This is a genomic window from Nocardioides sp. Soil805, assembly GCF_001429625.1.
GTDB lineage: Bacteria > Actinomycetota > Actinomycetes > Propionibacteriales > Nocardioidaceae > Nocardioides.
Genome location: NZ_LMSU01000002.1, coordinates 789,485 through 846,814 on the forward strand (window position 1 = coordinate 789,485; position 57,330 = coordinate 846,814).

At 72.7% G+C, this 57,330-nt stretch carries 52 protein-coding genes (2 of these 52 only partly in view); 38 read left to right on the top strand and 14 right to left on the bottom strand.

The window, feature by feature from the left end:
• The 6 genes in view from alr to tsaD are tightly spaced (at most 22 nt apart) and all read left to right on the top strand, a layout consistent with a single transcriptional unit that may run on beyond the window.
• Positions 1–481, top strand: partial view of an alanine racemase gene (gene alr, locus ASG94_RS14290; RefSeq protein WP_056927085.1) — the 3' end only. 638 nt of this gene lie to the left of the window's left edge; 481 of the gene's 1,119 nt are visible here — the last part of the coding sequence; its start codon lies beyond the left edge, outside the window; its stop codon occupies positions 479–481.
• Positions 478–1,563 carry an alpha/beta fold hydrolase gene (locus ASG94_RS14295; protein WP_056927086.1) on the top strand — a complete coding sequence of 362 codons (1,086 nt, stop codon included), beginning with the start codon at positions 478–480 and terminating at the stop codon, positions 1,561–1,563. Before alr ends, ASG94_RS14295 begins: the two co-directional genes overlap by 4 nt.
• A complete protein-coding gene (tsaE, locus tag ASG94_RS21355; RefSeq protein ID WP_156411584.1) occupies positions 1,560–2,444 on the top strand; it encodes a tRNA (adenosine(37)-N6)-threonylcarbamoyltransferase complex ATPase subunit type 1 TsaE in 885 nt (294 codons plus the stop codon). The genes ASG94_RS14295 and tsaE overlap by 4 nt, the downstream gene beginning before the upstream one ends.
• Before the next feature lie 22 nt (positions 2,445–2,466).
• The gene (tsaB, locus tag ASG94_RS14305) at positions 2,467–3,135 is read left to right on the top strand and encodes a tRNA (adenosine(37)-N6)-threonylcarbamoyltransferase complex dimerization subunit type 1 TsaB (RefSeq protein ID WP_056927087.1); all 669 of its coding nucleotides are present in this window, start codon (positions 2,467–2,469) and stop codon (positions 3,133–3,135) included.
• Positions 3,132–3,608: a GNAT family N-acetyltransferase gene (locus ASG94_RS14310; RefSeq protein ID WP_082624187.1), complete on the top strand. Its 477-nt coding sequence runs from the start codon at positions 3,132–3,134 to the stop codon at positions 3,606–3,608. The genes tsaB and ASG94_RS14310 overlap by 4 nt, the downstream gene beginning before the upstream one ends.
• Positions 3,605–4,651: a tRNA (adenosine(37)-N6)-threonylcarbamoyltransferase complex transferase subunit TsaD gene (gene tsaD / locus ASG94_RS14315; protein WP_056927088.1), complete on the top strand. Its 1,047-nt coding sequence runs from the start codon at positions 3,605–3,607 to the stop codon at positions 4,649–4,651. Before ASG94_RS14310 ends, tsaD begins: the two co-directional genes overlap by 4 nt.
• Before the next feature lie 12 nt (positions 4,652–4,663).
• Here the strand turns inward: tsaD and ASG94_RS14320 are convergent, their stop codons facing one another.
• Positions 4,664–6,181, bottom strand: coding sequence for a hypothetical protein (locus ASG94_RS14320; protein WP_056927089.1), 1,518 nt, complete (start codon positions 6,179–6,181; stop codon positions 4,664–4,666).
• Positions 6,181–6,615, bottom strand: coding sequence for a hypothetical protein (locus tag ASG94_RS14325; protein ID WP_056927090.1), 435 nt, complete (start codon positions 6,613–6,615; stop codon positions 6,181–6,183). The genes ASG94_RS14320 and ASG94_RS14325 overlap by 1 nt, the downstream gene beginning before the upstream one ends.
• A 418-nt stretch (positions 6,616–7,033) precedes the next feature.
• Here ASG94_RS14325 and ASG94_RS14330 point away from each other — a divergent pair, with 418 nt between their 5' ends.
• Entirely contained in the window at positions 7,034–7,855 is an 822-nt protein-coding gene (locus tag ASG94_RS14330) for a hypothetical protein (RefSeq protein WP_156411585.1), read from the top strand.
• A gap of 14 nt (positions 7,856–7,869) precedes the next feature.
• On the opposite strand, the gene ASG94_RS14335 is transcribed toward ASG94_RS14330, so the two are convergent.
• A complete protein-coding gene (locus ASG94_RS14335; protein WP_056927092.1) occupies positions 7,870–9,108 on the bottom strand; it encodes a hypothetical protein in 1,239 nt (412 codons plus the stop codon).
• Positions 9,105–9,647: a SigE family RNA polymerase sigma factor gene (locus ASG94_RS14340; RefSeq protein WP_235537277.1), complete on the bottom strand. Its 543-nt coding sequence runs from the start codon at positions 9,645–9,647 to the stop codon at positions 9,105–9,107. The genes ASG94_RS14335 and ASG94_RS14340 overlap by 4 nt, the downstream gene beginning before the upstream one ends.
• A 184-nt stretch (positions 9,648–9,831) precedes the next feature.
• Between ASG94_RS14340 and ASG94_RS14345 the strand changes: the two genes are divergently transcribed.
• From ASG94_RS14345 to ASG94_RS14355, 3 genes are all read left to right on the top strand, one after another.
• Positions 9,832–10,917: an S-(hydroxymethyl)mycothiol dehydrogenase gene (locus ASG94_RS14345; RefSeq protein WP_056927093.1), complete on the top strand. Its 1,086-nt coding sequence runs from the start codon at positions 9,832–9,834 to the stop codon at positions 10,915–10,917.
• Complete coding sequence (locus tag ASG94_RS14350) at positions 10,917–11,528, top strand: MBL fold metallo-hydrolase (protein WP_056927094.1); 612 nt, start codon at positions 10,917–10,919, stop codon at positions 11,526–11,528. The genes ASG94_RS14345 and ASG94_RS14350 overlap by 1 nt, the downstream gene beginning before the upstream one ends.
• A gap of 84 nt (positions 11,529–11,612) precedes the next feature.
• Entirely contained in the window at positions 11,613–13,394 is a 1,782-nt protein-coding gene (locus ASG94_RS14355; protein WP_082624191.1) for a glycoside hydrolase family 3 protein, read from the top strand.
• On the opposite strand, the gene ASG94_RS14360 is transcribed toward ASG94_RS14355, so the two are convergent.
• The gene (locus tag ASG94_RS14360; protein WP_056927095.1) at positions 13,391–14,596 is read right to left on the bottom strand and encodes a class I SAM-dependent methyltransferase; all 1,206 of its coding nucleotides are present in this window, start codon (positions 14,594–14,596) and stop codon (positions 13,391–13,393) included. The two genes, ASG94_RS14355 and ASG94_RS14360, sit on opposite strands and share 4 nt — an antisense overlap.
• Positions 14,597–14,658: 62 nt before the next feature.
• On the opposite strand from ASG94_RS14360, the gene ASG94_RS14365 reads away from it, so the two are divergent.
• The 3 genes from ASG94_RS14365 to groL all read left to right on the top strand — a co-directional run bounded on the left by ASG94_RS14365 (position 14,659) and on the right by groL (position 17,867).
• Entirely contained in the window at positions 14,659–15,669 is a 1,011-nt protein-coding gene (locus ASG94_RS14365) for a hypothetical protein (RefSeq protein ID WP_056927096.1), read from the top strand.
• 187 nt (positions 15,670–15,856) lie between these two features.
• Positions 15,857–16,150, top strand: coding sequence for a co-chaperone GroES (groES, locus tag ASG94_RS14370; protein ID WP_056887203.1), 294 nt, complete (start codon positions 15,857–15,859; stop codon positions 16,148–16,150).
• A gap of 94 nt (positions 16,151–16,244) precedes the next feature.
• The gene (gene groL / locus ASG94_RS14375) at positions 16,245–17,867 is read left to right on the top strand and encodes a chaperonin GroEL (protein WP_056927097.1); all 1,623 of its coding nucleotides are present in this window, start codon (positions 16,245–16,247) and stop codon (positions 17,865–17,867) included.
• A 107-nt stretch (positions 17,868–17,974) separates the two neighbouring features.
• Here the strand turns inward: groL and ASG94_RS14380 are convergent, their stop codons facing one another.
• The gene (locus ASG94_RS14380; protein WP_056927098.1) at positions 17,975–19,573 is read right to left on the bottom strand and encodes a hypothetical protein; all 1,599 of its coding nucleotides are present in this window, start codon (positions 19,571–19,573) and stop codon (positions 17,975–17,977) included.
• Between the two features lie 160 nt (positions 19,574–19,733).
• Here ASG94_RS14380 and ASG94_RS14385 point away from each other — a divergent pair, with 160 nt between their 5' ends.
• The gene (locus tag ASG94_RS14385; protein ID WP_056927099.1) at positions 19,734–20,624 is read left to right on the top strand and encodes a GNAT family N-acetyltransferase; all 891 of its coding nucleotides are present in this window, start codon (positions 19,734–19,736) and stop codon (positions 20,622–20,624) included.
• Between the two features lie 19 nt (positions 20,625–20,643).
• On the top strand, positions 20,644–22,146 hold the full coding sequence (guaB, locus tag ASG94_RS14390) for an IMP dehydrogenase (protein ID WP_056927100.1): 1,503 nt from the start codon (positions 20,644–20,646) through the stop codon (positions 22,144–22,146).
• Positions 22,147–22,156: 10 nt separating this feature from the next.
• On the opposite strand, the gene ASG94_RS22565 is transcribed toward guaB, so the two are convergent.
• The 3 genes from ASG94_RS22565 to ASG94_RS14405 all read right to left on the bottom strand — a co-directional run bounded on the left by ASG94_RS22565 (position 22,157) and on the right by ASG94_RS14405 (position 24,281).
• Positions 22,157–23,005, bottom strand: a complete 849-nt coding sequence (locus tag ASG94_RS22565) for a MerR family transcriptional regulator (RefSeq protein ID WP_056927101.1) — start codon at positions 23,003–23,005, stop codon at positions 22,157–22,159.
• Between the two features lie 74 nt (positions 23,006–23,079).
• Entirely contained in the window at positions 23,080–23,721 is a 642-nt protein-coding gene (locus ASG94_RS14400; protein WP_056927102.1) for a fasciclin domain-containing protein, read from the bottom strand.
• A 77-nt stretch (positions 23,722–23,798) separates the two neighbouring features.
• On the bottom strand, positions 23,799–24,281 hold the full coding sequence (locus tag ASG94_RS14405; RefSeq protein WP_056927103.1) for a GNAT family N-acetyltransferase: 483 nt from the start codon (positions 24,279–24,281) through the stop codon (positions 23,799–23,801).
• Positions 24,282–24,361: 80 nt separating this feature from the next.
• Between ASG94_RS14405 and ASG94_RS14410 the strand changes: the two genes are divergently transcribed.
• The 17 genes from ASG94_RS14410 to ASG94_RS14490 all read left to right on the top strand — a co-directional run bounded on the left by ASG94_RS14410 (position 24,362) and on the right by ASG94_RS14490 (position 44,327).
• Positions 24,362–25,471: a GuaB3 family IMP dehydrogenase-related protein gene (locus ASG94_RS14410; RefSeq protein ID WP_056927104.1), complete on the top strand. Its 1,110-nt coding sequence runs from the start codon at positions 24,362–24,364 to the stop codon at positions 25,469–25,471.
• A gap of 98 nt (positions 25,472–25,569) precedes the next feature.
• Positions 25,570–27,186, top strand: coding sequence for a succinic semialdehyde dehydrogenase (locus tag ASG94_RS14415; protein WP_056927105.1), 1,617 nt, complete (start codon positions 25,570–25,572; stop codon positions 27,184–27,186).
• Positions 27,186–28,904, top strand: a complete 1,719-nt coding sequence (locus ASG94_RS14420; protein ID WP_056927106.1) for a GMC oxidoreductase — start codon at positions 27,186–27,188, stop codon at positions 28,902–28,904. Before ASG94_RS14415 ends, ASG94_RS14420 begins: the two co-directional genes overlap by 1 nt.
• Before the next feature lie 212 nt (positions 28,905–29,116).
• Positions 29,117–30,694, top strand: coding sequence for a glutamine-hydrolyzing GMP synthase (guaA, locus tag ASG94_RS14425; RefSeq protein WP_056927107.1), 1,578 nt, complete (start codon positions 29,117–29,119; stop codon positions 30,692–30,694).
• 117 nt (positions 30,695–30,811) lie between these two features.
• Positions 30,812–32,521: a sodium:solute symporter family protein gene (locus ASG94_RS14430; protein WP_056927108.1), complete on the top strand. Its 1,710-nt coding sequence runs from the start codon at positions 30,812–30,814 to the stop codon at positions 32,519–32,521.
• A gap of 11 nt (positions 32,522–32,532) precedes the next feature.
• Positions 32,533–32,868: a hypothetical protein gene (locus tag ASG94_RS14435; protein ID WP_056927109.1), complete on the top strand. Its 336-nt coding sequence runs from the start codon at positions 32,533–32,535 to the stop codon at positions 32,866–32,868.
• A gap of 10 nt (positions 32,869–32,878) precedes the next feature.
• Positions 32,879–33,259 (top strand): VOC family protein, encoded by a 381-nt coding sequence (locus tag ASG94_RS14440; protein WP_056927110.1) that lies wholly within the window; start codon positions 32,879–32,881, stop codon positions 33,257–33,259.
• Between the two features lie 40 nt (positions 33,260–33,299).
• Complete coding sequence (locus ASG94_RS14445) at positions 33,300–34,565, top strand: DUF6986 family protein (RefSeq protein ID WP_056927111.1); 1,266 nt, start codon at positions 33,300–33,302, stop codon at positions 34,563–34,565.
• 4 nt (positions 34,566–34,569) lie between these two features.
• The gene (gene pucL, locus ASG94_RS14450) at positions 34,570–35,439 is read left to right on the top strand and encodes a factor-independent urate hydroxylase (protein ID WP_056927112.1); all 870 of its coding nucleotides are present in this window, start codon (positions 34,570–34,572) and stop codon (positions 35,437–35,439) included.
• Entirely contained in the window at positions 35,432–35,941 is a 510-nt protein-coding gene (gene uraD / locus ASG94_RS14455) for a 2-oxo-4-hydroxy-4-carboxy-5-ureidoimidazoline decarboxylase (protein ID WP_082624192.1), read from the top strand. The genes pucL and uraD overlap by 8 nt, the downstream gene beginning before the upstream one ends.
• The gene (uraH, locus tag ASG94_RS14460; RefSeq protein ID WP_056927114.1) at positions 35,941–36,264 is read left to right on the top strand and encodes a hydroxyisourate hydrolase; all 324 of its coding nucleotides are present in this window, start codon (positions 35,941–35,943) and stop codon (positions 36,262–36,264) included. The genes uraD and uraH overlap by 1 nt, the downstream gene beginning before the upstream one ends.
• Entirely contained in the window at positions 36,254–37,573 is a 1,320-nt protein-coding gene (gene allB / locus ASG94_RS14465; protein WP_056927115.1) for an allantoinase AllB, read from the top strand. Before uraH ends, allB begins: the two co-directional genes overlap by 11 nt.
• Positions 37,573–38,394, top strand: a complete 822-nt coding sequence (locus ASG94_RS14470; RefSeq protein WP_056927116.1) for a bifunctional allantoicase/(S)-ureidoglycine aminohydrolase — start codon at positions 37,573–37,575, stop codon at positions 38,392–38,394. The genes allB and ASG94_RS14470 overlap by 1 nt, the downstream gene beginning before the upstream one ends.
• A gap of 36 nt (positions 38,395–38,430) precedes the next feature.
• Positions 38,431–39,810, top strand: coding sequence for a xanthine dehydrogenase small subunit (locus ASG94_RS14475; RefSeq protein ID WP_056927117.1), 1,380 nt, complete (start codon positions 38,431–38,433; stop codon positions 39,808–39,810).
• On the top strand, positions 39,807–42,158 hold the full coding sequence (gene xdhB, locus ASG94_RS14480; RefSeq protein ID WP_056927118.1) for a xanthine dehydrogenase molybdopterin binding subunit: 2,352 nt from the start codon (positions 39,807–39,809) through the stop codon (positions 42,156–42,158). Before ASG94_RS14475 ends, xdhB begins: the two co-directional genes overlap by 4 nt.
• 1 nt (position 42,159) lies before the next feature.
• Positions 42,160–42,975, top strand: coding sequence for a xanthine dehydrogenase accessory protein XdhC (gene xdhC / locus ASG94_RS14485; RefSeq protein ID WP_056927119.1), 816 nt, complete (start codon positions 42,160–42,162; stop codon positions 42,973–42,975).
• On the top strand, positions 42,972–44,327 hold the full coding sequence (locus ASG94_RS14490) for a guanine deaminase (protein WP_056927120.1): 1,356 nt from the start codon (positions 42,972–42,974) through the stop codon (positions 44,325–44,327). The genes xdhC and ASG94_RS14490 overlap by 4 nt, the downstream gene beginning before the upstream one ends.
• Here ASG94_RS14490 and ASG94_RS14495 read toward each other — a convergent pair.
• Complete coding sequence (locus ASG94_RS14495; protein WP_056927121.1) at positions 44,317–45,468, bottom strand: ROK family transcriptional regulator; 1,152 nt, start codon at positions 45,466–45,468, stop codon at positions 44,317–44,319. The two genes, ASG94_RS14490 and ASG94_RS14495, sit on opposite strands and share 11 nt — an antisense overlap.
• 179 nt (positions 45,469–45,647) lie before the next feature.
• Between ASG94_RS14495 and ASG94_RS14500 the strand changes: the two genes are divergently transcribed.
• The 6 genes from ASG94_RS14500 (at position 45,648) to ASG94_RS14525 (ending at position 52,476) form a co-directional block, all read left to right on the top strand.
• Positions 45,648–46,751, top strand: coding sequence for a substrate-binding domain-containing protein (locus ASG94_RS14500; protein ID WP_056927122.1), 1,104 nt, complete (start codon positions 45,648–45,650; stop codon positions 46,749–46,751).
• Positions 46,751–47,611, top strand: coding sequence for an ATP-binding cassette domain-containing protein (locus tag ASG94_RS14505; RefSeq protein WP_056927299.1), 861 nt, complete (start codon positions 46,751–46,753; stop codon positions 47,609–47,611). Before ASG94_RS14500 ends, ASG94_RS14505 begins: the two co-directional genes overlap by 1 nt.
• The gene (locus ASG94_RS14510; RefSeq protein ID WP_056927123.1) at positions 47,604–48,854 is read left to right on the top strand and encodes a sugar ABC transporter permease; all 1,251 of its coding nucleotides are present in this window, start codon (positions 47,604–47,606) and stop codon (positions 48,852–48,854) included. Before ASG94_RS14505 ends, ASG94_RS14510 begins: the two co-directional genes overlap by 8 nt.
• A gap of 34 nt (positions 48,855–48,888) precedes the next feature.
• Entirely contained in the window at positions 48,889–49,602 is a 714-nt protein-coding gene (locus tag ASG94_RS14515) for a substrate-binding domain-containing protein (RefSeq protein WP_056927124.1), read from the top strand.
• Positions 49,603–49,611: 9 nt separating this feature from the next.
• Positions 49,612–51,108, top strand: coding sequence for an arylsulfotransferase family protein (locus ASG94_RS14520; protein WP_082624193.1), 1,497 nt, complete (start codon positions 49,612–49,614; stop codon positions 51,106–51,108).
• A gap of 63 nt (positions 51,109–51,171) precedes the next feature.
• Entirely contained in the window at positions 51,172–52,476 is a 1,305-nt protein-coding gene (locus ASG94_RS14525) for an endonuclease/exonuclease/phosphatase family protein (RefSeq protein WP_056927126.1), read from the top strand.
• A 657-nt stretch (positions 52,477–53,133) separates the two neighbouring features.
• Here ASG94_RS14525 and ASG94_RS14530 read toward each other — a convergent pair.
• The 4 genes from ASG94_RS14530 to ASG94_RS14545 all read right to left on the bottom strand — a co-directional run.
• Positions 53,134–55,281: an MMPL family transporter gene (locus tag ASG94_RS14530; RefSeq protein ID WP_056927127.1), complete on the bottom strand. Its 2,148-nt coding sequence runs from the start codon at positions 55,279–55,281 to the stop codon at positions 53,134–53,136.
• 76 nt (positions 55,282–55,357) lie between these two features.
• Positions 55,358–56,416, bottom strand: a complete 1,059-nt coding sequence (locus ASG94_RS14535; RefSeq protein ID WP_056927128.1) for a hypothetical protein — start codon at positions 56,414–56,416, stop codon at positions 55,358–55,360.
• A 4-nt stretch (positions 56,417–56,420) separates the two neighbouring features.
• Positions 56,421–57,287 (bottom strand): glycerophosphodiester phosphodiesterase family protein, encoded by an 867-nt coding sequence (locus tag ASG94_RS14540; protein ID WP_056927129.1) that lies wholly within the window; start codon positions 57,285–57,287, stop codon positions 56,421–56,423.
• Positions 57,284–57,330, bottom strand: the end of a protein-coding gene (locus ASG94_RS14545) for an AMP-dependent synthetase/ligase (RefSeq protein WP_056927130.1). 1,816 nt of this gene lie beyond the right edge of the window; only the last 47 of its 1,863 coding nucleotides appear in the window; its start codon lies off the right edge, out of view; the stop codon is at positions 57,284–57,286. Before ASG94_RS14545 ends, ASG94_RS14540 begins: the two co-directional genes overlap by 4 nt.

The window sequence follows — 57,330 nt, forward strand, 5'->3', positions numbered from 1 at the left end:
CGACATGGTGCGCTGCGGCATCGCGGCGTACGGCCTCGATCCCGCTCCCGGCGTGACGCCCGACCTGGGCCTGCGCCCGGCGATGACCGTCCGCGCCGACCTCGCGATGGTCAAGCGCATCGCCGCCGGGGACGGCGTCTCCTACGGCCACACCTGGGTCGCCGAGCGCGACACGTCCGTCGGCGTCGTCCCGGTCGGGTACGGCGAGGGCGTGCCGCGCGCCGCCGGCAACCGGGTCGAGGTGTGGGCGGGCGGAGCGCGCCGGCCGGTGCGGGGACGGGTCTGCATGGACCAGGTCGTCGTCGACCTGGGAGACGACGAGCTGCGGGCCGGCGACGACGTCGTCCTGTTCGGCCCCGGTGACCGCGGCGAACCCACCGCGCTGGAGTGGGCCGAGGCGCTGGACACCATCAACTACGAGATCGTGACGCGGATCGGCGGACGCCTGACCCGCCGCCACGTGGACGGAGGAACGGCATGAGCGGCGTTCGGGGTGCCCTCGGGCGCCGGGTGATGGGAGCCGCCGCGGGGGCGGCCGGCCTGGCCGCGGCGGGCGCCGCCGTGGGCGTGGTCGCCCACCGCAACCGGGTGATCGCCCACCGGGGCCTCGGGGACCGTACGCCGTTCGGCTCGCTGCACTCCGCGCCGCTGCACGTGATCGCCGACGACGCCGTCGACCTGTACACCGAGGTCGACGAGCCCGACCCCACCCAGCACAGCCCGCTCGCCACCGGCGACATGACCGTCGTCTTCGTGCACGGCTACTCGATGAACCTCGACTGCTGGCACTTCCAGCGCGCCGGCTACCGCGGCCAGGTCCGCACCGTCTTCTACGACCAGCGCTCCCACGGCAAGTCCGCGCGCTCGTCGGAGGAGAACGCCACCATCGACCAGCTCGGCAAGGACCTGCTGCGGGTCATCGAGCAGACCGCGCCCGGCCCGGTCGTGCTCGTCGGGCACTCGATGGGCGGCATGAGCATCATCAGCCTCGCCCAGCAGCACCCCGAGCTCTTCGGCGACCGGATCGTCGGGGTGGCCCTGATCTCCACCACCGCCGGCGGCCTGGACCCCGGCCGGATCCTCTTCCCGATGCTGCCGATGGGCATGGGCGGTCGCGTCATGGGACGTGCCGTCCGCACCCTCGACCGCGGCCACCGGGTCGTCGACCTGGCCCGCAAGTGGGGTCACGCGATCGCCGACGTCGTCACGGACCGCTACGCCTTCGGCGACGACGTCCCCGGCCACTACGTCGAGTTCCTCTACGACATGCTCAACGCGACGCCCTTCGCGGTGGTCGCCGACTTCTACCCGGCCTTCGCGACCCTCGACCACTTCGACCACGTCGAGGTCCTCGGCAAGGTGCCGACCGCCGTCATCTGCGGGACCGACGACAAGATCACCAGCGTCGGGCACAGCCGCAAGCTGCACTCGCGCATCCCCGGGTCCAGCCTCCTGGAGTGCCAGGGTGCCGGCCACATGGTGATCCTCGAACGCCACGAGGACGTCAACGCCGAGCTCGACGACCTCATCTCGCTCGCGCTCGCCCGGATGGAGGCCTCGTGACCCTCGTCGTACGCCGCGTCGGCCCCGAGGCGACCACCCACGTTCTGGCCGTGGTGCGGGAGGCCTTCGGCGCCCGCCCGGTCCTCGACCCGCCCGCCGACGCGATGGCCGAGACGGCCGAGAGCGTCGCCGCGGAGCTGGCGGCGGACGGCGGCCTCCTCGCCACCCTGGACGGACGTCCGGTCGGCGCGCTGCTGTTCGCCCCGCGCCCCGACGCGCTCTACCTGCGCCGCTTCGGCGTCGTGCCCGACGCCCAGGGCCACGGGGTCGCGGCCGCGCTGGTCGAGGAGGCCGTGGCCGCCGCCGTCGGCCACGCCTGCCTCGGTGTGCTGGCCCGCGAGGAGCTGCCAGGGACGATCGGCTTCTGGGAGCGGCACGGCTTCCGCGAGGTCGACCGGCGCTCGCCGTACGTCGAGCTGCGCCGGGCCCTCCCCACGGCGTACGACGCCCCGGACGCCGACGCGATGCGTGAGCTGGGCACCCGCGTGGGCGCCGCCCTGGGGGCCGGCGACCTGGTCGTGCTGACGGGCGAGCTCGGGGCCGGCAAGACGACCTTCACCCAGGGGCTGGGGGAGGGGCTCGGGGTGCGCGGAGGCGTCACCTCGCCGACCTTCGTCATCGCCCGCGTCCACCCGTCGCTGGCCGATGGTCCGGACCTGGTCCACGTCGACGCCTACCGGCTCGGTGGCATCGCCGAGCTCGACGACCTCGACCTCGACACCTCGCTCGACACGGCCGTCACCGTCGTGGAGTGGGGGGCCGGGCTGGCCGAGGCCCTGGCCGAGCGGCGCCTCGACGTGACCATCACCCGGGCACTGGCCGACGAGGTGGGGGCCGACGGCCTCGACCCGCGTCGCGTCGAGCTGCGCCGGGTCCTCTGACCGACGTCGGTAACCTCGCACCGTGCTCCTCGCCTTCGACACCGCCACCCCCCTCGTCACCGCCGCCCTGCACGACGGTGAGGACGTGGTCGCCGAGCGCACCTCGACCCAGCCGATGAAGCACGGCGAGCAGCTCGCCCCGCTCATCGAGGCGCTGCTCCACGACCGCGGCCTGGTCCGCCAGGACCTCACCGCCATCGCCGTCGGCGTCGGTCCCGGGCCGTTCACGGGCCTCCGGGTCGGGCTGGTCACCGCCCGCACGCTCGCGCTGGCCCTCGAGCTCCCGGTGTACGGCGTCTGCACCCTCGACGTGCTGGCGATCGAGGCGGTGGACACGGGCGCGGTCCACGAGGACTTCGTGGTCGCCACCGACGCCCGTCGCAAGGAGGTCTACCTCGCGTCGTACGACGCCGACGGCGCCCGCCTCGTCGGACCCGACGTCCTCAAGCCGGCCGACGCCGCCACCGCGGCTCCCGTGGTCGGCGAGGGCGCCCTGCTCTACCCGGAGGCCTTCCCGCACGCCGTCGGGCCCGCCCGGCCCAGCGCCGGCTGGCTGGCCCGCGTGGTGGCCGAGGAGCGCGCGGAGCTCCTCGACCCCGAGCCGCTCTACCTGCGTCGACCCGACGCGGTCGTCAACGCCGCCCGCAAGCAGGTGCTGGCCGACGACCCCTCGCGGGGGCCCGCCCGGTGACCCGACCGGCGATCCGTCAGGCGTCCGCGGCGGACGTCCCCGCCGTCGCCGCCCTCGAGCGTGACGTGTTCGGCCCCGACGCCTGGGACGAGCCGGCCGTGCTGGCCGAGCTCGAGGGGCCGGGCCGCCGGTTCGTCGTGGCCGCGGGACCGGCCGGGGAGCTGGCCGGCTACGCCGTGTCGATGACCCTCGGCGACATCGTCGACCTGCAGCGGATCGCCGTGCACCCCTCGTCGCGGCGCAGCGGGCTGGCCACCGCCCTGCTCGAGGACCTCCTCGCCCACCCCGGGCCGGCCGACCGGATGTTGCTGGAGGTCAGCGAGCGCAACCAGTCGGCGCTCGCGTTCTACGCCGCGCACGGCTTCAGCCGCATCGACGTGCGGCCCCGCTACTACCGCGACGGGGCGGACGCACTGGTCCTGCACCGAGCCCTCACCCCGCCGCGGGACCCGTCGGGGACAATGGCGCCATGAGTGACGCACCCCTCGTGCTCGGCATCGAGACCTCCTGCGACGAGACGGGGGTCGGCATCGTCCGTGGCCACACCCTGCTCGCCGATGCCGTCGCCAGCAGCGTGGACGAGCACGCCCGCTTCGGTGGCGTGGTGCCCGAGGTGGCGAGCCGGGCCCACCTCGAGGCCATGGTGCCCACCATCGAGCGCGCCTGCGAGACCGCCGGCGTCGCGCTGCGCGACGTCGACGCCATCGCGGTCACCAGCGGCCCGGGGCTGGCCGGTGCGCTGCTGGTCGGCGTCGCGAGCGCCAAGGCCCTCGCGCTGGGTCTCGGCAAGCCGCTGTACGGCGTCAACCACCTCGCCGCGCACGTCGCCGTCGACCAGCTCGAGCACGGCCCGCTGCCGGAGCCCTGCCTGGCCATGCTGGTCTCGGGCGGCCACTCCAGCCTGCTCCGCGTCGAGGATGTGACCACGGGCGTCGAGCCGTTGGGCGCCACCATCGACGACGCCGCCGGCGAGGCGTTCGACAAGGTCGCGCGCCTCCTCGGGCTGCCGTTCCCCGGCGGGCCGCACATCGACCGGGCGGCGGCCAGCGGCAACAGCGTCGCCATCGACTTCCCGCGCGGGCTCACCGGACGCCGCGACATGGAGCGGCACCGCTTCGACTTCTCCTTCAGCGGCCTCAAGACCGCCGTCGCCCGCTGGGTGGAGACCCAGCAGCGCGCCGGGGCCACCATCGACGTCCACGACGTCGCCGCGTCCTTCCAGGAGGCGGTGTGCGACGTGCTGACCCGCAAGGCCATCGACGCGGCCACCAGCCAGGGGATCGAGGACATCCTCATCGGTGGCGGGGTGGCGGCCAACAGCCGGCTGCGCGCCATGGCGGAGGAGCGCGCCGCGGCGCAGGGGATCCGGGTGCGCGTGCCGCGGCCCGGCCTGTGCACCGACAACGGCGCGATGGTGGCGGCCCTGGGGGCCGAGCTCGTGCAGAGAGGTCGAGCGCCGTCGGCGCTCGACCTCCCTGCAGACTCGTCGCAGCCCATCACCACCGTGGTGGCCTGAGGGCCGCGGACCTCAGTCCAGCACGCCCGTGCCGGCCGACTCGTCGCCGAGCCAGTCCTGCTCGTAGACCAGTGCGTCGCGCTGCTCGCTGCGCTCGTCGTTCTTCTTGCCGCCGCGCCCGCCGGAGGCGGAACCGTTGCTGCCGCGGCGGAACAGGCCCCTGCCCTTGCCCTGGCCGGCTGCCTTGGCGGCGTTCTTGGCTGTGCCCTTCGTGGTGCCCTTCGAGCCCGTGGTCGAGCCCTTGCCGGCGGCCGAGGCGCCGGACCTGCCCGCGGCACCGCGTGAGGTGGCGCCCTTGATGCCGCCCGCCTTGGTGCCCGAGCGGCTGCCGGCACCGGCCGCGGTGCGTGAGGCACCCTTGGCGCCCGCCGCGCCCCGGGAACCCCCCACGGAGGAGCCGCGGGAAGCGCTGCCGGTCGACCGGGCGCCGGCGGCCGAGCCCCGGCTCAGCGAGCCCGGGCCGGAGGAACGCGTCGTCGCGCCGATGCCCTTGACACCCGCGCTGCGCAGCTGGGGTGCGGGAGCGGCACCGCGCAGGCCGGCCGCACCGGCCGCGCCGCCGGCGACACCGCCGGCAGCCATGCCGGCGCTGCCGAGGCCGCCACCACCGCTGCCGCCCGGGGCGCTCGGCGTGTAGCCGCCGGGCGAGGAGCCCGGCGAGTAGTCGAAGCCTCCGTCGGTGCCGCCGACCACGTTGGTGCCCGGGTGGAACGTGGGCACGTGGGGCGGGTGGTTGGTGGGGGGAAGGGTCGTGATCGGCGGCTGCGGTTCCCGGATCTCAGGATCGCGGATCTCGGGGTCGCGGATCTCCGGGTCGCGGATCTCCGGGTCCCGGATCTCGGGGTCCCGGATCTCCGGGTCGCGGACCTCGGGGTCGCGGATGTCGGGGACGTCCGGGTTACGGGTCGGGGTGCCGGGGGTCCCAGGGGGAACCACGGGACTGCTGGGCGGGGTGCTGCCGCCCGGGGTCGTGGGGGAGTCCACCGGGTCGGGCTCGCCGTGGATCTCCTTCATGACCTGCGCCTGGGCCTCGTACTCCTTGTCCATGGCCTGGAGCGCCTTGTGCGCGTTGTCCTCGTACATCTGCTCGTTCTGCAGGTACTGGGTCATCTGCGAGTTGTACTGCCCCATCGCGGTCGACTGCGCCTCGGTGGGCTGCTGGCCCGGCAGCGGGCCCTCGGGCTTGGTCGGCGGCTGGTTCATCGGGCTCGACAGCTGGATGCCGTTGCGCGCCGCGATGGCCTGGTAGGCCGCGCCCTGGGCGGCCCCGAGGGCCCCAGAGCCCTTGCGCAGGTCATCGGCGGCGAGATGGAGCTTCTCGCTGATCTCGTTGAACTTGGCGACCATCGCCGCGCCCGCCTGGCCCTCGATCTCGCTGTCGATCGTCCGGCCGTGCGAGCGGAGGCCGTCGGCGAGGTCGTCGACCACGGTCGCCCGGGTGCTCCAGTTGTTGGAGGCCTGGGAGATCGACTCGTCGTCGGCGCTGGCGAGGACCGCCTGGAGGCGGTCGCGGTAGTAGCGGCTGACCATCAGTCGTCACGTCCTGTGGTGTCGGCCGGGCCTTGGGCCGGCGGGGTGCGGCGGTCGCCGTCCATCTGGTCGACGGCCAGCTCGGTGCGGTGCAGCAGGGCCAGGGCGGCGGCCTCGGAGTCCGCGTCCTTGGCGCTGATCTCCTTGTCGAAGTCCTGCATGGCCTGCATCGTGGCCGCGATGCCGGACACCGCCTCGATGAGGGTGTTCTGCAGCGCGAGGTGGGCCTTGGTGGTGTGGGTGCCCAGGTACTGGGCGCTCCCAGCCGACCCGAACCAGGCGTCCTTGACGGGGCGCAGCTGGTTGGGCGCCAGCTCGTCGGGGGACGTCTCCAGGATCGCGACGATGCTGTTGATGACGTCCGGTGGGACCTTGACCGAGCTCAGCGTGCTGCGAACGCCGCTGATGCCGCCGACATCGGCTAGCAGGACCATGGTGTGCCTCCCCTTGGCTCCATGTGGTGGTGGACAGATGCGAGTGTGGGCGGCTCGCGCCGCGTCACGCTCGTTCCCCGCGGTGGCGGACCCCAAACCCCGGGGTCCGCACATTCGCGACATAGTGTGCCCGGCAACGATGACCTCGTCCCCTCGGAAGGCGAAATCAGTGACACCACGCGTGGGCCCAGCGGCAGCAGCAGCGGTTCTCTCCCTCGTCCTCGCCGGGTGCGCTGGTGACACGGACGAGACGCCCGAGGCGTCGAGCTCCGAGTCGGGTACGCCGGAGTCGTCACCGAGCGCTGGCGAGTCGCCGTCCGAGACCGAGTCCGACTCAACCCCTGCCGTCGCTCCCGCGGCCGGGCCCGCGCTCGCGATCGACGGGGTGCGGCTCCGGGCCCCGATCACGTGGTCGCAGGTGCCGGACAAGCTGTCCTTCCGGCAGGCCGCCTTCCCCCCGTTCCACGAGTCCTACGTCTCGGTCTTCCGCTTCCCCAACCTCAGCGGAGCCACCCTGGACGTGCTGGGAGACGCGTCCTTGAAGAACAAGGACTGGACGCCCCGGGCCCAGCGCCTCGAGGACCAGGTCATCGACGACCAACCGGTCTACCACCTCGCCGGACCGCGGAGGGACGGCGCCCACCGGGAGACGTTCGGGACCGTCCTGGACGACGCCGAGCTCCAGGTGACCTTCGAGTTCACCGAGGACGAGCCCCCGGCCTACCGCGACGACGTGATCGCCAGCGTGCTGGAGACGGTCGACTTCGGCGAGGCGTCCGTCGAGCTGCCCGAGCCCGGCTCCGTCGCCCCGGCGCCCGCGCGCGGTCCGGTCATCAAGATCCCCGCGGCCCGGCTGCGCATCCCGGTCTACTGGGAGGCGACGGACTTCCCACTCCCCACGCTGACGGGCGCCTTCCCGCGGGGCGTGCTCGGCACCTCGATCAGCCTGGCCACGACTCCCCAGGGCGACGTCGCCGACCTGGAGGAGCTGGGAGACGCGTCGGTGACGGCGAAGGGCTGGAGGTCCCGCGCGACCCGGCTCGACGACGTCGTCATCGACGACCAGCCGACCGTCCACGTGGCCGGTGACGTCGCTCCCGGCACGTACGTCGAGAGGTTCGCCCTGCTCGTGGACGGCGAGCGCCTCGACGTGACGTTCACCTTCGCCAACGACGAGAAGCCGGCCTACCGCGACGAGATCGTGGCCAGCGTCCTGCCCACGATCCGCCTCGCCGGCTGATCCTCAGCGCCCCGTCAGCCGACGAGGTGCGTGGGGAACCGGTACTCGGTGCTCATCTGGGCGGGGGCCGGACCGACGACCCGCTCGACACGCCCGTCGATGGTGGCGCGGACGACGTACTGCTCGTTGCGCTGCGTGACGGTCGCGAGCAGCGTCGTGGCGTCCTCCCAGACGACGTCGCTGACGGCGGCCGCGGACCGGACGTCGTTGCCGCTCACGAAGTCGACCACCGGCTCGCCCGTGGTCGCGTCGAGGATGCCGACGCTGGGAGATCCCAGGCTGTCCGAGTAGTCGGCGAGCCCGACGATGAAGCGACCGTCGGGGCTGAAGTCGCCGAGCTGGTGGTCGCACGTCTCCCACTCGAGGTCCTGGTCCGCGGAGAGCGGGTCCAGGACGGCCGAGCAGGAGTCGTCGCCGGTGTACTCCGTCTGCCCGGCGACCAGGCCGGTCACCGAGGACGCGCTCACGACGCGGTTGAAGCCGCCGAACTCGGTCATGGTGCCGTCGGCGGCGACCACTCGATAGGACAGCTGCCCGGTGTCCGGGTCGTTCGCCTCGACGACGACGGAGTCGTCCGAGACGTAGCCGAGCGGCCGGTGGACCGCCTCCTCGCTGGTGCGGGTGGCGACGTCGGTGTACGTGTAGTCCGCGACCCGGGGCAGCGCCGTGGTGAGCAGCGTCCACCGCCCCGCTCCGTCGTACTGGGTGAACGCCACGCGCCCGCCGTCCTCGCGCACCGCGAGTCCGCGGGCCGGTCCGCCTGCCCCGTCGGTGACCCGGAAGTCGCCGTCCAGCATTTCGACCGTGATGCCGATGTCGGGCGCTCCTTGCGCCAGGGCGACCCAGCCCCCGTCCCCGTCCGGGACGATCTGGAGGTAGGCCTCGGGGAGGTCGTAGGTCGCAGCGGGGGTGACGAGCTGCTTGGCGTCGACGACGAGGTACGGGACCCGCGGGGCCGCGCCCTCCGGGGCCGAGCGCGGGTCGAGGGGCACCGGCTCGGGGATCGGGGTGATCGTCTCCGCCGGCTGGAGGTCGAGTCCCCGGCCGTCGCCGGTGGGGAGCAGGGACAGCGGGACCACCACCGCGGCGATGACGGCGGCGGCCGCCACGCCCGCGACCGCGGTACGGCGGCGGCGGATCGAGGTGGCGCGGCCGCGGACGGCGAGCAGGTCGAGCGGGGTGTCGTGGAGGGCGTCGGCGCGCCGCTGCAGGGTCTCGCCGAGCTGGCGGGCCAGGTCCTGGTCGTGGGTCATCGCTCCTCCTCCCGGAGCTCGGTGTGGCGGGGGTCGAGGCTGCGGGGTGCGCGGGCGCGCAACCCGGCCAGCGCGCGGCTGGCCTGGGACTTCACGGTGCCGGGGGAGATGCCCATGACGTCGGCGATCTCGGCCTCGGAGAGGTCCTCGTAGTAGCGCAGCACCAGCACGGTGCGCTGCTTGGGCGGCAGGGTCTGCAGGTAGGACCACAGCGCGGCGCCGAGGCCGTCGTCGTGCTCGTCGTGGACGGGCTGCTCGGGCATGTCGTCGGTGCTGTGCTCGCGGCGCTTCCACGCCCGGCGCCACAGCGAGTTGTGCTCGTTGACCATGATCCGCCGGACGTAGCCGTCCAGCGCCCCACGGTCGCGGACCTTGTCCCACGACAGGTAGAGCTTGGCCAGCGCCGTCTGGAGCAGGTCCTCGGCCGCTGCGCGCTCGCCGGTCAGGAGGTACGCCGTGCGCAGCAGGGCCGCCTGGCGCGCGGCCATGTAGGAGGAGAACTCCTCGTCCCTGCTGGTCTGCCTGCTGCTCTGGGGCACTGCATCTCCCGTGACGACACCCGGTGCACTGATCACCGACTCACCTCCCCATCCAATCGTGTGCCGCCCCTCGCATGTGCGGCACGTGGTGAGGACGCCGCCGGGGGGAGGCGGGTTGCATCCGGTTTGGCAGGATGGCGAGGCTCGCCCCACACCACACCGCACCGACACACCAGGAGTGCACATGCAGCAGGTCAAGGCCGTCGTCGCGAAGGCCGAGGGAGCGCCCGTCGAGGTGGTCACCATCAACGTGCCCGACCCGGGTCCGGGCGAGGCGCTGGTGAAGGTGCAGGCCTGCGGGGTCTGCCACACCGACCTCCACTACCGCGAGGGCGGGATCAACGACGACTTCCCGTTCCTGCTCGGCCACGAGGCGGCCGGCGTCGTCGAGGCGGTGGGCGACGACGTCACGGACCTGGCGCCGGGCGACTTCGTGGTCCTCAACTGGCGCGCGGTGTGCGGCAGCTGCCGGGCGTGCGAGCGCGGCGAGCCGTGGTACTGCTTCGCCACACACAACGGCACCCAGAAGATGACGCTGGAGGACGGCACCGAGCTGACCGCCGCCCTGGGCATCGGCTCGTTCGCGGAGAAGACCCTCGTCGCGGCCGGCCAGTGCACCAAGGTCGACCCCGAGGCCCGCCCGGCCGCCGTCGGCCTGCTGGGCTGCGGCGTGATGGCCGGCCTCGGTGCCGCCATCAACACCGGCAACGTGACCCGCGGAAAGTCCGTCGCGGTCATCGGCTGCGGCGGCGTCGGCATGGCCGCCATCGCCGGCTCCGCCCTGGCCGGAGCCTCGACGATCATCGCCGTCGACATCGACGACACCAAGCTCGGCTGGGCGCGCGACATGGGCGCCACCCACACGGTCAACTCGAAGGAGTCCGAGCCGGTCGAGGCCATCCAGGCTCTCACCGGGGGACACGGCGCCGACGTCGTGATCGACGCGGTCGGACGTCCCGAGACGTGGAAGCAGGCGTTCTACGCCCGCGACCTGGCCGGCACGGTCGTGCTGGTCGGCGTACCGACGCCGGACATGGTGGTCCCCGACATCCCGCTCATCGACGTCTTCGGTCGCGGCGGGTCGCTCAAGTCCAGCTGGTACGGCGACTGCCTGCCGTCGCGCGACTTCCCGATGCTCGTCGACCTCTACCGGCAGGGTCGGCTCGACCTGGACGCCTTCGTCACCGAGGAGATCTCCATCGACGACGTCGAGGCGGCCTTCGACAAGATGCACGGCGGTGCCGTGCTGCGCTCGGTGGTGGTGTTCTGATGGGCGGCCTGCGGGTGGACCACGCGGTCGTGTCGGGCACCTTCTCCCTCGACGGAGAGGTGCACGAGGTCGACAACAACATCTGGGTGGTCGGTGACGACGAGGAGTGCGTGGTGATCGACGCGCCCCACGACGTCGACGCGATCCTCGACGTCGTCGGCGGGCGGCAGGTCAAGGCGATCCTGCTGACCCACGCCCACGACGACCACTGCCGGGTCGCCCCCGAGCTGCGACAGCGGGTGAGCGCGCCGATCCTGCTGCACCCCGACGACCGGCCGCTGTGGGAGCTGACCCACACCGACGAGCTGTGGGACGTCGACATCGAGGACGGCCAGTCGATCAAGGTGGCGGGCGCCTCGCTCAAGGTCCTGCACACGCCCGGCCACGCGCCCGGTGCGGTCTGCGTCTACGTCCACGACCTCGACTGCGTCTTCACCGGCGACACCCTCTTCCAGGGTGGTCCCGGTGCGACCGGCCGCTCCTACAGCGACGGCGACCTGATCAAGGACTCCATCCGCAGCCAGCTCTTCCGGCTGCCCGACGAGACGGTCGTGCACACCGGCCACGGCGACGACACCACCATCGCCGCCGAGCGCGAGGCGCTCAGCTGATACAGCGCGAGGCGCTCGGCTGATGCAGCGCAAGGAGCTCGGCTGAGATTGGGGGCGCGGCGTCCCGGCTGGGAGACTGTCGGGATGCTGCGCCGCGTCGTACCTGTCCTGCTCGCGCTGGGGCTGACCGCCTCCGCGTGCAGCGGCGACCCCGCGTCCGAGCCGGCGGCGGCTCCCTCGGCGGAGCCCACGGCGGCGGAGACCACCCCGCCCACGCCGGCCGAGCGCCTCGGCCTGGTCGAGGGCTGGGGTCCCACGCAGGCCGAGCTCGAGCGGGCGGCCCGGCTGGTCGGACGGATGTCGCTGCCCGAACTCGCCGGCCAGGTGATCGTGGCGGAGTGGCGCGGGACGACGGCGCCTGTGGCGATGGTGCGCCAGCTCCACCTCGGCGGGGTGATCGCCTTCTCCGACAACGTCGCCTCCACCGGGCAGATCCGCTCGGTCAACGCGACCCTGGAACGCGCCGTACGACGCCCGTGGCCGCTGTTCGTCTCCGTCGACCAGGAGGGCGGCATCGTCGAGCGGGTCAAGGGCGACGCCACCCGCTTCCCGACCTTCATGTCCGCCGGGGCCGCGGGGGACCCGCAGGTGACCACGGCGGCCTACCGCGCCAGCGCCGCGGAGCTGCGGGGCCTCGGCTTCGACGCGGTGTTCGCCCCGGACGCCGACGTCACCTCCGGGCCGGCGGACCCCACCATCGGCTCGCGCTCGGCGGGCTCGGCCCCCGGGACGGTCGGCACCCAGGTGGAGGCCGCGGTCGAGGGGATCGAGCAGGCCGCGGTGGTGCCGGTGCTCAAGCACTTCCCGGGCCACGGGTCGGTGCCGCAGGACAGCCACCTCACGCTCCCGGTGCAGGACCGCAGCAGGAAGCAGCTCGCCGCCGTCGACCTCGCCCCCTTCGCGACCGCCGTCGAGGCGGGCGTCCCCGCCGTGATGGTCGGGCACATCGACGTCCGCGCGATCGACCCCGGGGTGCCGTCATCGATGTCGCGCCGGATGGTGACCGGCGTGCTGCGCGAGCAGCTCGGCTTCGACGGGGTGGCGATCACCGACTCGCTGTCGATGGCGGGCGTCCAGCAGCAGTACGACGCCGCGCGCTCGGCCGTGCAGGGCCTGCGCGCCGGCAACGACGTGCTGCTGATGCCGCCCTCGCCGGCCGCCGCCCGGGCCGGGATCGTGCGGGCCGTGCGCTCCGGGTCACTGCCCCGCCGCCGGCTCGAGCAGGCAGCGGCGCGGATGGTCGCGCTGCTCCTGCACTCCGAGGGCACACCCGCCCAGCGGCGGGGTCGGCCCGCCGGCTCCGGGCGGGCGGCCTCGCGCGCGCTCAGCGCCGCCGCGATCACGAGTGTCGCCGGGGAGTGCCGCGGGCGCCTCGTCGGCGACGTCGTGACGCCCGTCGGGGACCCGGTGGCCGTGGCCAACTTCGCCGGCGCCGCCCGGGCGGCCGGCCTCGACGTCCTCACCCGCCGGGCCGCCCCGGCGTCCCTGACGACCGCGGAGCCTCCGCCCCGGCGGAAGAAGAAGGAGAAGGTCCAGGCCTTCGAGCGCCGCCGCGCCGCGTGGAAGACGCGCGAGCGTCGCCGGGTGGCGGCCCTGGAGCGGTGGAACGACGCCGAGGACGCGCGCCTCGCCGCCGGCACGAGCATCGGCTTCACGGGCTTCCAGGACACGACGTACGACGGTGAGGTCGCCGTCGCGACCGACACGCCGTACGTCCTGGGCCGGGTCTCCGCCCCCGTGCGCCTTGCGACGTACGGCGACACCCCGGGCGCCATGTCCGCGCTCGTCGACGTCCTGCTCGGACGGGCCTCGGCCCCCGGCCGGCTGCCGGTCGCCGTGGCCGGGGTCGAGCGCCGCGGCTGCTAGACGGGCTCGACCAGCAGGGCGGTCCCGGAGCCGGCGACCCGGGTCATGACCAGGGTGCCCTCGTTGTCGCCGGAGAGCGCGAGGCGCTTGCGCAGCAGCTCGGGCACCACGTCGACGCCGCGCTTCTTGATGGCCAGGCGGCCGATCCGGCGCTCGCGCAGGGCGGCCCGGAGCGGCTTCTCCCGGTAGGGCAGCTCCTCGAGCACCCGGTAGGAGCGGGCGAAGGGGGAGTGGAACGCCTCGTCGGAGGTGACGTAGGCGATGTGCTCGTCGACCAGGCCGCCCCCGACCCCGGCGGCCACGGCGGTGACCAACCCGGCCCGGATGACGGCTCCGTCGGGCTCGTAGAGGAACGCGCCGACGTCGCGCACCGGGCGCGGCCGACCGGCGTACGGGTCGTCCTCGTCGGTGAGGGTGGCGAGCCCGCCCGCCGCGTGTCCTGAGCCCGTCGAAGGGATCACGGTGGCCCGACGACGGACGGTGGCCAGCACCGGCGACCACAGCGCCGCCTCCTTGACCTCGCCGGCGTCACTGACCCACTCGGCCTCGATGCCGTCGGGCAGCATCGCGTGGGGGATGCCGGGCGCGACCTTGACCACGGCGGTGCCGGTCAGGAGCTCGAGCACGAACGGCCACGGCGGGGTCCACCCCTCCGCGTCGAAGACCCGGCCCCGCGCCCCCCGACGTGCGGGGTCGGCGAAGACGGCCCCGAAGCCCGAGACGTCCAGGGTGGTGGCGTCGGCGACCTGGACGGCGCCGGGCAGCCCGAGGGCGTCGAGGTTGGCCTGCGCGAGGGCGACACGCACCGGGTCGAGGTCCACCCCGGCCGCGGTCAGGCCGGCGCGGGCGAAGGCCAGCAGGTCGCCGCCGATGCCGCAGCCGAGGTCGAGGACACTGTCCGGTCGGGCCGCCGCGAGCCGGGCCGCCCGGTGCTCGGCGACCCGGAAGCGGGTCGCCTGCTCGAGCGCGTCCGGGGTGAAGAACATGCGGGGGGCCAGGTCCCCGAACTTCGCGACCGCCCGGGCCCGCAGCTGCACCTGGGTGGTGGCCGCGGCGGCACGGGCGGGGTCGGGCTCGAGGCGGCGCACCGCCGTGGTGGCGCGGACCGGGTCACCGCCATGATCGACCCATGCGTGGGTCGCCTCCTCCAGCAGCCGCCGGCCGGCATCGGTCTGGAGCCAGGCCAGCGTCTCGAGGTCCACGCCAGCATCTTGTCAGGCGGTTCCGTGTCGCTCCGGCCCCCCGACGTGGCAAGTTCTCCTCCGTGCGCAAGCTGCTGCTGGTCCTCGTGCCCGTCCTGCTCATCGCCGCCCTCGCCGGCGGCGGCATCTGGCTGTCCCAGAAGGAGGAGCCGCCCACCGCGGGCGGCACCCTCGTGGACGAGGCTGCCGACGGCCTGTTGGTGGGCAGGAGCACCGACGTCCGCGTGCCCTGGGGCCGGCTGCAGGTCACCGTGACCGAGCCGCTGGACGGCATCGAGACCGACGACCAGACGGCGAGCGGGTCCTTCCTCGGCGTCCAGGTCGAGCTGCGGGCCACCGACGACACCGTCCCGGTGGACCGGCTCCCCGACGCCTCGCTCGAGGACCCGGTCTTCGGCGTCACCGCCGACGGTGAGGAGTGGGAGCTCCCCGCGCTCACGGGCTGGGTGGACGGCGTCGCGATCGTGCCCGGTGCCCGCCGCCAGTACGTCGCGCTGCCCGCCGGCGCCGAGGAGGTCGCGGTGACCATGACCTACGACGGGGTCACCCAGACCATCGACGCAACCACGGCCGACGTCACCACCGGCGACGCGGCGCCGCTCTACGACGCGTCCTTCGCCAGCCCCGGGGCGCCCTGCGGGGACCAGCTCTGGAGCACCGGCGCCGCCGCGGTCGAGGGGGCCGTGTCGGGCTGCTTCGTGCGGTCGTCGGTTAGCCACGCGTACGTCGCCGGGCTGGGCTGGGCGCCGGAGGGCTCGCGGTGGCTGGTCGTCACCGTCGTCCCGGGTGCGCCGAGCGCCTTCGAGAAGCGGCGCGGCACCTACCAGGTCTCGGACGCCGAGACGTCGTACGCCCTCGGCTTCACCGAGCCCGTCGAGGTGTACGCCGCCAACGACCTGCTGCCGGACACGGTGGAGCCCGACCTGCTCGACCCGCAGGTCGTGGTCTTCGAGGTGCCGCAGGACCGGGGGACCGGCCAGATGGACATCCGCACGGGCCTGACGGGCGAGCTCCAGGGCCGGGGAGGGACGCGGACCGCCCGCGCACTCGTCGTGCAGGGGGCCTTCGTCTGAGGGCTGCCGCTAGCACTCGCTCGGGGGGAGTGCTAGCGTCTGACTTGGCACTCTCACCCTGAGGGTGCCAGTGCTTGCGACGACGTACGACCCCCGCGACGGCGTGCGGCAGAGCAAGCCCCAACGTACGAGAGCAATCGCTCTCGAGCCCGTCTCGACCAACGTGGAAAGTGGAGGTTGATCCGAAGTGTCGGTCAACATCAAGCCCCTCGAGGACCGCATCGTCGTCCAGCCGCTCGACGCCGAGCAGACCACGGCCTCCGGCCTGGTCATCCCGGACACCGCCAAGGAGAAGCCCCAGGAGGGCGAGGTCCTGGCCATCGGCCCCGGCCGCATCGACGACAACGGCAACCGCGTCCCGCTCGACGTCGCCGTGGGCGACAAGGTCATCTACAGCAAGTACGGCGGCACCGAGGTCAAGTACGCCGGCGCCGAGTACCTGATCCTCTCCGCCCGCGACGTCCTCGCCGTCGTTTCCTGATCTCCGATAGTCCGTGACGATCGGACCCTCCGGCGAGGCTGCCCCGGGTCCGAACGTCACGGACTATCTCCCTTTTTCCGCAAGGAGCACTTGAATGCCCAAGATCCTGGAGTTCGACGAGAACGCCCGCCGCGCCCTCGAGCGTGGCGTCGACGCCCTCGCCAACGCCGTCAAGGTGACGCTCGGCCCCAAGGGCCGCTACGTCGTCCTCGACAAGAAGTGGGGCGCCCCGACCATCACCAACGACGGCGTGACCGTCGCGCGTGAGATCGAGCTGGACGACCCGTTCGAGAACCTCGGTGCCCAGCTCACCAAGGAGGTCGCGACCAAGACCAACGACGTCGCCGGTGACGGCACGACGACCGCGACCGTGCTCGCCCAGGCGATGGTCCACGAGGGCCTGCGCGCGGTGGCCGCCGGTGCCAACCCGATGGGTCTCAAGCGGGGCATGGACGCCGCCGCCGAGGCGGTCGGCGACGCGCTGCGCGAGGCTGCTCGCGAGGTCGAGTCCAAGGAGGACATGGCGTCGGTCGCGACGATCTCCAGCCGTGACAGCCACATCGGCGAGCTGCTCGCCGAGGCCTTCGACAAGGTCGGCAAGGACGGCGTGATCACGGTCGAGGAGTCCAACACCATGGGCACCGAGCTCGAGTTCACCGAGGGCATGCAGTTCGACAAGGGCTACCTGTCGGCCTACTTCGTCACCGACCCCGAGCGCATGGAGGCCGTCCTCGACGACGCCTACATCCTGCTGCACCAGGGCAAGATCTCCTCGATCTCCGAGCTGCTGCCGCTGCTGGAGAAGGTCATCGCCGCGGGCAAGCCGCTCTTCATCCTCGCCGAGGACGTCGAGGGCGAGGCGCTCTCGACCCTGGTGGTCAACAAGATCCGCGGCACGTTCAACGCCGTCGCGGTCAAGAGCCCCGCCTTCGGTGACCGCCGCAAGGCGATGATGCAGGACATCGCGGTGCTCACCGGCGGCCAGGTCGTCGCCCCCGAGGTCGGGCTCAAGCTCGACCAGGTCGGTCTCGAGGTGCTGGGCCAGGCCCGTCGCGTCGTCATCACCAAGGACGACACCACGATCATCGAGGGTGCCGGCGACGCCGGTGCCGTCGAGGGCCGCGTCAACCAGATCAAGGCCGAGATCGAGAACAGCGACTCCGACTGGGACCGCGAGAAGCTGCAGGAGCGCCTGGCCAAGCTGGCCGGCGGCGTCTGCGTCATCAAGGTCGGCGCCGCCACCGAGGTGGAGCTCAAGGAGAAGAAGCACCGCATCGAGGACGCCGTGTCCGCGACGCGTGCCGCGATCGAGGAGGGCATCGTCCCCGGTGGTGGCTCCGCGCTGATCCACGCCGTGTCGGTCCTCTCCGACGACCTCGGCCTCACCGGTGACGAGGCGGTCGGCGTGCGCATCGTGCGCAAGTCCGCCGACGAGCCGCTGCGCTGGATCGCCGAGAACGGCGGCGTCAACGGCTACGTCGTGACCACCAAGGTCCGCGAGCTCGGCGTCGGCAACGGCTACAACGCCGCCACCGAGGAGTACGGCGACCTGGTCGCCCAGGGCGTCCTGGACCCGGTCAAGGTCACCCGCTCCGCGCTGGTCAACGCCACCTCGATCGCGGGCATGCTGCTCACGACCGAGACGCTGATCGTCGAGAAGCCCGAGGACGAGGAGCCCGCCGCCGCGGGCGGCCACGGCCACGGCCACGGTCACTGACCCACAGCACCACCACGAAGGCCGTCGTCTCCCTCGGGAGGCGGCGGCCTTCGCGCGTCACTGGCCCTCAGTCGCGCAGCGGGGCCCTCAGTCGCGGAGCGGGGCCCTCAGTCGCGGAGCGAGGCGAGCCCCTCGCGCCACGGCTCGGTGCACCGGCTGTCGAGGACCGGGCGCTCCAGGGTCTTGAGGTGGTAGACGCGGTACTCGTCGCACACGGTGGCGACGTACTGGTAGCGCTCGAGCAGCTCCTCGCCGATCCGCTCGGTCCCGGTCTCGGACCAGGTGTCGAGGGCGGTGAACTCCACGAACCACGTGGGCGCGGCCGGTCCGGTGAGCAGGTCGCGCAGCTCGACGAGGTCGGGGTCCAGGGTGCGCATCGGCAGGGACCACAGGTGCGGGTACGGCGAGCGCAGGCCGCTGGCCCACTGGATGTCGGCCCGGCCGCCGTAGACGACCAGGGTGTCGCCCGGACGTGCGGCCCGGCCGATGGCCTCGCCGGCGTAGTACTCGACGGGGCGGTAGCGCTCCTCGGTGCTGTCCCACCAGCGCCACAGGGAGTCGAGGCTGCTCAGCACGACGAGGACCACGAGGGCCTGGGTGACCCCCGTGGTGACGCGGGACCAGACGCGGAAGCGGTGCGGCAGGCGCTCGAGGGACAGCACCAGTGCGGTGGCCAGGGCCACCGGCGGCACGAGGACCACGAGGTACGTCGTCCAGTAGCTGCCGCTCTGCACCACTGCGACGACGTCGACCGCCAGCATCGTGGTGACCGCGGCGGTGGGCGCGGGCATCCGTCGCGCCAGGCGGGGCAGGTTCAGCAGGAACCACGCCGCGAGGAGCGCCATCCCGGTCTCCACGGCGAGCTCGCGCAGCACGACGGCCCGCTGGTCGATGGTCTCGCTGGGCTGCGCGGCCAGCACCGCGTCCGCGTCGGGGCGGAAGCCGACCACGGCGTACCACAGCGTGGCGAGGTCGACGCCCGCGACGAGCGCCCACACCACGGTGACCACCACCGGGATCGCGGCTCCGAGCGCCGCGGCCGCGCCGAGCCGGGCGTGGGTCCGCCACTGCGAGCGGTCGGCCACGGCGCTGCCCACGAGCAGCACCCCGCCGAAGACCAGGCCGCCGACGATGCTCTGCTTGAGCCCGACGGCGAGCACGGCGACCAGCCCCGAGGCGAGGGCGAGGTACGTCGCCCGGGGCGTGGTGCGGCGCTCGAGGGCGAGGAGCGCCAGCCAGCACGCAGCCGCCACGAGCGGGATGCCCAGGTGCTCGCCCTTGGTCGAGACGACGTCGATGCCGGCGTTGGAGACCAGTCCGGCCGCCGCCACCGCGGTCCAGGCCGCCACCCGGTCGGCGCGGTCGGTGGGCAGTCCCGCGGCGTACGACGCGAGGTGACGCGCCGCGGCAGCCACCACGAGCACGAAGCCGAAGATCCCGACGGCACCGACGACCCGGAGGGCGTAGGGGCCGCCGAGCCAGTCGGTGAGCCGGATGAGCGCGATGACCTCGGGAGGACGGTCCACGAAGTAGGGCCCGTAGAGGCTGTCCGGCGTGGGGGCCCAGGTGCGGGCCACGAGCAGGAAGCCGGCCTCGTCGGGACGCAACGGCCACATCGCGGAGGGGAACCGCGCGAGCACCGCCGCCAGCGCCGCGACCCAGACGGTCAGGCGGGCGACGGGCCACGGGCGGGATCCAGGGGTCACGGTGCGCCCATTGTGGAGGACCGGCCGCGGCCGCGGTCCCACCGGCACGGGTGTGGACGGTCGCCCACGGGGATTTTCCTCGCCGAAACACGCAGGCACCCGACGCGCAACACGGGTCACGCAGTCTGGTCCCCGGACGACGAGAACGAGGGGGACGACCATGTTGTGGAGAGTGCGGTTGACGCTGCCCGACCGACCGGGTGCGCTGGCGACGCTGGCGAGCGAGTGCGGGACCGCGGGGGTCAACATCCTGGGACTGCAGGTCTTCCCGGGGATCGACTCGGTGACCGACGAGCTGGTGCTCGAGGTGCCGGAGGGCTGGGACGTCGACGACATCGCGTCACTGGTCGAGCGGGCCGGGGCCCGAGCGGTGGTGTCGCACCCGTGCACGGAGGCGGCCCTGGTCGACCAGCCGGCGCGGTACGTCGCGGCGGCCCGGACGATCCTGGCCCAGCCCGCGCGCTTCCCCGAGGTGGTGGCCCAGCTCTTCGACGCGGAGGCCGAGCCGGGCGGGGCCGGCGACGACCACGACTCGATGGAGATGACAGTGAACGACGTCTCGGTCCAGGTGCACCGGCGGGCGCCGTTCACCGCGACGGAGCACGCACGCGGCGTCGGCCTCGCCGAGCTGGTCAGCGACGTGCTGGCCCGCAGCCGGGACGCGATGACCGTGCCGGAGCCCGGTCGCCGCCTCGGCACCGGGGCGACGCCGGAGTTCGTCGCGTCGAGCCATGGGGTCTCGGCGATGGTGGACGGTACGACGGTCGGTCGCGCGGTGCTCGCCGAGATGGTGGCCCCGGGCTCCCGGCACCTGCACCTCGAGGTGGACCCGGCGTGGCGCCGGCGCGGCATCGGGTCGCGGCTGCTCCTGGAGGCGGCCCGGGCCGCCGCCGGGCTGGGTGACGACGAGCTGGTGCTGGTGACCAGCGCCGACAACCAGGCCGTGCTGCCGATGGTGCTCGGGTCCGGGCTGCGCGGCCGGATCCGGATGTCCGGGGACGGGCTGACGGTGCGCGTCCCGCTGCGCGACCTGGAGGGGGCGCGTGGCTGACGGCCCGTAGGATGGGGGAGTGGAGATCCCGGAGAAGTTCGCGGCCCTCGGCCTCACCTACGACGACGTCCTCCTGCTGCCGGGGGAGTCGGACCTCGCGCCCGACGAGATCGACACCACGAGTCGCCTGACCCGGGAGATCTCGCTGCGCGTCCCGCTCGTCAGTGCCGCGATGGACACCGTCACCGAGTCGCGGATGGCGATCGCCATGGCCCGCGAGGGCGGCCTCGGGGTGCTGCACCGCAACCTGTCGATCGCCGACCAGGCCTACCAGGTCGACCTCGTCAAGCGCACCCAGACCGGGATCATCTCCAACCCCGTCACCATCGGCCCCGACGCGACCCTCGAGGAGCTCGACCGCATCTGCGGGGAGTACCGCGTCTCGGGCCTGCCCGTCGTCGACGTCGACAACCACCTGCTCGGCATCATCACCAACCGCGACCTGCGCTTCACCCCGGTCGCGGAGTGGGCGACCACCAAGGTCGACGAGGTGATGACCCGCGAGGGGCTCATCACCGGGACCATCGGCATCTCCCGCGACGACGCCACGACCCTGCTGCGCCGGCACAAGCGCGAGCGGCTGCCGCTGGTCGACGAGCAGGGCCGGCTCGGGGGCCTCATCACCGTCAAGGACTTCGTCAAGGGCGAGCAGTTCCCGCACGCGTCGTACGACGCCGACGGCCGGCTGCTCGTCGGTGCCGCCATCGGCTACTTCGGCGACGCGTGGGAGCGGGCCACGACGCTGGTCGAGGCCGGCGTCGACGTCCTCGTCGCCGACACCGCCCACGGGCACGTGCACCTGCTGCTCGACATGGTCCGCCGCCTCAAGAGCGACCCGGCCACCCGGCACGTCCAGGTCATCGGCGGCAACGTGGCCACCCGCGCGGGAGCGCAGGCCTTCGTCGACGCCGGCGCCGACGCGGTGAAGGTCGGGGTCGGGCCGGGCTCCATCTGCACCACCCGCGTCGTCACCGGGGTCGGCGTCCCGCAGGTCACGGCCGTCTACGAGGCCTCGCTGGCCGCCAGGCCCGCGGGCGTGCCCGTCATCGCCGACGGCGGCATGAAGCACTCCGGCGAGATCGCCAAGGCGCTGGTCGCCGGGGCCGACGCGGTCATGCTCGGGTCGCTGCTCGCGGGCTGCGAGGAGTCGCCCGGCGAGCTGGTCTTCGTCAACGGCAAGCAGTTCAAGTCCTACCGCGGCATGGGCTCGCTCGGCGCCATGTCGAGCCGCGGCAAGAAGTCCTACTCCAAGGACCGGTACTTCCAGGCCGAGGTCACCAGCGACGACAAGATCGTCCCCGAGGGCATCGAGGGACAGGTCGCCTACCGTGGCCCGCTCGGCGCGGTCGCCCACCAGCTGATCGGCGGGCTCAACCAGTCGATGTTCTACGTCGGCGCGCGCACCGTCCCCGAGCTGCAGGAGAAGGGCCGCTTCGTGCGGATCACCTCGGCCTCGCTCAAGGAGAGCCACCCGCACGGGGTGCAGATGACCGTCGAGGCGCCCAACTACTCCGGCGCCTGAGCCTCGGGAATCAGCCGCGGTCGAGGTAGGCCACGGCGCGGTTGAAGAACGCGGCCGCCAGCACCGGGTCGGCGTCGCCGCTCGCCGGCGCCGCGGTCAGCAGCTCCACGAGCCGCGGACCGTCCGCGTCGTCGGTCGCAGCGGCGCACACCCGCGACGCGTCCCGGACGAGCCGGGGCACCATGGTCCACGTCGCCTCGAAGACCCGACGTAGTTCCGGGACACCTACCTGGCCGGGCACCTCCCACGCGGTGAGGGCGATCGGTGCCTCGACGGCGTCGCAGACCACTGCCCACTCGCGCAGCAGGGGTGAGCGCTCGCCGAGCGTGATGAGGTGCAGGTCGTCCTCGTCGTGCGCACCGGAGGGGAAGTCGGCGTACACGTGGGTCGAGCTGGCCAGCAGGGCCAGCTCGCGCCAGCGGGCGCGGGCCGGCGCGAAGTGCTGGGCCCGCTGGAAGAGCCCGAAGAGGTGGCCCTCGTGCGCCCGGACGCAGAACTCGTCCTCGATCGCGTGCGAGAGGCCGATGAGCGTGCGCTTGGTGAGGCGGTGGACCGGCAGGGAGGGGTCCTGGCGCAGGAGGTGGGCGTGCACCGAGCGCGGCCGCGGACCGGGCGAGACCTGAGCCTGGTGCTCGGCCTCGCTGCGAGTGGCGGCGATGGCGGCGTCGAGGCGCATCCCGGCGTCGCGGAGCCGGGCGACCTCGCTCACCAGTGCCGCGTCGCCCTCGGCGTAGCGCCGGTGGCCGGACTCGAGGCGCGTGGGCACTGGGAACCCGTGCCGCTCCTCCCAGATCCGCAGGGTGGAAGGTGTCACTCCGGTGCGGGAGGACAGCTCACCGATGGAGAGGTAGGTCGTCATGGGTTCCCGTCCGAGTGACGGACCGTGCCCGGGACGGGGGGACACCCCCGGGCACGGCCCGCCGGGCTGGTCGATCAGAGGTTGAGCGGGCGCAGCACGCGGTCGATGCCGTGGGCGATCTGGCGGTTGCCCTTGTTGAGGTCGAGCGCCTTCGGGATGGCCCGGGCGTCGCGGTCGTCCTTGTCCTTGTCGACCAGGACGACCTTGCCCTTCTGGAGCTTGACGCGGATGGTGGCGCCGTTGGCCATGGTGATCTTCTGCTTCTTCTTGGCGGCGGCCACGACCTTCGTCGAGCTGAGCGTCGAGCCGGCGACCACGTGGTAGAGCAGGACGGACTCGATCGTGTCGACGTCGTACGTCGCCAGGATGGCCTCGACGGTGGCCTTCTCGGACTTGGGCGCGGTCCCGGTCAGGTCCTCGACCAGCTTGCGGAACGCCGCGTCGGTCGGCGCGAACGCGGTGAGGCGCTTCTTGCCGTCGGTCAGCGCGAGCAGCGGGGTCTCCGGCTTCGCGCCGGCCACGGTCAGGACCGCGGCCTCGATGATGTCGAAGTCCTTCCAGTTCTTGTCCAGCTTCTGCCCGTCGGCGGCCAGGAGGCCGGCCAGGCTGTCGGTCCCCGCGGCGCGCTGGGCGTTGGCGGGGGCGATCGGGGCCGTGGCGAGCGCGGCGGCGACGAGGGCACCGGCAACGGGGCCGGCCAGGTGGCGCTTGAGCATCAGGGGAACCTTTCGTAGGTGGGACCTTGAACATACCTCCACAGGCTGTGGAAGTCTATGTGGATAACTGTGGAGATTTATCCGGAGTTCCCGGTTCCCGGAAGAATCTTCCGCAGGTGCACGTCGGCCTCCCCGGCACGCGGTACGTCGGGCCAGCGCGCGAGCTCGACGTACCCGTGCCGCTCGTAGAAGGCGGGCGCCTGGAAGGTGAACGACGTGACGAACACGTGCCTGCAACCCCGCCGCAGCGCCTCGGCCTCGAAGTCGGTCAGCAGGCGCGCGCCGAGCCCTGCGGCGCGGGCGTCGGCGCGCACCCAGGTCATGGCGATCCCCGCGGCCACGCCCCAGGTCCACCCGCTGATGCCGGCGGCCAGTGCTCCCTCGCCGTCGGTGATCCGCACGGTGAGCTCCTGCGCGGCGTCGATCCCCGGGGTGGCGGCGGCGTTGACGACGTCGAGCTCGTCGGAGAGCCGGGAGTCGAGCTCGACGTCGGTGCGCCCGACGGTGCTCGTCCAGGAGGGCGGGGTGGCGGGTGGCTCGGACGGGGTCCTGGGTGACATGGCGGGGATCGTGCCACGGTGGTCCGACGGTCGAGCGCCGGAAGGCGGGCGGCGGCACGGTGGCCGATAGGCTGCCCCGCGTGACTGAGATCGAGATCGGCCGAGCCAAGCGCGCCCGTCGCGCCTACTCCTTCGACGACATCGCCATCGTCCCGTCGCGGCGCACCCGCGACCCCGAGGAGATCAGCACCGCCTGGCAGATCGACGCCTACCGCTTCGACCTGCCGGTCCTGGCGGCGCCGATGGACTCGGTCATGTCGCCCGCCACCGCGATCGCCTTCGGCCGGCTCGGCGGCCTCGGCGTCCTCAACCTCGAGGGCCTCTGGACGCGGTACGACGACCCCTCCGACCTGCTCGAGGAGGTCGCGGGCCTGACCGGCAGCGACGCCACCCGCCGGATGCAGGAGATCTACGCCGAGCCGATCCGGTCCGAGCTCATCACGGCGCGCCTCAACCAGATGAGGGACGCCGGCGTCACGGTCGCCGGGTCGCTCTCGCCCCAGCGCACCAAGGAGTTCGCCAAGGCCGTGGTCGACGCGGGCGTCGACATGTTCGTCATCCGCGGCACCACGGTGAGTGCGGAGCACGTCTCCTCCCAGAGCGAGCCGCTCAACCTCAAGGAATTCATCTACGAGCTCGACGTGCCGGTCATCGTGGGCGGGTGCGCGACCCACCAGGCGGCCCTGCACCTGATGCGCACCGGAGCGGCCGGGGTCCTCGTGGGCTTCGGCGGCGGCGCCGCGCACACCACGCGCACCGTGCTGGGCATCGCCGTGCCCATGGCCTCGGCGGTCGCCGACGTCGCCGCCGCGCGCCGCGACTACCTCGACGAGTCCGGGGGTCGCTACGTCCACGTCATCGCCGACGGGTCCATCGGCCGCTCGGGCGACGTCGCCAAGGCCATCGCCTGCGGTGCCGACGCGGTGATGGTCGGCTCCCCGCTCGCGCGAGCCACCGACGCCCCGGGCCGCGGCTTCCACTGGGGCGGCGAGGCGCACCACCCCGACCTGCCGCGCGGGCAGCGCGTCGAGTTCGGACCGGTGGGCTCGATGGAGGAGATCCTCTTCGGTCCCTCCCGGGTCGCCGACGGCACGATGAACCTCATCGGTGCCCTGCGCCGCTCGATGGCCACGACCGGCTACACCGACCTCAAGGAGTTCCAGCGGGTCGAGGTCGTCGTCGGCGGCTGACGTCCACCGGGGCTTGACAAAAGCCGCCCGGATGTCAAATGCCGGGACGATGTGACCAACGGGTAGCAAGGCCCGGGGGAGCGGCCTACCCTCGGCCCATGAGCGAGCACACCCCTGCCTCCGGCCCCCTCGTCGAGGGCCCGCACGACCCCGAGCACGACCCCCGGGCCTCCTACGCGCTCGAGCCGGAGTACGTCGCCTCGCTCACCCGCCGCATCGTCAGCAGCACCGGGCGGACGGCGCCGGTGTTCTCCCCGCTGGGCGGGCAGCCGCTGGCCCACATCCCCCAGTCCAGCACCGCCGACGTGGCGCAGGCCTACGTCCGGGCCCGCCGCGCCCAGGCCGCCTGGGCGCGGACCTCCCTCGACGAGCGGGCGGCGATGCTGCTGCGCCTGCACGACCTCGTGCTGGACCGGCAGGAGGAGATCATCGACCTGGTCGTGCTGGAGTCGGGCAAGGCCCGCAAGCACGCCTTCGACGAGCCCCTCCACATCGCCCTGACGGCGCGCTACTACGGGCGCACCGCGCACCAGCACCTCGACACCGAGCGCAAGCTCGGCGTCGTGCCGGGCCTCACCCGCGTGGAGGTCAACCGGGTCCCCAAGGGCGTGGTCGGGATCATCTCGCCCTGGAACTACCCCTTCACGATGGCCCTGTGCGACGGCATCCCCGCGCTGCTCGCCGGCAACGCCGTGGTCGCCAAGCCGGACGCGCAGACGATGCTCTCGGCGCTGCTCGGCGCCCAGCTGCTCGAGGAGGCCGGGTTCCCGCCGGACCTGTGGCAGGTCGTGGCCGGTCCCGGTGCCGAGCTCGGCACCCCGGTCATCGACGGCGCCGACTACGTCTGCTTCACGGGATCGACCGCGACCGGCCGGCTCATCGCCCGCCAGTGCGCGGAGCGGCTCATCGGCTGCTCGCTGGAGCTCGGCGGCAAGAACCCCCTCCTCGTCCTGCGCGACGCCGACCTCGAGAAGGCGGCCGAGGGCGCCGTGCGCGCGTCGTTCTCCAACGCCGGGCAGCTCTGCGTCTCCATGGAGCGGCTGTTCGTGGCCGACCAGGTCTACGACCGCTTCGTCGAGCGCTTCGTGGCCCGCACCCAGGCCATGACCCTCGGCGCCAGCCTGGAGTGGGGGGTCGACATGGGCTCCCTCGTCTCGCAGGCGCAGCTCGACACCGTCCAGGCGCACGTCGGCGACGCGGTCGCCCGGGGCGCCCGGGTGCTCGCCGGTGGGCGGGCCCGCCCGGACCTGGGGCCCTACTTCTTCGAGCCCACGATCCTGGAGGGCGTCACCCCCGACATGACGTGCTTCGGCCAGGAGACCTTCGGGCCGGTGGTGTCGATCTACCGCTTCCACGACGAGGCCGACGCCGTGGCCCGCGCCAACGCGGGGGAGTACGGCCTCAACGCCTCCATCTACACCCAGGACGGCGCCCGGGGCCGTGCGATCGCCCGTCAGGTGACGTGCGGCACCGTCAACATCAACGAGGCCTTCGGGGCGACCTTCGCCAGCATCGACTCCCCGATGGGCGGCATGCGCGAGTCCGGGATGGGTCGCCGCCAGGGCAGTGAGGGCATCCACCGCTACACCGAGTCCCAGTCGGTGGCCACCCAGCGACTGATCCGCTTCGCCCCGATGCTCGGCATGTCCGACGAGCGGTACGCCCAGGTGATGACCGCCCAGCTGCGGCTGATGAAGAAGCTGGGGCGCGCGTGATGGCCGGTCGCGAGGACTTCGACTACGACGTCATCATCATCGGGTCCGGCTTCGGCGGGTCCGTGTCGGCGCTGCGCCTGACGGAGAAGGGCTACAAGGTCGCCGTGCTCGAGGCCGGTGCCCGCTTCAGCGACGCCGACTTCGCGGCCACGAGCTTCGACGCGAAGCGCTACCTGTTCGCCCCCGCAGCCGGCTGCTACGGGATCCAGCGCATCGACATGGTCAAGGACTGCATGATCCTGGCCGGCGCGGGCGTCGGCGGCGGCTCGCTCGTCTACGCCAACACGCTCTACGAGCCGCTGGACGCGTTCTACCGCGACCCGTCGTGGGCCCACATCACCGACTGGAAGTCGGAGCTGGCGCCCTACTACGACCAGGCCAAGCGGATGCTCGGGGTCACGGTCAACCCCGTGCGCACCCCCAGCGACGAGGTGATGGAGCAGGTGGCCGTCGACATGGGCGTCGGCGACACCTTCCACCCCACCCCCGTGGGCGTCTTCTTCGGCGACCAGCCCGGCATCGGCGGCGAGAGCGTGCCCGACCCGTTCTTCGGTGGCGCGGGGCCCGAGCGCAACCCCTGCAAGGCCTGCGGCGAGTGCATGACGGGGTGTCGCCACAACGCCAAGAACACCCTGGTGAAGAACTACCTGCACCTCGCCGAGGAGGCCGGCGCCGTGGTGCACCCGCTCACCACGGTCACCCGGGTGCGGCCCCTCGACGGCGGCGGCTACCGGGTCGACACCCGGTGGACCAAGGCCAAGCTGTCGCGGCGTACGGCCACGAAGACCTTCACGGCCGAGCAGGTCATCTTCTCGGCGGCCGCGCTCGGCACCCAGAAGCTCCTGCACAGGCTCAAGGGCGAGGGGGACCTCCCGCACGTCAGCGACCGCCTCGGCAGCCTGACCCGCACCAACTCCGAGGCGATCCTCGGGGCGCTGGCGCCCGACGTCACCGTCGACTACAGCCAGGGCGTCGCCATCACCTCCTCCTTCCACCCCGACGCCGACACCCACGTCGAGCCGGTGCGCTACGGGAAGGGCTCCAACTTCATGGCCCTGCTCCAGACGGTGCTGGCCGACGAGGTCGAGGGGCAGTCGCGGTGGAGGTCCTGGCTCGCCGAGCTGTGGAACCAGCGCCGCAGCGCGCTCGACCTCTACGACATGAAGCACTGGTCCGAGCGCACGGTCATCGCGCTGGTCATGCAGACCCTCGACAACTCGATCACCACCCAGGGCGTCAGGACGCCCTTCGGCTGGCGGATGACCAGCACGCAGGGGCACGGGGAGCCCAACCCGACCTACATCCCGGTCGCCTACGACGTCGTACGCCGGATGGCGACGCTCATCGGCGGCACCCCGGGCGGCAACGTCGGCGAGCCCTTCAACCGACCGCTCACCGCGCACTTCATCGGCGGGTGCACGATCGGCGACTCCCCGCAGAGCGGCGTCGTCGACGCCTACCAGCGGATGTTCGGCCACGAGGGCCTGCACGTGGTCGACGGCTCGGCGGTCTCGGCCAACCTCGGCGTCAACCCGTCGCTGACCATCACCGCCCAGGCGGAGCGGGCGATGGCCTACTGGCCCAACAAGGGCGAGGCCGACGAGCGGCCCGCGCTCGGGTCGGCGTACACCCGGGTCCGGGCGGTGGCGCCCAAGAACCCCGTCGTCCCCGAGGCCGCCCCGGGTGCCCTGCGGCTGCCCATCGTCGGGGTCAGCTGAGGTCGCAGAACTTTCTGGGCGACATGCGTAACCCGGCCCGGGAGGGGTCGTTGCCCTCGGTGACAGGCTCGGCAGTCATGCTCCCTCCCAGTTGGCCGGGCCCGTCAGTCCAGGCGCTGTCACGCAGGGCGTGGACCTTCAGGGCCCCGACCACCTCCCTCCCTCCCCGGTCGGGGCCCTGAGTCACGTCACGGACTCGGTACCCTTCGGAGGTGACCGACACCCCTGACCACGACCTGGTCCTCGTCGTCGACTTCGGCGCCCAGTACGCCCAGCTCATCGCCCGCCGCGTGCGCGAGGCGCGGGTCTACTCCGAGATCGTGCCGCACTCGATGCCCGTCCCCGAGATGCTCGCCCGGCGCCCGAAGGCGATCATCCTCAGCGGCGGGCCGTCCTCGGTGTACGCCGAGGGGGCGCCCGGCATCGACGACGCGGTCTTCACGGCCGGGGTGCCCGTCTTCGGCATGTGCTACGGCTTCCAGCTGATGGCCAAGGGTCTCGGCGGCGAGGTCGCCCACACCGGCGCCCGCGAGTACGGGCGGACGCCGGTGACGATCCGCGAGGGCGGCACCCTGCTGGCCGACCTGCCCGCCACCCACAACGTCTGGATGTCGCACGGCGACTCGGTCGCGGCGGCGCCCGAGGGCTTCACCGTGCTGGCGTCGACCACCGTCACCCCGGTGGCGGCCTTCGAGGACACCGGCCGCGGCCTCGCCGGGGTCCAGTGGCACCCGGAGGTGCTGCACTCCGAGCACGGCCAGCAGGTCCTCGAGCACTTCCTCCACGAGATCGCCGGCTGCCGGCAGACCTGGACGATGGTCAACATCGTCGAGGAGCAGGTCGAGCGGATCCGCGAGCAGGTCGGCGAGCGCGGCCGGGCCATCTGCGCCCTGTCCGGCGGCGTCGACTCGGCGGTCGCCGCGGCCATCGTGCAGCGCGCCATCGGCGACCGGCTCACCTGCGTCTACGTCGACCACGGGATGATGCGCAAGGGCGAGACCGAGCAGGTGCGCCGCGACTTCGAGGAGGTCTTCGACGCCCTCGACGTCGTGGACGCCGCCGACCAGTTCCTGGGCGCGCTGGCCGGGGTCCACGACCCCGAGGAGAAGCGCAAGATCATCGGCCGCGAGTTCATCCGGACCTTCGAGGCCGCGGAGGTGCGCGTCTTCGGCGCGCTGTCCGAGGAGGACCGCGGCGACACGGCGTACCTGGTGCAGGGCACCCTCTACCCCGACGTCGTGGAGTCCGGCGGCGGTGCCGGCGCCTCGACGATCAAGTCGCACCACAACGTCGGCGGGCTGCCCGAGGACCTCCAGTTCGAGCTGATCGAGCCGCTGCGCACCCTCTTCAAGGACGAGGTCCGCGCGGTGGGGGAGCAGCTCGGACTGCCCTCGACCATGGTGTGGCGCCAGCCGTTCCCGGGCCCCGGCCTCGGGATCCGGATCATCGGCGAGGTCACCCGCTCACGCCTCGACCTGCTGCGCGAGGCCGACGCCATCGCCCGCGAGGAGCTCACCCGCGCCGGCCTCGACCGCGACATCTGGCAGATGCCGGTCGTGCTGCTCGCCGAGGTGCGCTCCGTCGGCGTCCAGGGCGACGGCCGCACCTACGGGCACCCCGTGGTGCTGCGCCCGGTCACCTCCGAGGACGCGATGACGGCCGACTGGGCACGCCTGCCGTACGACGTGATGGAGCGCATCTCGACCCGGATCACCAACGAGGTCGCGGAGATCAACCGGGTCACCCTCGACATCACCTCCAAGCCCCCGGGGACCATCGAGTGGGAGTGAGGGGTGGTGCGGCCCGCGTCTGAGGAGGTCTAGGTTGGCGGGCGGCCCCGCTCCGGCCCGGAGGGCCACCCATCTCGGGAGGAACACGTGTCACTTCAGCTCGCCCCGGTCGTCCCCATGGCCACCCTCATCGACGCGTCCTGGCTCGACTACCTGCTCGTCGCGATCTACTTCGCGTTCGTGCTCGGCATCGGTGTCATGGCGCGTCGCTCGGTCTCCGACTCCATCGACTTCTTCCTCTCCGGGCGCTCGCTCCCGGCCTGGGTGACGGGCCTGGCCTTCATCTCGGCCAACCTCGGGGCGGTGGAGATCATGGGCATGTCGGCCAACGGTGCCGAGTTCGGCATCCCGACCGTCCACTACTTCTGGGTCGGAGCCGTCCCGGCGATGCTGTTCCTCGGCGTCGTGATGATGCCGTTCTACTACGGCTCCAAGGTGCGCTCGGTGCCGGAGTTCATGTTCCGCCGGTTCGGCACGGGAGCCCACCTGGTCAACGCGATCAGCTTCGCGGTGGCGCAGCTGCTCATCGCGGGCGTCAACCTCGCCCTGCTGGCGGGCATCGTCCACGCGCTGCTGGGGTGGCCGATCTGGATCGCCCTGGTCGTCGCCGGCGCCGTCGTGCTGTCGTACATCACCCTCGGCGGGCTGAGCGCCGCGATCTACAACGAGGTGCTGCAGTTCTTCATCATCATCGCCTCGCTGCTGCCGCTGACCCTGATCGGGTTGCACCGCGTCGGGGGCTGGGACGGGCTGAACGACAAGATCACCGCCGCCGCGGACGGCGCCCCTGCTGAGGCCGCCGTCGCCCCGGCCGCCCAGCAGCTCGAGTCGTGGCCGGGCCAGGCCCTCTCCGGGTTCGACTCGCCGTACCTGTCGGTGATCGGCATCGTGTTCGGCCTCGGGTTCGTGCTGTCCTTCGGCTACTGGACCACCAACTTCGTCGAGGTCCAGCGCGCCATGGCCTCCAATTCGATGTCGGCGGCTCGCAGGACGCCGATCATCGGCTCGTTCCCGAAGATGTTCATCCCGTTCATCGTCATCGTCCCGGGCATGGTCTCCGCCGTCCTGGTCCAGGAGATGATCGACCTCAAGAACGGCGGCAGTCCCGCCGGCGGCGCGTCGGGCGACGGGGTCACCTACAACGACGCGCTCCTGCTCCTGATGCGCGACGTGCTCCCCAACGGGCTCCTCGGCCTGGCGATCGCCGGTCTGCTGGCGGCCTTCATGGCGGGGATGGCGGCCAACATCTCGGCGTTCAACACGGTCTTCTCCTACGACCTGTGGCAGCGCTACATCCGCAAGGACCACGCGGACGACTACTACCTGCGCATCGGCCGGATCGCCACGGTCGCGGCCACCTTCATCGCGATCTTCACCGCCCGGATCGCGCTGGGCTACGACAACGTCATGGACTACCTCCAGACGCTGTTCGGCTTCTTCAACGCGCCGCTCTTCGCGACCTTCATCCTCGGCATGTTCTGGAAGCGGATGACGCCGACGGCCGGCTGGGTCGGACTGGTGTTCGGCACCCTGTCCGCCGTGGCCGTCGACCGGTTGGCCGCCGCCGGGGTGATCGACCTGCCCGGGCAGGGCGCTGCGTTCGTGGCCGCCTCGACGGCGTTCGTCGTCGACATCGTGCTGAGCGTGCTCGTGTCCCTGGTGACGAGGCCCAAGCCGGTCTCGGAGCTGAAGGGGCTCGTCTACTCCGAGACCCCGCGCGAGGACCTGGTCGACCCGGACGAGGCCGCCAACCCGTGGTACCAGCGCACGATCCCGCTCGCCGCCGTCGCGCTCGCGATGGTCATCGTCCTCAACGCCGCCTTCTGAGAGGGGCCACCATGTCCCACGACACCCCCGCCTCCGGCGGAACCAGCAGCACCGGCGGCACCGGCAGCCACCAGGCCGGCGCCTTCGACATCCGCAACATCATCGGGGCCCTGCTCGGCCTGTACGGCGTCATCCTGACGCTCGCGGGCCTGCTCGGCGAGCACGAGCCGGCCAAGACCGGAGGCGTCAACGCCAACCTGTGGACCGGCCTCGGTCTCCTGGTCGTGGCCGCGGCCTTCCTGCTGTGGGCCCGGCTGCGACCCATCATCGTCCCGGAGGACGTGGACCCTCCCGACGACGACCCGACACGGCCGGCGCCGAAGCGCACGCGCCCGCCGGCGACGTGACGGCCACCCGATGAGCAGGGCGATCCACCACTGGGACCTCTGGGTCAGCGACCCGGCGGTCGCCACCGACGAGTGGGGCTGGCTGCTCGGCGAGCTCGGCTGGGCCCGCGACGGGTCGTCCTGGATGGCCGACGACGGGACCTACGTCTTCCTCGAGCGCTCGCCCGACCAAGTCGACGAGCCGCACGACCGGCTGCGGCCCGGGGTCAACCACGTGGCCCTCACCGTCGAGGACCGGGCGCTGCTCGACCGGATCCGGGCGGAGTCCAGCGCCCACGGCTGGCACGAGCTGTTCGCCGACCGCTACCCGCACGCCGGGGGCGAGGACCACACGGCGCTCTACCTCGAGAGCTCCGAGGGGTTCGAGGTCGAGCTGGTGGTGGGCGACTGAGGTCGGCCCGGCTGGTTGCGTCGCGCACTAGGGTGCGGGGATGAAGGGCGGGCAGCCGGGCACCGGACTCGACCTCGACCGGCTCACCGAGGAGATCGACGAGCGGCTCGGGGCGGCCGACGCCGCGCTCGCCCACGCCTATCCCGGCGAGCGGGCCGGGCGTCAACCGGTGCACACCGTCTACGTCCCCGCCGACCGCTTCCACGCCGGTCTGGTCGCCGATCACGGCACGGAGGCACTCCGCGCAACCCACGTGCACGAGGCGATGCTGCTCGAGATCATCGGCGGCGACGGGGACCTGCTGCGGCGGGTCCGGGACAAGCTCGGCCGGGAGCCGGTGGAGGACCTGCGCATCGACTTCGAGGACGGCTACGGGGCGCGCTCCGACGAGGAGGAGGACCGCGCGGTCGAGTCCGCGGCCCGGGACCTCCGCGCCGCGCTCGCCGACGGGTCTGCGCCGCTGGGCACGGGGATCCGCTTCAAGAGCCTCGAGCGCCCCACCCGCCGACGTGGGTTGCGCACCCTGGGCCTGTTCGTCGCCGCCCTGACCCACGGCGGCCCGCTCCCGGACGGCTTCGTCGTCACCCTGCCCAAGGTCACGTCCGTCGACCAGGTCCAGGCACTGGTGCACGTCGCCGGACGGCTCGAGGGCGGGCTGGGCCTGGCCGCGGGCTCGCTGCGCTTCGAGCTGCAGGTGGAGACGCCCCAGTCGATCCTCGGGCCCGACGGCACCGCGCTCGTCGCCCGGATGATCCACGCGTCGGACGGGCGCTGCACGGGCCTCCACTTCGGCACCTACGACTACTCCGCCTCCTGCGGCATCGCGGCCGCCCACCAGAGCCTCGAGCACCCCGCCGCGGATCACGCCAAGGCCGTCATGCAGGCGGCCGCCGCCGGCACCGGCGTACGCCTCTCGGACGGTTCGACCAACGTGCTGCCCGTGGGCCTGCCGGACCAGGTGGGGGCCGCGTGGCAGAACCACCTGCGGCTGGTCCGCAGGTCCCTGGAGCGCGGCTACTACCAGGGCTGGGACCTGCACCCGGCGCAGCTCCCGACGCGGTACGCCGCGACGTTCGCGTTCTTCCGCGACGGCCTCCCGGCCGCGGCGGCGAGGCTCCGCGACTACCTCGGTCGGCGGGAGACAGCGGTCCTCGACGAGCCGGCGACCGCCCGGGCCATGGCCGACTTCGTGCTGCGCGGCCTCGACTGCGGGGCCGTCTCGGCGGACGAGGTGGCCGCCGCCGGCCTGGTGGACGTGCACGTGCTGGCGGGGCTCGCGCACCGCACCACCGAGACGGAGGGCTGATCAGATGGGCATCGTCCTGGGACCCAACCGGTACGGCAAGGCCGAGTGCCGCGTCGTCCGGATCGTGCGCGACACCCCCCGCCACGAGATCCGCGACCTCACCGTGTCCACGTCGTTGCGCGGCGACTTCGCCGCCGCCCACGTCGACGGCGACCAGTCGCAGGTGCTGCCCACCGACACCCAGAAGAACACCGCGTTCGCCTACGCCAAGAAGCACGGGGTCTCCTCGCCCGAGGACTACGCCCTTGCCCTCGCCCGCCGCCTCCTGGAGGCGACGCCGGCCGCGACCGGCGCGCACGTCCGGGTCGAGGAGCATGCCTGGGACCGCATCACCGTCGACGGCGCCGGCCACGACCACGCGTTCGTGCGCCGCGGCGGCGAGGTCCGCACGACCGAGGTCGACCTGTCCTCGGACGGTGCCCATGTGCTCTCCGGGCTCACCGACCTCGTCGTGCTCAAGTCGACGGGCTCGGAGTTCACGGGCTTCCTGGTCGACGAGTACACGACGCTGCCCGAGGCGAAGGACCGCATCCTCGCCACCTCGCTCACCGCGACGTGGCGCTACTCCGACCGCGGCGTCGTGGCGTGGAACAGCACGTACGACGAGGTGCGGGCGCTGTTGCTCGCGACGTTCGCGACGACGTACAGCCGGGCGCTGCAGGAAACGCTCTACGCCATGGGACGAGCGGTGCTGGAGGCGCATGCGGAGATCGAGGAGATCTCCTTCGCCGCCCCCAACAAGCACCACTTCCTCGTGGACCTCCAGCCGTTCGGTCTCGACAACCCCGGCGAGGTCTTCATCGCCGCGGACCGGCCCTACGGGCTGATCGAGGCGACCGTGCGGCGCGACGCCGAGGGGGACTCCGATGAGTAGGACCCGTCCGGGCCTCCCGGTGTTCAACGAGCTGGACGACGCCACGGCCCGCGGCCGGCTGCTGACCTGCCTCGACGTGCCGCGCTGGGCCGACGACGTCCTCGCCGGCCGTCCCTACGACGACCTCGACCAGGTCGAGGCGCGGATGGTCGCGGCCGCGGCAACCATCACCGACGACGAGCTCGAGCGGGCCCTGGCCCGCCACCCCCGTATCGGCGAGCGCGCCGACGCGGCCCGGCACGACGCCGGCCACTCGACCCGCGAGCAGGCCGGGGTGGATGGCGACGACGAGGACGTGGCCGCGCGCCTGGCCGCGGGCAACCGGGCCTACGAGGCGCGCTTCGACCGGGTCTTCATCATCCGCGCGGCCGGCCGGGACGCCCACGAGGTCCTCGACGAGCTCGGGCGCCGCCTCGGCAACGGTGACGGGGCCGAGCGCGCCGAGACCCTCGACCAGCTGACCCAGATCGCCCTGCTCCGGGCCCGCGAGGTGCTCGGCTGATGGCCACCCTGAGCACGCACGTCCTCGACACGGGGCGGGGTCGACCGGCGGTGGGCCTGCGCATCGTCCTGGAGTCCGTCACCGGCGACCGGATCGGTGAGGCGGTGACCGATGCCGACGGTCGGGCCGCCGACCTCGCTCCCCACGACCTCGCCCCGGGCACCTACCGGCTGCGCTTCGACTCGGGCTCGTGGTTCGCCGCGCAGGCCGTCGAGGGCTTCTACCCCGAGGTGGTCGTCACGTTCGACCTCGCGGGCGACGAGCACTTCCACGTCCCGCTGCTCCTGAGCCCCTTCGGCTACTCGACCTACCGTGGCAGCTGAGACCCTGGTCCGCGCCCGCCGTGCGGTCGTGGGGGAGGACGAGACGGCGGTCGCGGTACGGATCCGCGCCGGCGTCGTCACCGACCTGGCGCCCTACGACGTGGACGCCGGCGCGGCGGAGGTCGTCGTGCTGGCCGACGACGAGGTGCTGCTCCCCGGACTCGTCGACACCCACGTGCACGTCAACGAGCCGGGTCGCACCGAGTGGGAGGGCTTTGCGAGCGCGACCCGGGCCGCGGCCGCGGGCGGCGTCACGACCATCGTCGACATGCCGCTCAACAGCATCCCGCCGACCACCACGGTCGCCGCGCTGCGCGCCAAGCAGGCCGCCGCCGACGGCCAGGTGTTCGTGGACGTCGGCTTCTGGGGCGGCGCCGTGCCCGGCAACGTGCCCGACCTCGCGCCCCTGCACGCCGCCGGCGTCTACGGGTTCAAGTGCTTCCTGCTCGACTCCGGGGTGGCGGAGTTCGGACACCTCGACGCGGCCGGGCTCGTGTCCGCGATGGCCGAGACCGCCAGGTTGGGCTCGATGCTGCTCGTCCACGCCGAGGACGGCGACGCGATCTCGCCGTGCCGCCACGGGTCGGCGTACGCCGGGTTCCTGGAGAGCCGTCCGGCGGTCGCCGAGGAGCGCGCCGTCGACCTGGTGATCGAGGCCGCACGCGCCACGGGCGGTCGGGCGCACGTCGTCCACCTCAGCGCCTCGGGTGCCGTGCCCGCACTGCGCGCCGCGCGTGAGCAGGGCGTCGACGTGTCCGTGGAGACCTGTCCGCACTACCTGCACCTCGAGGCCGAGTCGATCCCCGCCGGGGCGACCGCGATGAAGTGCTGCCCGCCGATCCGCGACGCCGCCAACCGCGACGCGCTGTGGCACGCGCTCGAGGCAGGGACGATCGACTTCGTGGTGACCGACCACTCGCCCAGCACGGCCGAGCTCAAGGGCGGCGGCGACTTCGCCGACGCCTGGGGTGGCATCGCGTCGCTGCAGCTCGGCCTGCCGGTCGTGTGGACCGCTGCGCGCGAGCGCGGGCTGGGACTGGTCGACGTGGCTCGCTGGATGTCGAGCGCGCCGGCCGCGCGGACTGGCCTGGCCGGCAAGGGGGCGATCCGCGTCGGGGCCGACGCCGACCTGTGCGTCCTGGCCCCCGACGAGGAGAACGTGGTGGACGTGCGCCGCCTGCACCACAAGAACCCCGTGTCGGCCTACGACGGGCGTACGCTCACCGGCACCGTGCGCCGGACCTGGCTGCGCGGTGTGCCGATCGACCTGGACGCCGCCCCCCGCGGACGGCTGCTGAGGAGGGCGTGATGGGTTACTGGGTGCCGACCGGCGGACTGCCCGCGCAGACCGAGCTGACGACCGACCGGGCGGTCTTCACCGACGCGTACGCCGTCCTGCCGCGCGGCACCATGCGCGACATCGTGACGAGCCGGCTGCCCTTCTGGGACGACACCCGGCTGTGGGTGATCGCGCGGCCGCTGTCCGGGTTCGCCGAGACCTTCTCCTGGTACGTCGTGGAGGTCGCCGCCGGGGGTGGCTCGCAGCGACCCGAGGGCGACCCGGAGGCCGAGGGGGTGCTGTTCGTCGTGTCCGGCGACCCGATCCTCACCATCGACGACACCGCGCACCGGCTCGAGCCCGGCAGCTATGCGTTCCTCCCACCCGGCACCGCCTGGACGCTGCGGGCCGGCGGCGGGCGCGACGCCACCCTGCACTGGATCCGCAAGGCGTACGAGCCGGTCGAGGGCATCGACGTGCCGGCCGCGTTCGTCACCCACGAGCGCGACGTGGCCGTCCAGCCGATGCCGGACACGGAGGGCGCGTGGGGCACCCAGCGTTTCGTGGACCCCGACGACGTCCGCCACGACATGCACGTCAACATCGTCAGCTTCGAGCCGGGGGGTGCGATCCCGTTCCCGGAGACGCACGTGATGGAGCACGGCCTGTACGTCCTGGAGGGCAAGGCGGTCTACCTGCTCAACAAGGACTGGGTGGAGGTGCAGGCCGGGGACTTCATGTGGTTGCGGGCCTTCTGTCCCCAGGCCTGCTACGCCGGAGGACCGGGACGGTTCCGCTACCTGCTCTACAAGGACGTCAACCGGCATCCCCGACTTCATGCCCGTGTGTGACGCCGGTCACGTAGATTCTGGGGTGGGGGTGGGCACATGTCGGATCCGCACGTCACCGTCAACGGGCAGGACCGCCCGCTTGCCGGCCTGCCCGCACACACCAGTGCGCTCGACCTCGTGCGCGGCCTCGGGCTGACCGGCGCGAAGGAGGGCTGTGCCGAGGGAGAGTGCGGCGCCTGTGCCGTGCTGGTGCTGCGTCCCCACGGCGACGACAGCCGGTGGACGCCCGTCAACGCCTGTCTGGTCCCTGCGGTCGCCCTCGACGGCCAGGAGGTCCTCACCGCCGAGGGCCTCGGCACCCCGGACGACCTGCATCCGGTGCAGTCCGAGCTGGCGGAGCGCGGGGGTTCGCAGTGCGGCTACTGCACCCCTGGCTTCGTCTGCTCGATGGCCGGCGAGTACTACCGGCCCGACCGTCCGGAGGGCTTCGACCTCCACGCCTTGAGCGGCAACCTGTGTCGCTGCACGGGATATCGCCCCATCCGGGACGCCGCGGACGCCCTCGGCCCGCCTCCCGGCAGCGACGCGCTGGCGCAGCGCCAGCAGCGGTCGGCGCCGGGCCCGGTGCCGACCCGCACCGACGGCTTCGTGCGCCCCCTCGACCTCGCCGAGGCGCTGGCGCTGCTGGGCGAGCACCCCGATGCCACGGTGCTCGCCGGCGCCACCGACCTCGGCGTCGAGGTCAACCTGCGCGGCCGGCGCCCGACGTACGTCGTGGCGATCGACCGCCTCCCCGAGCTGCGGGAGCTCTCGACGGGGGACCCGATCGAGATCGGAGCGGCGCTCACCCTCAGCGAGGTCGAGGCGACGCTCGGCGCGGAGGTGCCGCTGCTGGACGAGGTGTGGCCGCAGTTCGCGTCACCGCTGATCCGCAACGGCGCCACCATCGGCGGCAACCTGGGCACCGCGTCCCCGATCGGCGACCTGGCCCCGGCGCTGCTCGCCCTGGACGCGTCCGTGGTGCTGGTGTCGTCACGTGGCGAGCGGGAGGTGCCGCTCTCCGGCTACTTCACCGGCTACCGCGAGACCGCGCGTCGTCCCGGCGAGCTGGTCCGCTCCGTCCGCGTCCCGCGACCGCTGCCGGGCCTGACCGCGTTCCACAAGGTCGCCAAGCGTCGGTACGACGACATCTCCAGCATCGCCGTCGGGTTCGGCCTCGACGTCGTCGACGGCACCGTCGTGCGGGCGCGGATCGGGCTGGGCGGGGTGGCCGCGACGCCGATCCGCGCGCTGGCGACGGAGGCGGCGCTCGAGGGGCGGGCCTGGGCCCGTGACACCGTCGAGGCGGCCTCGGAGGTGCTCCGCGGCGAGGGCACCCCGATCGACGACCAGCGCGCCAGTGCGGCGTACCGCTCGGCCATGCTGGGCAACGCGCTGCGCCGGCTGTGGGCGGAGACGACGGGAGGGTCGCGATGAGTGTCGGCTCCGCGCTGCCCCACGAGAGTGCCGCCCTGCACGTCACCGGCCACGCGCTCTACACCGACGATCTCGTCCACCGCACCCGGGGCGCCCTGCACGCGCACCCGGTGTGCTCACCGCACGCCCACGCCCGGGTCACCCGCCTCGACCCCACGCCCGCGCTCGAGGTCGCAGGCGTGGTCCGGGTGCTCACCGCCGCGGACGTGCCAGGGGTCAACGACGCCGGGGTCAAGGGCGACGAGCCGCTCTTCCCCGACGAGGTGATGTTCGTCGGGCACGCGGTCTGCTGGGTCCTGGGGGAGACTCCGGAGGCCGCGCGGCTGGGCGCCGCCGCCGTCGAGGTCGACTACGAGTCGCTCCCGTCCGTCGTAGCGCTCACCGAGGCCATCGAGGTCGGCAGCTTCCAGGGCGGCCGGCCCGTCGTCGGCCGCGGCGACACCGAGAGGGCGCTCGCGGAGGCGGCCCACGTGTTCAGCGGTACCACCGAGATGGCGGGGCAGGAGCACTTCTACCTCGAGACGCACGCCGCCCTGGCACTCGTGGACGAGGGGGGCCAGGTGTTCGTGCAGAGCAGCACGCAGCACCCCTCCGAGACGCAGGAGATCGTGGCCCACGTGCTCGGCCTGCACAACCACGCGGTCACCGTGCAGTGCCTGCGCATGGGCGGCGGGTTCGGCGGCAAGGAGATGCAGCCGCACGGCTTCGCCGCGGTGGCGGCGCTCGGGGCCACCCTGACCGGGCGTCCGGTCCGCCTCCGCCTCACCCGCACCCAGGACATGACGATGACCGGCAAGCGCCACGGGTTCCACGCGCAGTGGCGAGTCGGCTTCGACGACGCCGGCCGGCTGCAGGCGCTGGAGGCCACCCTCACCTCCGACGGGGGCTGGAGCCTCGACCTCAGCGAGCCGGTGCTGGCCCGGGCCCTGTGCCACGTCGACAACGCCTACTGGATCCCGCACGTCCTCCTCCACGGCCGGGTCGCCCGCACCCACAAGACGTCGCAGACCGCGTTCCGGGGCTTCGGCGGGCCGCAGGGCATGCTGGTCGTCGAGGATGTCCTCGGCCGCTGCGCCCCGCTGCTCGGGATCGACCCGATCGAGCTGCGGCGCCGCAACTTCTACGTCGCCGGCCAGACCACCCCCTACGGGCAGCCGGTGCGCCACCCTGAGCGGGTCTTGCGCGCGTGGGAGCAGGTGATCTCCACGGGAGAGGTCGCGCGCCGGTCGGCGGAGGTCGCCGCGTTCAACGCCTCCCACGCGCACGCCCGGCGCGGTCTGGCGATGACGCCGGTGAAGTTCGGCATCTCGTTCAACTTCACCGCGTTCAACCAGGCCGGCGCCCTGGTGCACGTCTACAAGGACGGGTCGGTCCTGATCAACCACGGCGGCACCGAGATGGGCCAGGGCCTGCACACCAAGATGCTGCAGGTCGCGGCGACGTCCCTCGGCGTGCCCCTCGGGCGGGTCCGGCTCGCGCCCACGCGCACGGACAAGGTGCCCAACACCTCGGCCACGGCGGCCAGCTCCGGCGCCGACCTCAACGGTGGCGCGGTCAAGGACGCCTGCGAGCAGATCCGCCACCGGCTGGTGGACCTCGACAGGGGGCGCGGGCTGCCCTGGGAGGAGCTGGTCCGCGAGGCGTACTTCACCCGCGTGCAGCTCTGGGCCGCCGGCTTCTACCGGACGGAGGGCATCCACTGGGACTCCACGGTGATGCAGGGCCACCCCTTCAAGTACTTCGCCTACGGCGTCGCCGCGACCGAGGTCGAGGTCGACGGCTTCACGGGTGCCTACCGCACGCGCCGGGTGGACGTCGTGCACGACGTGGGTGACAGCCTCTCCCCGCTCGTGGACCTCGGGCAGGTCGAGGGTGGCTTCGTGCAGGGCGCGGGCTGGCTGACCCTGGAGGACCTGCGCTGGGACGAGTCCGACGGGCCGGGCCGGGGCAGGCTCACCACGCAGACGGCCAGCACCTACAAGCTCCCGAGCCTGGGCGAGCTGCCCGGAGAGCTGAACGTCGCCTTCCTCGACCGTGCCCACGAGGACGGCGTCGTCTTCGGGTCGAAGGCGGTCGGCGAGCCGCCCCTGATGCTCGCGCTGTCCGTCCGGGAGGCGCTTCGACAGGCGGCGGCGGCGTTCGGGCCGCCTGGCACCAGCGTCGACCTCGCCTCGCCCGCCACTCCGGAGGCGGTGTTCTGGGCGCTCGAGCGCGCGCGTGGGTCCCGCGACCACCACCTCGTCGAGGGGCTCCCTGGCGTCGTGCCGGACCGCCCGGACCCGGCTGCCCCTCGGTTGCACCCGCGCTCCGAGCAGGTCGCCCCCGTCCACGTGCCGTCGGAGGTGTGAGGTGCGCTGGGTCAGGGCCGTCGAGCTGCTGAGGACCGAGCGTCGCGCCGGCGTGCTCGTCACCCTCATCGGGGTCCGCGGCCATGCGCCCCGCGACGCCGGGGCGAAGATGGTGGTGGCCGCGGGGGAGACCTGGGGAAGCGTCGGCGGCGGCAACCTCGAGGAGACCGCGGTGACCCGGGCGCGCGCGCTGCTCGAGGACCCGCGGCACGTGCCGGAGCAGCTGGTCCTCGGACTGAGCGACAAGGCGCGCACCGAGCACGGCCGCCAGTGCTGCGGCGGCGAGGTCTCCGTCCTGCTCGAGCCGCTGCCGGTGGTGCCGGCGGTCGCGATCATCGGGATCGGTCACGTCGGCCTCGAGCTGGCCAGGATCCTGGCCCGGCACGACCTGGACCTGCACCTCGTCGACTCGCGCGCCGCGCAGCTGTCCGACGCGCGCCTGGCCTGCCTGTCCGACGCGGAGGCGCGGGTCGAGGTCCACCACTCGCCGGTGCCCGAGCTCGCCCTCGGCGCGGTCCCCCCGGGCACCCACGTGGTCGTGATGACCCACGACCACGCCGAGGACCTCGCCGTGTGCGATGCCGCCCTGCGCTGCGACCACCTCGGCAGCATCGGGCTGATCGGCTCGGCTGCCAAGTGGGCCCGCTTCCGCGCCGGTCTCCTCGTCGAGGGCCACGACGAGGAGGCGGTGGCCCGCATCGAGTGCCCGGTCGGCGACGCCACCGTGGGCGACAAGTCGCCGCCCGCCATCGCGCTGGGAGCAGCGGAGGTCCTGGTCCGGCGTTTCGCGGCGGAGCGTTCCCGGGCCGACGCATGACGCCGGCCCCGGTCCTGTACCGGGTCAGGGCCTACGACACCCCGGACGACCCCTTCGCCGAGGATGCCTCCGGCCCGGGCTTCCGCTACGACGACGACCTCGGGCTGGCGGTGTCGGCCGAGGGCGTCATCACGACACGCGGCCCCTTCGCCGCGGTGGCTGCCGCCCATCCGCTCGCGCCGGTCATCGACCTGCGGGCCGGGATCCTGCTGCCCGGTCTGGTCGACGCCCACGCGCACTTCCCGCAGGTCCGCATCATCGGGGCGCTCGGCATGCCGCTGCTCGAGTGGCTCGAGCGCTGTGCGCTGCCGGAGGAGCAGCACCTGGCGCAACCCGACTACGCGGCACAGATCGCGGCCGAGTTCGTCGCCGGCCTGGTGTCCGCCGGTACGACGACCTCCCTGGTGTTCGGCTCCCACTTCGCCCCGGCGATGGACACGCTCTTCGCCGAGGCGTCGCGCTTCGGGCTGCGCCTGACCAGTGGTCTGGTCGTCAGCGACCGGATGCTGCCGGACCCGTTGCTCACCACCCCCGAGCGGGCGCACGCGGAAGCGGTGGACCTGGCCTCGCGCTGGCACGGCCGCGAGCGCGCGCGGTACGCCGTCACCCCGCGCTTCTCCCTCTCCGCCTCCGACCCGATGCTGGCCTCCTGTGCGGCGGTCATGGCGGACGTCGACGGGGCACTGTTCACCTCCCACGTCAACGAGAACCTCACCGAGGTGGCCACGGTCCGCGGCCTGTTCCCCGACCGCACCGGGTACGTCGACACCTACGACCACCACGGGCTGCTCGGGCCACTGTCGCTGCTCGCCCACAACGTGCACCCGCTCGACTCCGAGCTCGGTGTGCTCGCGGCGCGCGGCGCGGCGGTGGTGCACTGCCCGAGCAGCAACTCGGCCCTCGGGTCCGGGCCCTTCCGGATGCGTCGGCACGTCGCTGCAGGCGTGCAGGTGGCGCTGGGCTGCGACGTGGGCGCAGGCACCGGCTTCTCGATCTTCAAGGAGGGCCTCCAGGCCTACTTCGTGCAGCGGCTCCTCGGTGACGACGGGTACCCGCTCACGGCGGGCCACCTCCTGCACCTCAGCACGGCGGCCGGTGCGGCGGCCCTCGGGCTCGGTGACGTGGTCGGCGACCTCTCCGAGGGCAAGGAGTTCGACGCGGTCTGCCTGCGTCCGCCCGCCGGCACCGCGCTGGACATCGGCCTGCGGCACGCCGGCTCGGCGGAGGAGGCACTGGGCAAGGTGTTCGCCCTGGCCGGCGACGCCGACGTGGCCGACGTGTGGGTGGGAGGGGAGCAGATCGCCTCGGGTGGGTTCCTGCGTCCGGTCAGCGCCCGCGGACTCAGTCGCTGAGCAGCTCGGTGCGCTCGGCGGCGAGCAGGACGGCACCCACCAGGGAGGCGCGTTCGCCCAGCTCGGAGGCCACCACCGGCGTCGAGGCCACCGCGTCGAGGGCGTGGCGGCGCAGCCCGATGCGCGCCGACTCCAGGAGCAGGTCGTCGGCGCGGGCCATCTCGCCGCCCACCACCACCAGGGCCGGGTTGATCAGGTTGACCACGCTGGCCAGCGCCCAGCCCAGGTGCAGGCCGGCGTCCTCGAGGGCGCGCAGGGCCGAGACGTTGCCGTCGCGGGCCGCCTTGACGATGTCGTCGACGGTGGCCCCCGGCATCTGCAGCGCCATCATCGACTGGAGGGCCACCGTCGAGGTGTAGGCCTCCAGGCACCCCCGGCTGCCGCACCGGCAGACGGGCCCGTTCTCGTCGAGGGTGAGGTGGCCGATCTCCCCGGCGGTGCCACCGTTGCCGTGGAAGAGTCGGTCGTCCAGCACGATGCCGGCGCCCACGCCGGAGGAGACCTTGACGAAGACCGAGCTGTCGTGGCCCCGGGCCACGCCGTGGCGGTGCTCGGCCAGGGCGCCGAGGTTGGCGTCGTTGTCGATGTGCACGGTGACGCCGAACCGCTCGCGGGCCGCGGCCGGTGCGTTGACGCCGATCCACCCGGGGAGGATCGCCGAGGACCGGATGACCCCCTCGGTCATCGGGGCGGGCAGGCCCAGCCCGATCGTGCGGATCGCGGCACGGTCCAGGCCGGCCTCGTGGAGCATCTCCTCCAGGAGCGCGTGGGCACGGTCCAGGCCGTCGGTGTGGGAGTGGCCGGCGTCGAGGCGCTGGCGCCGCTCCGCGAGCAGGGTGCCGGTCATGTCCCCGAGGGCCACGGCCACGTGGCTGTGACCGAAGTCGATGCCGGCGACGAGGCCGGCCGCCCGGGCCAGGGCGACCGTCGTACCGCGCCGTCCTCGGCCGGGCTCCACCTCGAGGAGGCCGCCGGCGGCGAGCTCGCGCACGATGTTGGACACCGTGGCCGGTGCCAGGCCCGTCTGTCGCGCGATGTCGGCCTGGGTGACGGCCTCGCCGGCCTCCTGCCCCCGCAGAACGTCGACGACGCGCTGCAGGTTGGCCGTGCGCAGCGAGGCGGTCGACCCGGGGGATGACATGGGGGAACTGTGAGCCAATGAGGCGCTTGTCGTCAAGACATGCGCGTAAACGCCCCTTCGCAACGTTTAGGTATGAGTTTGTGTTCATGACTTGACGACTAGCGTGTGACTCACCACACTCAGAGGACGTTCACACCGGTTCGTCGCCCGACGAGCCCTGGCCAGCCCCAGGAGACCTCATGCCTCGCTCCATCCACCGCATCGCCGCCAGCGGCGCTGCCCTGCTCTTCGGCGCCGCGGCCCTGACCGCCTGTGGTGCCAACGACGACAGCTCCGGCGGCGACTCCGCCGACGGCGGCGGCGACAGCAAGGTCATCGCCCTGCTGCTCCCCGAGTCCAAGACCACCCGCTACGAGGCGTTCGACAAGCCGCTGTTCGAGGACGCGGTCGCCAACCTCTGCAGCGACTGCGAGGTCGTCTACTACAACGCCGACCAGGACGAGGCCAAGCAGACCCAGCAGGTCGACACCGCCATCTCCGAGGGCGCCAGCGTGGTCGTGCTGGACCCGGTCAACGGCGCCGGTGCCGGCGGCATGGTCCAGTCCGCCCAGGACTCGGGCGCGTCCGTCATCGCCTACGACCGTTTCATCGCCGAGGCCGACTACTACATGTCCTTCGACAACGAGACCGTCGGCAAGATGCAGGCCGAGGCGCTCGTCGAGGCGATGGGCGACAAGGGCAGCATCCTGATGCTCAACGGTGCGCCCAGCGACCCCAACGCCGCGCAGTTCAAGGCCGGCGCGCACGGCGTCCTCGACGAGAGCAACGTCAAGATCCTCGAGGAGTACGACAACCCCGACTGGAGCCCGGAGAACGCGCAGACGTTCGTCACCGACCAGCTGAGCAAGTACGACGCGTCGGAGATCAACGGCGTCTACGCCGCCAACGACGGCCAGGCCGGCGGCGTGGTCGCAGCCCTGACCGGTGGCGGCGTCGCAGCCGACGCCCTCCCGCCGATCACCGGCCAGGACGCCGAGGTGGCCGCGATCCAGCGGATCCTCGCCGGCCAGCAGGCCATGACCATCTACAAGCCCATCCCGATCGAGGCCGAGACCGCCGCCGAGGTCGCCGTCGCGCTCGCCAACGGCGACGACGTCCCCAACCCGACCGAGACCGGCATCGACCAGACCGACTACGAGGGCGTGCCCTCGTACATCTTCACGCCGATCGTCGTCACGAAGGACAACGTGGCCGACACCATCATCGCCGACGGCTTCTACTCCGCCGACGACATCTGCACCGGCGAGTACGCCAAGGCGTGCGAGGCGGCTGGCATCTCCTGATGTCGACCACTGCCACACACCGTGCGCCGGCCGGGGAGGTCGTTCTCTCCCTGGCCGGCGTCACCAAGCGCTTCGGTGCCGTCCAGGCCCTCTCGGACGTCCACATGGACGTCCGGGCGGGTGAGGTCGTCGCCCTCGTCGGCGACAACGGCGCCGGCAAGTCCACGCTCGTCAAGGTGATCGCCGGGGTCTACACGCCCGACGACGGCCACATCAACTTCGACGGGTCGCCCGTGCGGGTCAACGGCCCGTCCGAGGCGCAGGACCTCGGGATCGCCACCGTCTTCCAGGACCTCGCCCTGTGCGACAACCTCGACGTGGTGGCCAACCTGTTCCTCGGCCAGGAGAAGAGCCGTGGACCCTTCATCGACGAGGTCCACATGGAGAAGGAGGCCTGGCGGCTGCTGCGCACCCTCTCGGCCAAGATCCCCAGCGTCCGGATCCCGATCGCGTCCCTCTCGGGCGGCCAGCGCCAGACGGTCGCCATCGCGCGCAGCCTGGTCGGCAACCCGAAGGTCGTCATGCTCGACGAGCCCACCGCGGCCCTGGGCGTCGCCCAGACCGCCGAGGTGCTCAACCTCATCGAGCGCCTGCGCGAGCACGGCCTCGGCGTGATCCTGATCAGCCACAACATGGCCGACGTCCAGGCCGTGGCCGACCGCATCGTCGTGCTCCGGCTCGGCAAGAACGCAGCGGAGTTCAACGTCGAGGAGGTCTCGACCGCCGACCTGGTCGCAGCCATCACCGGCGCCTCCGACAACGTGGTGTCGGCCCGTGCCTCGCGCGGCCAGGCCGTCGACCCGGCCACCGACCAGGCCACCGACACGACCGCCCCCACCGAAGGAGGCCAGGATGGCTGACGACACCCCCGGCTCCGCCGTCGCAGCCGACCTCGCCGACGAGCGGCTGATCCGCACCGAGGGCCTGTCGGGATACTTCAGGCTCTTCATCAACCGGCTCAAGTCCGGGGAGCTCGGCAGCCTGCCCGTGGTCGTCGGCCTGATCTTCATCAGCATCGGCTTCTACAGCGCCGAGCCGCGGTTCCTGTCCTCGCGCAGCATCGTGTCGATCACCCAGTTCGCGGCGCCGATCGGCATCATCGCGCTGGGCATCGTGCTGGTGCTGCTGCTGGGCGAGATCGACCTGTCGGTGGGCTCCGTCAGCGGCTTCACGGCCGCCACGATGGCGGTCCTGCTCGTCAACAAGGACCAGTCGATGCTGGTCGCGATCATCGCCGCGATCGCGGTCGGCGTGGCGATCGGCGTGTTCTACGCATTGCTCTACACACGGTTGGGGGTGCCGTCCTTCGTCTTCTCGTTGGCCGGGTTGCTCGCCTTCCAGGGAGCACTGCTCTACGTGCTGGGCACCCAGGGCACGATCAACCTGCCCTCGGACTCGTTCCTGGTGCAGTTCACCCGGTTCGAGTTCCTGTCCCCGGCCCTGTCCTACGTCCTGGTCGTGGTCATCACGCTCCTGTACGTCGGGTCGCAGATGTGGACGATCCGCCAGCGCTCCGCGGCCGAGCTCAGCGCGCCGTGGCTGCCGCTGGTGCTCATCAAGGGCGCGGCGCTGCTCGTCGGGCTCGGGTTCCTCACCTACTACGTCAACATCGACCGCGGCTGGAGCTACCTGTGGCTCTTCTTCGTGCTGATGGTCGTGGTGATGGACCTCGCGCTGCGTCGCAGCCGGTGGGGCCGGCACGTCTTCGCCGTGGGTGGCAACGAGGAGGCCGCCCGGCGCTCGGGCATCAAGGTCAACCGGGTCTACCTGTCGGTGTTCGTGCTCTGCTCGTCGCTCGCGGCGGTCGGCGGACTGCTGGCGGCCGGTCTCCAGACGAGCGTCTCGCAGGCGAGCGGCACGACCGACACCAACCTGACGGCCATCGCGGCTGCGGTCATCGGCGGCACGTCGCTCTTCGGCGGTCGCGGGTCGGCGTACTCCGCGATGCTCGGCATCATCGTGCTCCAGGCCATCCAGACCGGCCTCAACCTGGTCGGCGTGGACTCGTCGGTGCGCTTCATGGTCACCGGCGCGGTGCTGCTGCTCGCGGTGACGATCGACTCGGTGTCGCGGCGCGCTCGTACCTCGAGCGGTCGCGGCTGATCCGGAGGTGAGGGGGCGCATACGATGTGCCGCGATGCGCCCCCTCACCACTCTCCTCGCCGCCGTGCTGGGCCTCGGCCTGCTCGGCGGCTGCAGCGGTGAGGACCCCACCGTGGTGGCGTTCCTCGTCTCCGACGGCACCCAGCGTCTCGAGCCACGGGTCGACGTGGAGGCCTTCGAGGCCCGTGTCGAGGCCACGTGCGAGGAGTGCTCCGTGCGCGTCTACGACGCCGAGGGCGACGCCGCCACGCAGGCGTCCCAGGTCGACGAGGCGCTGGCCGACAGCGCCGACGTGATCGTCCTCGACCCGGTCGAGGCCGAGGAGGCCGAGGCCCTCGTCGGCGGTGGTGAGGACGAGGTCCCCGTCGTCGCCCACACCACGCTGGTCCCCGGTGCCGACCGGTTCGTCGGCGTCCCCGAGCCGATCCCCGGCACCGACGGCGGTCCCTCCGCCGACTCCGACCTCCAGGCCGCCCGCCAGATCGTGCAGGGGACGCGGCGCTCCATGCTGCACGTCCCGGCCACCGCGATGAGCGAGCAGGCGGCCGACGTGGCCGTCGGGCTGCTCGCCGACGACGAGGTCGAGGGTGCCGAGGACTTCGAGGGCGTCCCCTCGTGGCTCTACGCCGTGAGCGAGGTCCGGCTGGCGCAGCTCACGAGCGTGCTCGTCCGCGAGGGCACCGTCACCCTCGACGAGCTCTGCTCCGGCTCGACCGCGCGGCGGTGCGAGCGGCTCGGCTTCGTCTAGGTTGGCGAGATGAGCGAGAGCACACCGCCGGGACCACGGGCCGTACGCCGCGACGTACTCATGATGGGCGCCGGCGTGGCCCTCGGGGCGGCCGGTGTCGGAGCGGGGTGGGCATGGACCTCCCGGGGTGACGACGCGCCTGCGCCCGAGCCCGAGGCGGCGACGCCGGAGGAGCCGGTCGCTCCCGAGCCGCTCCGCTTCGTCAGCAGCCAGCTCACCGCTCCCGAGGCGAAGGCCTGGGCGAAGGACGGGGCGACCCTGTCGGCCGGGCTGCTCTTCACCACGCCGCGCACCCCCGTCTTCCGCGGGGTGGTGTACGACGACCGCGCGCAGCCGGTGTGGATCGAGCCCGACGGCAACGCCGCCACCGACCTACGCGTGCAGGCCTACCGCGGTCGACCCGTCCTGACCTACTGGACCGGGGAGATCAAGGAGGGCACCGGCAACGGCAAGGGCGTCATCCTCGACGAGCGCTACCTGCCGGTGGCGGAGGTGCGCTGCGGGCACGGGGTGCTGTCCGACATCCACGAGTTCCAGCTGACGTCGCGAGGGACCGCGCTGCTCACGTCGTACCCGACGATGCCCTACGACCTGAGCCCGATCGGCGGCCCGGTGGACGGCTACGTCTGGGGCGCCCGGCTGCAGGAGGTCGACGTGGAGACCGGGGAGGTGCTGCTGGACTGGGAGGGCCTCGACCACATCGACCTCACCGAGACCTACCGCGAGGTGGACGACACCGGCACCGCGGCGCTGCCCTTCGACCCCGTCCACGTCAACTCCGTCGAGGAGGACGGCGACGGGCTGCTGGTCTCGGCCCGGCACACGAGTGCGCTCTACCGGATCGACCGTCGTAGCGGCGAGCTGCTGTGGCGCTTCGGTGGGAGGAAGAGCGACTTCGAGGTCCCCGAGGGCGGGGAGTTCGGGTGGCAGCACGACCTGCGCCGCCAGCCCGACGGCTCGATCACGATCTACGACAACCACGACAACGCCACGGAGACCGACGCGGTGTCGGCGGCGCTGCGCTTCGAGCTCGATGAGGAGGCGATGACCGCCACGCTCGTGCAGGCCTTGCGCCACGAGGACCGGTACGGCTACGCGATGGGCAACGCCCAGTACCTCGACGACGGGCACGTGCTCGTCGGGTGGGGGATGGACCCCTACGCCACCGAGTTCGACGCGGACGGGGAGGTGGTCTTCGAGCTCTCCGGCCTCGGTCTGGGCTCCTACCGGTCCTACCGGTTCCCGTGGCGCGGTCGACCGGTGACTCCTCCCGACCTCGCGGTGGTCGACGGATCGGCGTACCTCTCCTGGAACGGCGCGACCGAGGTGACGGCCTGGCGGGTGCTCGCCGGTGCGCGGCCGTCCGGGCTGGAGACCCTCGGTGAGACGCGGCGCACGGGCTTCGAGACGACGGTGGCCCTCGAGACCGGCACCCGGGCCGTGCGGGCCGAGGCACTGGATGCCGACGGACGGGTCCTCGGCCGGACCCGCACCGTGCGGGTCTGACACCGGCCGTTCACCGGGGCTGCTTAGTCTGCGGGGGATCGCCCCATCGACTCGGAGGTCCCCATGCGACGTACCACCCTCGGACGCACCACCCTGCTCGGCGCCGGACTGGTGACGGCACTGGCGGCCGGCGCCCTCGCCCCGGCCCAGGCCGACCGCGGCCCTGACCACGGCCCCCGCCACGGGGAGACCGTGCGCTTCTCCACGTTCAACGCCTCCCTCAACCGCGCCACCGCCGGCGGGCTCGCCGCGGACCTGTCCACCCCGGACGCGGACACGGGCGCGGTCCGCCAGGCGCACAACGTCGCCGAGACGATCCAGCGCACGCGCCCCGACGTGCTGCTCGTCAACGAGTTCGACCACGACCCCGCGGCCGTCGACCTCTTCCGCGACAACTTCCTCGAGGTCGGCCACCACGGGGCCGCGCCCATCGAGTACCCCTACGCCTACACCGCCCCCTCCAACACCGGCATCCCGAGCGGCCACGACCTCAACAACAACGGCGTCGTGGGCGAGCCGGGCACCCAGGCCGGCGGCGACGACGCGTTCGGCTTCGGGCTGTTCCCCGGCCAGTACGGCATGGTCGTCTACTCGAAGTACCCGATCGACACCGACGACGTCCGCACCTTCCAGACGTTCCGGTGGGCCGACATGCCGGGCGCCCTGCTGCCCGACGACCCGGCGACGCCGGCGCCGGCCGACTGGTACTCGCCGGACGAGCTCGAGGACTTCCGGCTCTCGTCCAAGTCCCACTGGGACGTGCCGATCGAGGTCGGCGACGAGACCGTGCACTTCCTGGTGTCGCACCCGACGCCGCCCACCTTCGACGGTGCCGAGGACCGCAACGGCACCCGCAACCACGACGAGATCCGCTTCTGGGCCGACTACGTCTCGGCGAGCAAGAAGCGGTCGGCCTACATCTACGACGACGACGGCGTGTACGGCGGGCTCGAGCGCGGCTCGCGCTTCGTCATCGCCGGCGACCAGAACGCCGACCCCGAGGACGGCGACTCCGTCGACGCCGCGATCGACCAGCTGCTCGACCACCCGCGGGTCGTCGACCCCGAGCCGACGTCCGACGGGGGCGTGGAGGCCGCCGGCCAGGGTGGCAACAACGCCCTGCACAGCGGAGACCCCGCGCTCGACACCGCCGACTTCGGGGACGTGGGCGCCTTCGGTCCCGGCAACCTGCGGGTGGACTACGTGTTGCCCTCGAAGGGCACCAAGGTCCTCGGGTCGGGCATCTTCTGGCCGGTCGACTCCGACCCCCTCTACTACCTGACCGGCGACTACGACCCGACCCGGTGGCCCTTCACCGGGGTGCCGACCTCGGACCACCGCCAGGTCTGGGTGGACCTGCGCTACTGAGCGCCGCGCTCCCGGGGGCCTGGTCCCGGGGCGCGGCAGCAACTGGCGGCGTACGACGTGGAGTCGGGCGCCGATCTTGTCGTCCGCCGCCAGTTGCTGAGCGGGCCTGCGGCTCGCAGGGTGGCGGCAGACTGCACTGAGGTCGGCGTTCCGGGCGCGATGTGCCGCCCCTCTGGCGGGCGGGGTGCGATGTGCCGCCATGCTGGGTCACGGAAGGCTGCGGCGGCGCGGGTCCCCGGGGCACGGCAGCAACTGGCGGCGTACGACGTGGAGTCGGGCGCCGACCCTGTCGTCCGCCGCCAGTTGTCGGGCCTGGGGCTCGCAGGGTGGCGGCAGACTGCACTGAGGTCGGCGTTCCGGGCGCGATGTGCCGCCACTCTGGCGGGCGGGGTGCGATGTGCCGCCACGCTGGGTCACGGAAGGCTGCGGCGGTGCGGGTCACGCGCGGCAGCAACTGGCGGCGTACGACGTGGAGTCGGGCGCCGATCTTGTCGTCCGCCGCCAGTTGTCGGGCCAGGGGCTCGCAGGGTGGTGGCAGATCGCCGGCCCCCCCCCCGCAGGGTGGCGGCAGACTGCACTGAGGTCGACGTTCCGCGCGTGATGTGCCGCCCCTCTGGCGGGCGGGGGTGCTGGCCAGGTGGCGGGACGACCGGGACGTCAGTGCACCGTCTCGATGGGTGCCTCGATCTCGTCGACGCTGAGGTGGTGGTCCTCCCGGTCGAGCTTGCTGGGCCACCAGATCCTGCCGCCGAGGTCCATGTTGATCGCGGTGACCAGGACCGAGCGCACGATCATGGTGTCGAGGATGACGCCCAGGGCGACGGCGACGCCGAGCTGCGCCAGGAACACCACGGGGATGGTGCCCAGCACCAGGAAGGTGGCGGCGAGCACCAGGCCGGCGCTGGTGATGACGCCACCCGTCGAGGTCAGGGCCACGAGGGCGCCCTTGCGCGTGCCGGAGTGCATCGTCTCCTCCCGGACCCGGGTCATCAGGAAGATGTTGTAGTCGATGCCCAGGGCCACGAGGAACACGAACGCGAACAGCGGGAACCCTGGGTCGGACCCGGCGAAGCCGAAGACGTACTCGAAGAGCACCGCGGAGATGCCGAGCGCGGCGCCGAACGACAGCACGACGGTCGCGATCAGGATCACCGGCGCCAGCACCGAGCGCAGCAGCACCATCAGGATGAGGAACACCAGGAGCAGGATGAGCGGGATGATGACGAGGTTGTCCCGGTTGGAGGCATCCCTGGTGTCGAGGAAGAAGGCGGAGTTGCCTCCCACCAGCGCGTCGGCACCGTCGACGGAGTGCACCGCGTCACGGACCCGCTCGACGGTGGCGAAGGCCTCGGGGGACGCCGGGTCGGAGCCGATGGCCGCCTCGACGAAGGTCACGTCCCCGGAGGTGACCGCGGGCTTGGGGGGCTCGACGTTCTCGAGGCCGGTCATGGCCTCGGCGATCGCGTCCTCGCTGCCGGCGTTGCCCACCACCATCACCGTGTTGGACTGGTCGACCAGGCCGGCATCCACCAGCACCTGCTGACCGGTGATCGACTGGAACTCCTTGGTGTAGGAGTCCTCCGTCGCGAGCCCGTCGGTGTCGAGGGCGAACAGGCCGAGGCAGGCGACCGCGAGCAGCGCGGAGGTGACCACCCAGACCTTGCGGGGTCGCGGGGCGATCCAGCGGCCCACCTTGGCCCAGAAGCCGGTCTGGGTCGGCTCTGCCGAGCCGTAGCCGGGGCGGCGGGGCCAGAAGATCCACCGGCCCGTGATGACGAGCAGTGCGGGCAGCAGCGTGATCATCACCAGGAACGTCACGGCGATGCCGATCGCGGCGACCGGGCCGAGACCCTTGGTGGAGTTCATCTCGGCGAACAGCAGGCACAGCATCCCCAGCGCGACGGTCATGGCGCTGGCCAGCAGCGCGGGCGCGGCGCGGTGCAGCGCGAACGCCATCGCCTCGTGCCGGTCCTCGTGGCGACGGAGCTCCTCCCGGTAGCGGGCGACGAGCAGGAGCGCGTAGTCGGTCCCGGCCCCGATCACCAGGATGGTCAAGATCGCGTAGGACTGCCCGTTGACGGTCAGGTCCGCGTACTTCGCGAGGAAGTAGATCAGGGCCTGGGAGACGAACAGGGCCACCACGGCGCTGAAGATCGGCAGGATCCAGAGGATCGGGCTGCGGTAGGTGAACAGCAGGATCAGGATCACGATGCCGAGGGTGGCGCCGAGCAGGGTCGTGTCGATGCCACCGAAAGCCTCCGCCGAGTCGGCGGCCTGGCCACCCGCGCCTGCCACGTAGACGTCCACGCCGTCGATCGCGGCGATGCTGCGCAGCTCGTCGGCGACATCGGGCATCTTGTTCCAGCCCTCGGAGCCGAGGTCGAAGGTCACCGACGTCTGGGCGACCTCGCCGTCCTGGGACACGGCCGGGAAGCCCACCTGCTCGGCGGTGGCCGGGCTGATCACCGACGGCGGCCGCCCCTCCTTGGCCACGGCCACCTCGTCCATCGCCGCGAACTCGACCGCCTGCTCCTCGATGGCGGCGAGGTCGGCCTCGGTCAGCCCGCCGTCCCGCTCGTAGACGACCACGGTCGGGATGGCGTTGGGGTCCTGGAAGGGCTCGAGCTTCTCGAACGCCCGGGTCGACTCCGCCGACTCGGGCAGCCAGGACGAGGCCTCGTTGTTCTGCACGTCGGCGAGCTTGGCCGCGAAGCCTGCCGCGCCGACCGCGACGAGCAGCCACACGACGAGGACGATCCACTTGGTGACGCGCCCCGTGAGGGCGCCGGCGAGCTGACGGTTCATGGAATCCAGTGGAGCAGAGGAAGCGGACAGCGCGCATCCGGTATCTCCCTGATCCGCGTGCAGGGGTCTAGACCGGTTACCCCTTTTGGAGGAGGAACGGGCTCTCCATGCTCCCGCCGTCGGCTCGCGGCGTCACGGCGTACTCCATGGACCCGTCGGTGCCGAGCCTCACGATCGCCCACTCGCCGGCCTGGAAGGTGACCACGAGCAGGTGGTCGGCGTCCTCCCACACCTGGTCGAAGTACGTCGCCGAGCGGCCCCGCCGGTCGGGCGTCCAGGACCGCACGCGATCACCGGAGCGCAGGTCGAGGAGGTCGAGGCGCGTCGGGCCGAAGCCGTCGGCGTACGCCGGGGTGCCGACGAGGTGCCGCTTGTCGGGCGAGATGACCGAGAGCAGGTTGCGGCACGTGGTCCAGGCCGTGCGGACGCCGCGGCGCATGGTGTTGCAGGTGCCGGTGTCGGTGCGGCTCACGATGCCGCCCAGCCAGCGGCCCCGACCGGTCGACACGGTCTGGAACTGGGTGCGGTCGACGATCCCGTGCGAGGAGGTCACCCAGCTCACGTTGCGGCGCGTGGAGTTGACCATGACGGCGCAGCCGTTGCTGGTCGCGCTCTCCTGGCAGTCCTCGCCGAACACCACGGCGGGGGAGTTGAGGCCGCGACGGCCCGGGACGGACGGCATCCGCAGGACCCGGTCGCCCTCGGAGTCGATCACCCGCACGCGCCCGCGCCGACCGGTGAAGGCCACCGCCTCGCCGCCCGCGGAGACGGCCAGCCCGTAGCCGCTGCGCCACTCGCCCCGCCCGGGGGTGCCGTCGGCGGCGATCCAGCGGACCGTCGGGGGTCGGGCACCGCCGGTCTGCACGACGTAGCCCGATCCCATCGGGGCGAACGTGCGGACGTCGCCGGCGGCCGGGGTGGTGCCGTCGGGACCATGGATCGTGACGCGGGAGGCGCTGGTCCGCTCGGCCCAGGCCAGGCGCGGTGCGGCGCCGGTGTCGAGGTCGGAGACGTCGAAGACCTGGCGGGGCGCCGCGGCCCGGTCGCCGGTGGTCGTGCTGTCCGCACCGGCGGGCGCGGAGTGCAGGGTGAGGGCCAGTGGGGCGACGGCCAGCGCGAGGACGAGACGGTTCATGTTCCTAGGACACCACCGGAGGGCCACTGGTTGCATCCGTCCTCTCGCGACCGAACGCCTCCGGCAGCGGACGCCCGAGCCCCGCGAGCACCTCGCGCAGGAGGTCGGGCCGGTTGGTGATGAGGCCGTCCACGCCGTCGCCCAGCAGGGCCCGCATCGTGGGCTGGTCGTCGACGACGTAGGGGACGACGCGCAGCCCGGCGTCGTGGGCCTCGGCGATGAGCTCCGCGGTCGCGAACGGGACGTACGCCGGGTCGTCGACGCCGGCGGTGAACGGGCTGCCGTGCACGGGGGAGATGGCGGCGAATCCCTGGGCGGCGGCGGTCCGCACGAAGTGCTCCTCGACCTCGAGTCCGTCGAACCACGGGGACGGACCGTCCGGTGACGCCTTCAGGTAGCGCGGCGAGACGAGCAGGACGCGGTCCAGCTGCGGCTCGGTGTCGCCGACGAGCCGCAGCACGCCCCAGTCGAAGCACTGGATGCTGGTCCGCCCCACCAGCCCGTCGATGCGGATCGCCTGCACGACGACCTCGACGAAGTCCCGGCGCGAGGTGAGCTCGGCGGCCGCGACGGCGTCGTACTTGATCTCGAGGTTGACCCGGACCGGGTCGGCCCCGCGCTCGGCGAGCAGCGCCGCGACCTGGCGCAGCAGCGGCATCGTCGGCGGCAGGTCCGCGCGGGTGAGGGTGCGGATCAGGCGGGCGTCGGCGAGGGCGGGGTCGTGGCCGACCACGACGTCGTCCTCGGCCGTGAGGTGCACGTCCAGCTCGAGGGTCGAGACGCCGAGCGCGAGGGCGCGACCGAAGGCCTCGAGGGTGTTCTCCGGCCAGAGCCCGGCGCCGCCGCGGTGGGCCTGCAGGTCGAAGCTCACCCCGCGTAGAGCCCCTCCACCACGTCGGCGTACTTGCTGTTGA

Coding starts and splice junctions, on each gene's coding strand:
- ASG94_RS14295 (WP_056927086.1), top strand. CDS start 478: ATGAGCGGCGTTCGGGGTGCCCTCGGGCGCCGGGTGATGGGAGCCGCC.
- tsaD (WP_056927088.1), top strand. CDS start 3,605: ATGAGTGACGCACCCCTCGTGCTCGGCATCGAGACCTCCTGCGACGAG.
- ASG94_RS14320 (WP_056927089.1), bottom strand. CDS start 6,181: ATGGTCAGCCGCTACTACCGCGACCGCCTCCAGGCGGTCCTCGCCAGC.
- ASG94_RS14325 (WP_056927090.1), bottom strand. CDS start 6,615: ATGGTCCTGCTAGCCGATGTCGGCGGCATCAGCGGCGTTCGCAGCACG.
- ASG94_RS14335 (WP_056927092.1), bottom strand. CDS start 9,108: ATGACCCACGACCAGGACCTGGCCCGCCAGCTCGGCGAGACCCTGCAG.
- ASG94_RS14345 (WP_056927093.1), top strand. CDS start 9,832: ATGCAGCAGGTCAAGGCCGTCGTCGCGAAGGCCGAGGGAGCGCCCGTC.
- ASG94_RS14350 (WP_056927094.1), top strand. CDS start 10,917: ATGGGCGGCCTGCGGGTGGACCACGCGGTCGTGTCGGGCACCTTCTCC.
- ASG94_RS14355 (WP_082624191.1), top strand. CDS start 11,613: ATGCTGCGCCGCGTCGTACCTGTCCTGCTCGCGCTGGGGCTGACCGCC.
- groL (WP_056927097.1), top strand. CDS start 16,245: ATGCCCAAGATCCTGGAGTTCGACGAGAACGCCCGCCGCGCCCTCGAG.
- ASG94_RS14385 (WP_056927099.1), top strand. CDS start 19,734: ATGTTGTGGAGAGTGCGGTTGACGCTGCCCGACCGACCGGGTGCGCTG.
- ASG94_RS22565 (WP_056927101.1), bottom strand. CDS start 23,005: ATGACGACCTACCTCTCCATCGGTGAGCTGTCCTCCCGCACCGGAGTG.
- ASG94_RS14400 (WP_056927102.1), bottom strand. CDS start 23,721: ATGCTCAAGCGCCACCTGGCCGGCCCCGTTGCCGGTGCCCTCGTCGCC.
- ASG94_RS14405 (WP_056927103.1), bottom strand. CDS start 24,281: ATGTCACCCAGGACCCCGTCCGAGCCACCCGCCACCCCGCCCTCCTGG.
- ASG94_RS14415 (WP_056927105.1), top strand. CDS start 25,570: ATGAGCGAGCACACCCCTGCCTCCGGCCCCCTCGTCGAGGGCCCGCAC.
- ASG94_RS14420 (WP_056927106.1), top strand. CDS start 27,186: ATGGCCGGTCGCGAGGACTTCGACTACGACGTCATCATCATCGGGTCC.
- ASG94_RS14430 (WP_056927108.1), top strand. CDS start 30,812: ATGGCCACCCTCATCGACGCGTCCTGGCTCGACTACCTGCTCGTCGCG.
- ASG94_RS14435 (WP_056927109.1), top strand. CDS start 32,533: ATGTCCCACGACACCCCCGCCTCCGGCGGAACCAGCAGCACCGGCGGC.
- ASG94_RS14440 (WP_056927110.1), top strand. CDS start 32,879: ATGAGCAGGGCGATCCACCACTGGGACCTCTGGGTCAGCGACCCGGCG.
- ASG94_RS14445 (WP_056927111.1), top strand. CDS start 33,300: ATGAAGGGCGGGCAGCCGGGCACCGGACTCGACCTCGACCGGCTCACC.
- pucL (WP_056927112.1), top strand. CDS start 34,570: ATGGGCATCGTCCTGGGACCCAACCGGTACGGCAAGGCCGAGTGCCGC.
- uraD (WP_082624192.1), top strand. CDS start 35,432: ATGAGTAGGACCCGTCCGGGCCTCCCGGTGTTCAACGAGCTGGACGAC.
- uraH (WP_056927114.1), top strand. CDS start 35,941: ATGGCCACCCTGAGCACGCACGTCCTCGACACGGGGCGGGGTCGACCG.
- ASG94_RS14470 (WP_056927116.1), top strand. CDS start 37,573: ATGGGTTACTGGGTGCCGACCGGCGGACTGCCCGCGCAGACCGAGCTG.
- ASG94_RS14475 (WP_056927117.1), top strand. CDS start 38,431: ATGTCGGATCCGCACGTCACCGTCAACGGGCAGGACCGCCCGCTTGCC.
- xdhB (WP_056927118.1), top strand. CDS start 39,807: ATGAGTGTCGGCTCCGCGCTGCCCCACGAGAGTGCCGCCCTGCACGTC.
- ASG94_RS14490 (WP_056927120.1), top strand. CDS start 42,972: ATGACGCCGGCCCCGGTCCTGTACCGGGTCAGGGCCTACGACACCCCG.
- ASG94_RS14495 (WP_056927121.1), bottom strand. CDS start 45,468: ATGTCATCCCCCGGGTCGACCGCCTCGCTGCGCACGGCCAACCTGCAG.
- ASG94_RS14500 (WP_056927122.1), top strand. CDS start 45,648: ATGCCTCGCTCCATCCACCGCATCGCCGCCAGCGGCGCTGCCCTGCTC.
- ASG94_RS14505 (WP_056927299.1), top strand. CDS start 46,751: ATGTCGACCACTGCCACACACCGTGCGCCGGCCGGGGAGGTCGTTCTC.
- ASG94_RS14510 (WP_056927123.1), top strand. CDS start 47,604: ATGGCTGACGACACCCCCGGCTCCGCCGTCGCAGCCGACCTCGCCGAC.
- ASG94_RS14515 (WP_056927124.1), top strand. CDS start 48,889: ATGCGCCCCCTCACCACTCTCCTCGCCGCCGTGCTGGGCCTCGGCCTG.
- ASG94_RS14520 (WP_082624193.1), top strand. CDS start 49,612: ATGAGCGAGAGCACACCGCCGGGACCACGGGCCGTACGCCGCGACGTA.
- ASG94_RS14525 (WP_056927126.1), top strand. CDS start 51,172: ATGCGACGTACCACCCTCGGACGCACCACCCTGCTCGGCGCCGGACTG.
- ASG94_RS14530 (WP_056927127.1), bottom strand. CDS start 55,281: ATGAACCGTCAGCTCGCCGGCGCCCTCACGGGGCGCGTCACCAAGTGG.
- ASG94_RS14535 (WP_056927128.1), bottom strand. CDS start 56,416: ATGAACCGTCTCGTCCTCGCGCTGGCCGTCGCCCCACTGGCCCTCACC.